53 protein-coding genes and 5 tRNA genes (1 of these 58 running past the window's edge) are annotated in these 56,357 nt (G+C 55.7%); 33 read left to right on the forward strand and 25 right to left on the reverse strand.

Going from position 1 to position 56,357, the window contains the following annotated elements:
- Window positions 1-35: 35 nt before the first annotated feature.
- Window positions 36-111: transfer RNA gene (locus tag GYRE_RS14385), tRNA-Val, on the reverse strand.
- A gap of 46 nt (window positions 112-157) precedes the next feature.
- Window positions 158-233, reverse strand: a tRNA-Val gene (locus GYRE_RS14390).
- A gap of 256 nt (window positions 234-489) precedes the next feature.
- Between GYRE_RS14390 and gltX the strand changes: the two genes are divergently transcribed.
- On the forward strand, window positions 490-1,905 hold the full coding sequence (gene gltX / locus GYRE_RS14395; protein WP_038256190.1) for a glutamate--tRNA ligase: 1,416 nt from the start codon (window positions 490-492) through the stop codon (window positions 1,903-1,905).
- A gap of 48 nt (window positions 1,906-1,953) precedes the next feature.
- On the opposite strand, the gene GYRE_RS14400 is transcribed toward gltX, so the two are convergent.
- Window positions 1,954-2,355, reverse strand: coding sequence for a YfeC-like transcriptional regulator (locus GYRE_RS14400; protein ID WP_006821047.1), 402 nt, complete (start codon window positions 2,353-2,355; stop codon window positions 1,954-1,956).
- A 7-nt stretch (window positions 2,356-2,362) separates the two neighbouring features.
- Complete coding sequence (locus GYRE_RS14405) at window positions 2,363-2,713, reverse strand: YfeC-like transcriptional regulator (protein WP_006821046.1); 351 nt, start codon at window positions 2,711-2,713, stop codon at window positions 2,363-2,365.
- A 218-nt stretch (window positions 2,714-2,931) separates the two neighbouring features.
- Between GYRE_RS14405 and GYRE_RS14410 the strand changes: the two genes are divergently transcribed.
- The 3 genes from GYRE_RS14410 (at window position 2,932) to GYRE_RS14420 (ending at window position 5,506) form a co-directional block, all read left to right on the forward strand.
- Window positions 2,932-3,007: transfer RNA gene (locus GYRE_RS14410), tRNA-Ala, on the forward strand.
- 39 nt (window positions 3,008-3,046) lie between these two features.
- Window positions 3,047-3,122: transfer RNA gene (locus GYRE_RS14415), tRNA-Ala, on the forward strand.
- Window positions 3,123-3,325: 203 nt separating this feature from the next.
- A complete protein-coding gene (locus GYRE_RS14420) occupies window positions 3,326-5,506 on the forward strand; it encodes an EAL domain-containing protein (protein WP_006821045.1) in 2,181 nt (726 codons plus the stop codon).
- A gap of 42 nt (window positions 5,507-5,548) precedes the next feature.
- Here the strand turns inward: GYRE_RS14420 and nupC are convergent, their stop codons facing one another.
- Window positions 5,549-6,751 (reverse strand): nucleoside permease NupC, encoded by a 1,203-nt coding sequence (gene nupC, locus GYRE_RS14425; protein ID WP_006821044.1) that lies wholly within the window; start codon window positions 6,749-6,751, stop codon window positions 5,549-5,551.
- Between the two features lie 353 nt (window positions 6,752-7,104).
- On the opposite strand from nupC, the gene GYRE_RS14430 reads away from it, so the two are divergent.
- Entirely contained in the window at window positions 7,105-8,343 is a 1,239-nt protein-coding gene (locus tag GYRE_RS14430) for an Nramp family divalent metal transporter (RefSeq protein ID WP_038256193.1), read from the forward strand.
- 127 nt (window positions 8,344-8,470) lie between these two features.
- Window positions 8,471-9,025 (forward strand): helix-turn-helix domain-containing protein, encoded by a 555-nt coding sequence (locus GYRE_RS25195; RefSeq protein WP_157248457.1) that lies wholly within the window; start codon window positions 8,471-8,473, stop codon window positions 9,023-9,025.
- Window positions 9,026-9,078: 53 nt separating this feature from the next.
- On the opposite strand, the gene ypeC is transcribed toward GYRE_RS25195, so the two are convergent.
- On the reverse strand, window positions 9,079-9,408 hold the full coding sequence (ypeC, locus tag GYRE_RS14440) for a DUF2502 domain-containing protein YpeC (protein WP_006821041.1): 330 nt from the start codon (window positions 9,406-9,408) through the stop codon (window positions 9,079-9,081).
- A 260-nt stretch (window positions 9,409-9,668) separates the two neighbouring features.
- Here ypeC and GYRE_RS14445 point away from each other — a divergent pair, with 260 nt between their 5' ends.
- Window positions 9,669-11,330: an alpha-keto acid decarboxylase family protein gene (locus tag GYRE_RS14445; RefSeq protein WP_038256195.1), complete on the forward strand. Its 1,662-nt coding sequence runs from the start codon at window positions 9,669-9,671 to the stop codon at window positions 11,328-11,330.
- Here the strand turns inward: GYRE_RS14445 and GYRE_RS14450 are convergent, their stop codons facing one another.
- Window positions 11,331-12,563, reverse strand: a complete 1,233-nt coding sequence (locus GYRE_RS14450; protein ID WP_038256197.1) for an ion channel protein — start codon at window positions 12,561-12,563, stop codon at window positions 11,331-11,333.
- Between the two features lie 205 nt (window positions 12,564-12,768).
- On the opposite strand from GYRE_RS14450, the gene glk reads away from it, so the two are divergent.
- Window positions 12,769-13,734 carry a glucokinase gene (gene glk / locus GYRE_RS14455; protein WP_006821036.1) on the forward strand — a complete coding sequence of 322 codons (966 nt, stop codon included), beginning with the start codon at window positions 12,769-12,771 and terminating at the stop codon, window positions 13,732-13,734.
- Window positions 13,735-13,750: 16 nt separating this feature from the next.
- On the opposite strand, the gene GYRE_RS14460 is transcribed toward glk, so the two are convergent.
- Window positions 13,751-14,479, reverse strand: coding sequence for a LytR/AlgR family response regulator transcription factor (locus tag GYRE_RS14460; RefSeq protein WP_038256199.1), 729 nt, complete (start codon window positions 14,477-14,479; stop codon window positions 13,751-13,753).
- A gap of 12 nt (window positions 14,480-14,491) precedes the next feature.
- On the reverse strand, window positions 14,492-16,189 hold the full coding sequence (locus GYRE_RS14465) for a sensor histidine kinase (protein ID WP_006821034.1): 1,698 nt from the start codon (window positions 16,187-16,189) through the stop codon (window positions 14,492-14,494).
- A 390-nt stretch (window positions 16,190-16,579) separates the two neighbouring features.
- On the opposite strand from GYRE_RS14465, the gene alaC reads away from it, so the two are divergent.
- Complete coding sequence (alaC, locus tag GYRE_RS14470; RefSeq protein ID WP_006821033.1) at window positions 16,580-17,818, forward strand: alanine transaminase; 1,239 nt, start codon at window positions 16,580-16,582, stop codon at window positions 17,816-17,818.
- A 54-nt stretch (window positions 17,819-17,872) separates the two neighbouring features.
- Here alaC and ypdK read toward each other — a convergent pair whose 3' ends face one another.
- The 4 genes from ypdK to cynT all read right to left on the reverse strand — a co-directional run bounded on the left by ypdK (window position 17,873) and on the right by cynT (window position 20,623).
- Window positions 17,873-17,944: a membrane protein YpdK gene (gene ypdK, locus GYRE_RS24555; protein ID WP_010723117.1), complete on the reverse strand. Its 72-nt coding sequence runs from the start codon at window positions 17,942-17,944 to the stop codon at window positions 17,873-17,875.
- A 330-nt stretch (window positions 17,945-18,274) separates the two neighbouring features.
- Window positions 18,275-19,456: a cyanate transporter gene (locus GYRE_RS14475; RefSeq protein ID WP_038256383.1), complete on the reverse strand. Its 1,182-nt coding sequence runs from the start codon at window positions 19,454-19,456 to the stop codon at window positions 18,275-18,277.
- A 5-nt stretch (window positions 19,457-19,461) separates the two neighbouring features.
- Window positions 19,462-19,932, reverse strand: a complete 471-nt coding sequence (gene cynS, locus GYRE_RS14480) for a cyanase (RefSeq protein WP_038256201.1) — start codon at window positions 19,930-19,932, stop codon at window positions 19,462-19,464.
- 31 nt (window positions 19,933-19,963) lie between these two features.
- Complete coding sequence (gene cynT / locus GYRE_RS14485; protein ID WP_038256202.1) at window positions 19,964-20,623, reverse strand: carbonic anhydrase CynT; 660 nt, start codon at window positions 20,621-20,623, stop codon at window positions 19,964-19,966.
- A gap of 110 nt (window positions 20,624-20,733) precedes the next feature.
- On the opposite strand from cynT, the gene cynR reads away from it, so the two are divergent.
- Window positions 20,734-21,603: a transcriptional regulator CynR gene (cynR, locus tag GYRE_RS14490; RefSeq protein ID WP_038256204.1), complete on the forward strand. Its 870-nt coding sequence runs from the start codon at window positions 20,734-20,736 to the stop codon at window positions 21,601-21,603.
- Between the two features lie 5 nt (window positions 21,604-21,608).
- On the opposite strand, the gene GYRE_RS14495 is transcribed toward cynR, so the two are convergent.
- The 3 genes from GYRE_RS14495 to GYRE_RS14505 form a co-directional block, all read right to left on the reverse strand.
- On the reverse strand, window positions 21,609-22,079 hold the full coding sequence (locus GYRE_RS14495) for a WbuC family cupin fold metalloprotein (RefSeq protein WP_038256206.1): 471 nt from the start codon (window positions 22,077-22,079) through the stop codon (window positions 21,609-21,611).
- A gap of 42 nt (window positions 22,080-22,121) precedes the next feature.
- Window positions 22,122-22,661: a DUF2058 domain-containing protein gene (locus GYRE_RS14500; protein WP_006821025.1), complete on the reverse strand. Its 540-nt coding sequence runs from the start codon at window positions 22,659-22,661 to the stop codon at window positions 22,122-22,124.
- A gap of 90 nt (window positions 22,662-22,751) precedes the next feature.
- Window positions 22,752-22,826: transfer RNA gene (locus tag GYRE_RS14505), tRNA-Arg, on the reverse strand.
- Window positions 22,827-23,075: 249 nt separating this feature from the next.
- Between GYRE_RS14505 and mlaA the strand changes: the two genes are divergently transcribed.
- Window positions 23,076-23,831 carry a phospholipid-binding lipoprotein MlaA gene (gene mlaA, locus GYRE_RS14510; protein ID WP_006821024.1) on the forward strand — a complete coding sequence of 252 codons (756 nt, stop codon included), beginning with the start codon at window positions 23,076-23,078 and terminating at the stop codon, window positions 23,829-23,831.
- 68 nt (window positions 23,832-23,899) lie between these two features.
- Here mlaA and fadL read toward each other — a convergent pair whose 3' ends face one another.
- Window positions 23,900-25,186, reverse strand: a complete 1,287-nt coding sequence (fadL, locus tag GYRE_RS14515; RefSeq protein WP_038256209.1) for a long-chain fatty acid transporter FadL — start codon at window positions 25,184-25,186, stop codon at window positions 23,900-23,902.
- Window positions 25,187-25,557: 371 nt separating this feature from the next.
- Between fadL and GYRE_RS14520 the strand changes: the two genes are divergently transcribed.
- The 4 genes from GYRE_RS14520 (at window position 25,558) to sixA (ending at window position 30,158) form a co-directional block, all read left to right on the forward strand.
- Window positions 25,558-25,842 carry a YfcZ/YiiS family protein gene (locus tag GYRE_RS14520; protein WP_038256210.1) on the forward strand — a complete coding sequence of 95 codons (285 nt, stop codon included), beginning with the start codon at window positions 25,558-25,560 and terminating at the stop codon, window positions 25,840-25,842.
- Window positions 25,843-26,001: 159 nt separating this feature from the next.
- Window positions 26,002-27,312: an acetyl-CoA C-acyltransferase FadI gene (fadI, locus tag GYRE_RS14525; RefSeq protein ID WP_038256212.1), complete on the forward strand. Its 1,311-nt coding sequence runs from the start codon at window positions 26,002-26,004 to the stop codon at window positions 27,310-27,312.
- Window positions 27,312-29,462, forward strand: coding sequence for a fatty acid oxidation complex subunit alpha FadJ (gene fadJ / locus GYRE_RS14530; RefSeq protein WP_038256214.1), 2,151 nt, complete (start codon window positions 27,312-27,314; stop codon window positions 29,460-29,462). The genes fadI and fadJ overlap by 1 nt, the downstream gene beginning before the upstream one ends.
- A gap of 210 nt (window positions 29,463-29,672) precedes the next feature.
- Window positions 29,673-30,158, forward strand: coding sequence for a phosphohistidine phosphatase SixA (gene sixA / locus GYRE_RS14535; protein ID WP_006821017.1), 486 nt, complete (start codon window positions 29,673-29,675; stop codon window positions 30,156-30,158).
- Between the two features lie 162 nt (window positions 30,159-30,320).
- On the opposite strand, the gene smrB is transcribed toward sixA, so the two are convergent.
- Window positions 30,321-30,872 (reverse strand): endonuclease SmrB, encoded by a 552-nt coding sequence (gene smrB / locus GYRE_RS14540; RefSeq protein ID WP_006821016.1) that lies wholly within the window; start codon window positions 30,870-30,872, stop codon window positions 30,321-30,323.
- Between the two features lie 166 nt (window positions 30,873-31,038).
- On the opposite strand from smrB, the gene prmB reads away from it, so the two are divergent.
- Genes prmB through GYRE_RS14570 form a run of 6 tightly spaced genes read left to right on the forward strand, consistent with a single transcriptional unit; the run spans window position 31,039 to window position 35,548 of the window.
- Window positions 31,039-31,971, forward strand: a complete 933-nt coding sequence (gene prmB / locus GYRE_RS14545; protein WP_038256385.1) for a 50S ribosomal protein L3 N(5)-glutamine methyltransferase — start codon at window positions 31,039-31,041, stop codon at window positions 31,969-31,971.
- 19 nt (window positions 31,972-31,990) lie between these two features.
- Window positions 31,991-33,076, forward strand: a complete 1,086-nt coding sequence (aroC, locus tag GYRE_RS14550; RefSeq protein WP_006821014.1) for a chorismate synthase — start codon at window positions 31,991-31,993, stop codon at window positions 33,074-33,076.
- 2 nt (window positions 33,077-33,078) lie between these two features.
- Complete coding sequence (mepA, locus tag GYRE_RS14555; RefSeq protein ID WP_038256216.1) at window positions 33,079-33,903, forward strand: penicillin-insensitive murein endopeptidase; 825 nt, start codon at window positions 33,079-33,081, stop codon at window positions 33,901-33,903.
- Window positions 33,903-34,712 carry a sulfite exporter TauE/SafE family protein gene (locus tag GYRE_RS14560; RefSeq protein WP_006821012.1) on the forward strand — a complete coding sequence of 270 codons (810 nt, stop codon included), beginning with the start codon at window positions 33,903-33,905 and terminating at the stop codon, window positions 34,710-34,712. Before mepA ends, GYRE_RS14560 begins: the two co-directional genes overlap by 1 nt.
- Window positions 34,712-35,260 carry an elongation factor P hydroxylase gene (locus tag GYRE_RS14565; RefSeq protein ID WP_038256218.1) on the forward strand — a complete coding sequence of 183 codons (549 nt, stop codon included), beginning with the start codon at window positions 34,712-34,714 and terminating at the stop codon, window positions 35,258-35,260. Before GYRE_RS14560 ends, GYRE_RS14565 begins: the two co-directional genes overlap by 1 nt.
- Window positions 35,261-35,269: 9 nt before the next feature.
- Window positions 35,270-35,548 carry a YfcL family protein gene (locus GYRE_RS14570; protein WP_006821010.1) on the forward strand — a complete coding sequence of 93 codons (279 nt, stop codon included), beginning with the start codon at window positions 35,270-35,272 and terminating at the stop codon, window positions 35,546-35,548.
- Window positions 35,549-35,560: 12 nt separating this feature from the next.
- Here the strand turns inward: GYRE_RS14570 and GYRE_RS14575 are convergent, their stop codons facing one another.
- From GYRE_RS14575 to GYRE_RS14590, 4 genes are read right to left on the reverse strand one after another with little or no spacing between them, the layout of a single operon-like run.
- On the reverse strand, window positions 35,561-36,118 hold the full coding sequence (locus tag GYRE_RS14575) for a DJ-1/PfpI family protein (protein ID WP_038256220.1): 558 nt from the start codon (window positions 36,116-36,118) through the stop codon (window positions 35,561-35,563).
- A 10-nt stretch (window positions 36,119-36,128) separates the two neighbouring features.
- Window positions 36,129-37,319 carry a glycoside hydrolase family 88 protein gene (locus tag GYRE_RS14580; RefSeq protein WP_038256223.1) on the reverse strand — a complete coding sequence of 397 codons (1,191 nt, stop codon included), beginning with the start codon at window positions 37,317-37,319 and terminating at the stop codon, window positions 36,129-36,131.
- A gap of 13 nt (window positions 37,320-37,332) precedes the next feature.
- Window positions 37,333-38,610: an oligosaccharide MFS transporter gene (locus GYRE_RS14585; RefSeq protein ID WP_038256225.1), complete on the reverse strand. Its 1,278-nt coding sequence runs from the start codon at window positions 38,608-38,610 to the stop codon at window positions 37,333-37,335.
- A 13-nt stretch (window positions 38,611-38,623) separates the two neighbouring features.
- The gene (locus GYRE_RS14590) at window positions 38,624-40,459 is read right to left on the reverse strand and encodes a DUF2264 domain-containing protein (RefSeq protein ID WP_038256226.1); all 1,836 of its coding nucleotides are present in this window, start codon (window positions 40,457-40,459) and stop codon (window positions 38,624-38,626) included.
- Window positions 40,460-40,688: 229 nt separating this feature from the next.
- Between GYRE_RS14590 and GYRE_RS14595 the strand changes: the two genes are divergently transcribed.
- Window positions 40,689-41,537: an AraC family transcriptional regulator gene (locus GYRE_RS14595; protein WP_006821005.1), complete on the forward strand. Its 849-nt coding sequence runs from the start codon at window positions 40,689-40,691 to the stop codon at window positions 41,535-41,537.
- Between the two features lie 2 nt (window positions 41,538-41,539).
- On the opposite strand, the gene mnmC is transcribed toward GYRE_RS14595, so the two are convergent.
- The gene (mnmC, locus tag GYRE_RS14600) at window positions 41,540-43,546 is read right to left on the reverse strand and encodes a bifunctional tRNA (5-methylaminomethyl-2-thiouridine)(34)-methyltransferase MnmC2/FAD-dependent 5-carboxymethylaminomethyl-2-thiouridine(34) oxidoreductase MnmC1 (protein ID WP_038256228.1); all 2,007 of its coding nucleotides are present in this window, start codon (window positions 43,544-43,546) and stop codon (window positions 41,540-41,542) included.
- Window positions 43,547-43,704: 158 nt separating this feature from the next.
- Here mnmC and fabB point away from each other — a divergent pair, with 158 nt between their 5' ends.
- Together fabB and GYRE_RS14610 are read left to right on the forward strand one after the other, a co-directional pair.
- The gene (gene fabB, locus GYRE_RS14605; protein ID WP_006821002.1) at window positions 43,705-44,916 is read left to right on the forward strand and encodes a beta-ketoacyl-ACP synthase I; all 1,212 of its coding nucleotides are present in this window, start codon (window positions 43,705-43,707) and stop codon (window positions 44,914-44,916) included.
- Window positions 44,917-44,986: 70 nt separating this feature from the next.
- Entirely contained in the window at window positions 44,987-46,165 is a 1,179-nt protein-coding gene (locus GYRE_RS14610; protein ID WP_038256387.1) for an MFS transporter, read from the forward strand.
- Here GYRE_RS14610 and flk read toward each other — a convergent pair.
- On the reverse strand, window positions 46,162-47,166 hold the full coding sequence (gene flk / locus GYRE_RS14615; RefSeq protein WP_038256231.1) for a flagella biosynthesis regulator Flk: 1,005 nt from the start codon (window positions 47,164-47,166) through the stop codon (window positions 46,162-46,164). The two genes, GYRE_RS14610 and flk, sit on opposite strands and share 4 nt — an antisense overlap.
- A gap of 108 nt (window positions 47,167-47,274) precedes the next feature.
- On the opposite strand from flk, the gene pdxB reads away from it, so the two are divergent.
- The 9 genes from pdxB to purF all read left to right on the forward strand — a co-directional run bounded on the left by pdxB (window position 47,275) and on the right by purF (window position 56,299).
- Entirely contained in the window at window positions 47,275-48,411 is a 1,137-nt protein-coding gene (pdxB, locus tag GYRE_RS14620; protein ID WP_006820999.1) for a 4-phosphoerythronate dehydrogenase PdxB, read from the forward strand.
- A gap of 67 nt (window positions 48,412-48,478) precedes the next feature.
- Complete coding sequence (locus GYRE_RS14625; RefSeq protein WP_006820998.1) at window positions 48,479-49,492, forward strand: aspartate-semialdehyde dehydrogenase; 1,014 nt, start codon at window positions 48,479-48,481, stop codon at window positions 49,490-49,492.
- The gene (gene truA, locus GYRE_RS14630) at window positions 49,492-50,304 is read left to right on the forward strand and encodes a tRNA pseudouridine(38-40) synthase TruA (protein ID WP_038256233.1); all 813 of its coding nucleotides are present in this window, start codon (window positions 49,492-49,494) and stop codon (window positions 50,302-50,304) included. The genes GYRE_RS14625 and truA overlap by 1 nt, the downstream gene beginning before the upstream one ends.
- Before the next feature lie 25 nt (window positions 50,305-50,329).
- Complete coding sequence (locus GYRE_RS14635) at window positions 50,330-50,998, forward strand: DedA family protein (RefSeq protein WP_006820996.1); 669 nt, start codon at window positions 50,330-50,332, stop codon at window positions 50,996-50,998.
- 135 nt (window positions 50,999-51,133) lie between these two features.
- Complete coding sequence (accD, locus tag GYRE_RS14640) at window positions 51,134-52,048, forward strand: acetyl-CoA carboxylase, carboxyltransferase subunit beta (RefSeq protein WP_006820995.1); 915 nt, start codon at window positions 51,134-51,136, stop codon at window positions 52,046-52,048.
- A gap of 84 nt (window positions 52,049-52,132) precedes the next feature.
- Window positions 52,133-53,401, forward strand: a complete 1,269-nt coding sequence (folC, locus tag GYRE_RS14645; RefSeq protein ID WP_038256389.1) for a bifunctional tetrahydrofolate synthase/dihydrofolate synthase — start codon at window positions 52,133-52,135, stop codon at window positions 53,399-53,401.
- Window positions 53,391-54,101, forward strand: coding sequence for a cell division protein DedD (dedD, locus tag GYRE_RS14650; RefSeq protein WP_006820993.1), 711 nt, complete (start codon window positions 53,391-53,393; stop codon window positions 54,099-54,101). The genes folC and dedD overlap by 11 nt, the downstream gene beginning before the upstream one ends.
- A 153-nt stretch (window positions 54,102-54,254) precedes the next feature.
- Window positions 54,255-54,743 (forward strand): colicin V production protein, encoded by a 489-nt coding sequence (gene cvpA, locus GYRE_RS14655; RefSeq protein WP_006820992.1) that lies wholly within the window; start codon window positions 54,255-54,257, stop codon window positions 54,741-54,743.
- A gap of 38 nt (window positions 54,744-54,781) precedes the next feature.
- Window positions 54,782-56,299 carry an amidophosphoribosyltransferase gene (purF, locus tag GYRE_RS14660; RefSeq protein WP_038256235.1) on the forward strand — a complete coding sequence of 506 codons (1,518 nt, stop codon included), beginning with the start codon at window positions 54,782-54,784 and terminating at the stop codon, window positions 56,297-56,299.
- A gap of 41 nt (window positions 56,300-56,340) precedes the next feature.
- Here purF and GYRE_RS14665 read toward each other — a convergent pair whose 3' ends face one another.
- Window positions 56,341-56,357: the 3' end of a sigma-54 interaction domain-containing protein gene (locus tag GYRE_RS14665; RefSeq protein WP_006820990.1), read on the reverse strand. Its footprint extends 1,405 nt past the window's final position; only the last 17 of its 1,422 coding nucleotides appear in the window; its start codon lies beyond the right edge, outside the window; its stop codon occupies window positions 56,341-56,343.

A 56,357-nucleotide genomic window follows, 5' to 3' on the forward strand; every position in this document is an offset into this window, starting at 1 on the left:
ACATACTACAACAAGAAATCCAGCTGGCGAGAAAGTGGTGGGTGATGACGGGATCGAACCGCCGACCCCCTCCTTGTAAGGGAGGTGCTCTCCCAGCTGAGCTAATCACCCACTTCTCAATTTCTTGCTTTACACGGCGGAGACTACATAAAGTAGTTGGTGGGTGATGACGGGTTCGAACCGCCGACCCCCTCCTTGTAAGGGAGGTGCTCTCCCAGCTGAGCTAATCACCCCCGCTGTGTGGAGTCGCATTATAGGGAGAGTTGAAAATGAGTCAACGCATTTTCTAAAGAAATTGTTCGTTCGTCGTAATTTTAGGCAAAACGATCGCAAAACCACCCATGCGGTCTGATTTATAAACAAAAATGGCATTCCATCGCGTTTGCAGGGGAACAACGTTGAGGAATCAAGCCACAGTGATAGAATATCCGCCGTCTCCTTTTTCGGATGTGCCGGTTGTCGGCATCTATACCAACGTAAGGCCTTTTCATGAAAATCAAAACTCGCTTCGCGCCAAGCCCGACCGGCTACCTGCACGTCGGCGGTGCACGAACTGCTCTCTATTCCTGGCTTTTTGCTCGCAACCACGACGGTGAGTTTGTGCTGCGTATTGAAGATACCGATCTCGAACGCTCCACCCCGGAAGCTATCGAAGCCATTATGGATGGAATGAACTGGCTGAACCTGGAGTGGGACGAAGGCCCGTACTTCCAGACCAAACGTTTTGATCGCTACAACGCCGTCATTGATGAAATGCTGGTCGCTGGCACTGCCTATAAGTGCTATTGCTCTAAAGAGCGTCTGGAAGCCCTGCGCGAAGAGCAGATGGCGAACGGTGAAAAGCCGCGTTATGACGGCCGCTGCCGCCACGGTCATGAGCATCATGCTGCCGATGAGCCTTGCGTTGTGCGTTTTGCCAACCCGCAGGATGGCTCCGTAATTTTCGATGACCAGATCCGTGGCCCTATCGAGTTCAGCAACCAGGAACTCGACGATCTGATTATCCGCCGCACCGACGGTTCCCCGACCTACAACTTCTGCGTGGTGGTCGATGACTGGGATATGGAAATCACTCACGTTATCCGTGGTGAAGATCATATCAACAATACCCCGCGCCAGATCAACATCCTGAAAGCGCTGAACGCGCCGGTACCGGTGTACGCGCACGTTTCCATGATCAACGGCGACGACGGTAAAAAGCTTTCCAAACGTCACGGCGCGGTGAGCGTGATGCAGTATCGCGACGACGGCTATCTGCCGGAAGCGCTGCTCAACTATCTGGTGCGTCTGGGCTGGTCCAGCGGTGACCAGGAAATCTTCACCCGCGAAGAGATGATCAAGCTGTTCTCTCTGGGAGCGGTCAGTAAATCTGCAAGTGCGTTCAACACGGATAAACTCCTGTGGCTGAACCACCACTACATTAATACGCTGGCACCGGAGTACGTGGCGACTCACCTGCAGTGGCATATCGAGCAGGAAAACATCGACACCCGTACCGGCCCGCAGCTCTCTGAGCTGGTAAAACTGCTGGGCGAACGCTGCAAAACGCTGAAAGAAATGGCCCAGAGCTGCCGTTACTTCTACGAAGATTTTGCTGAGTTCGACGCGGATGCGGCGAAAAAACACCTGCGTCCGGTTGCGCGTCAGCCGCTGGAAGTGGTGCGTGATAAGCTCGCAGCCATCACGGAATGGACGGCAGAAAACGTGCATCACGCGATTCAGGCAACCGCCGATGAGCTGGAAGTGGGTATGGGTAAAGTCGGCATGCCGCTGCGCGTCGCCGTCACCGGTGCTGGCCAGTCTCCGGCACTCGATGTTACCGTTCATGCTATCGGTAAATCCCGCAGCATTGAACGCATCAATAAAGCGCTGGGCTACATTGCAGAGCGCGAAGCGCAGCAATAAGCGGCCTCAAATGAAAAACGGCAGGATGACCCTGCCGTTTTTTTTGTCTTAATTGACCAGAGCCGCGTCGGCAATGCCTAAACGCGAAAGAAAACCGCTGATCCCTTCTCGCGCCAGCAGTACCGCCAACCGCTGTTTCTCAGCGTCAGTCATCATATGTAGCGTATCGGAGATTTGCCGCAGAGCGGGAGAGTCTTCCCGGGCGGCGTAGCTTTGCACCGGTTCAGCCAGCTGGTACTGCGTAGACCAGTGGCGAAGGGCTGGCGTATTGGCGAGGTATTCGCGCACGCGATTATCGATATGGATCAACCGTGCCCGACCGCCTTTCACGCCCGGGATCACTTCGGTTTGCCATTCTTGTTCGCGGATCCACCGATTTACAGTTTGTTTCGCCATGCCGAGGCATTGGGCCAGTTCTTCGGTAGTCATTTTGCTGTGCAGTATTTTCATGTCGTAATCAGTTTCGAATGCCCAGACGCTGCAACAACCCGGTGATCCCTTCGCGTATTAACAGGGTAGTGAGTTGCTCGCGTTCAGCGTTGGTCATTTCCTTGGCAAGAGTAAGAAGAAGAGAGTCAAAACGAGGGTTGCCGGTATTAACGGCTCCTGCATCGCTGGCGGCACGCTGTGCGCTGCGAATAAATTCCCTGACGCGTTCGTTTACATGAACAAGGCGGGCCTTGCCACCCTGAACGCCGGGGCGAGGGGAGGTCTCCCAACCTTCTTTACGCACCCATTTGTTGATGGTTTGTCGGCTGTAGCCGGTAAGGTGGGCAATTTCCTCCGGTGTCATTCGTTCCTTGAGCATAGTATTTCCTGACGGGAAGTGTGGGAATTAGTGCTTCATGTTATAGCATCCTTTTAAATGAAAACGTGACGGCTTTAACTACTGCTTGCGAGCAAGCTCGCAATGTCTTTCATTTGCTTGCTTTTTCAGCGGTTGATTAGAAAGTGAAGATTTTGCCGTTGACACCTGGCAATGGAATTCATATTATGCCGCCCGTCAACACGACAGCTTTACATGATGGGGCTATAGCTCAGCTGGGAGAGCGCTTGCATGGCATGCAAGAGGTCAGCGGTTCGATCCCGCTTAGCTCCACCAAATCCTGCACCCAGCGGATTTGGAATGTAAAGACACTGTGGGGCTATAGCTCAGCTGGGAGAGCGCTTGCATGGCATGCAAGAGGTCAGCGGTTCGATCCCGCTTAGCTCCACCAAAATTCGAAACCCTCGCCTCGGCGGGGGTTTTTTGCTTTGTGCATCAGGATTTATTTTCTTAGTCTCCCACCGCTAATCCACTGATATCTCTACCCTTAAGAAAACTAAGATTTTTTCACCTTAGGTAAACTTGATTTGCAGTGCGAATCACCTGACTATTTGTGCCGTTAATAAATGAGCTCAGGAAAGCAACCAGACGATAATGCGTTTTATACTCAATGCTCCAATGAAAAAAGGTCTGCTTGCGCTTGCCCTGTGTCTGATTTTTATTCCCTTCTCGCGCTTCATTTCGCCGAAAGCGGTTATCGACGGTAACGATATTTATCTTGCCTGGTTACCGCTCAGTGTGACCTTGGCTGTGCTGATGCTGTTTGGCCGCCACGCGGTGCTGCCGTTAATTATCACCTTTGGCTTAAACAACGACTGGCGGCTGGATCTGCCGCAGCCACAGTCTTCTATTTTACTGTTTTGCCAGCTGTTCGGTGTTTTCGTCAGCGCCATCGTGGTGCGTGCGTTACTGGGCCGACGCTGGCGCGTTGGCTTTGCGAAAGGCAGCATGGGAGTCCGTATTTTTTGGTTCTGCTTTGTGACGCCCGCGATATTCAAGGGCTCGATGTATTTGGCCGGCGAGTGTTTTTCATTTCCGGTCGAAATTTCGAGCTTTTTTGGATCGTCATCGGTTATCTACATGATTGTTGACGTGCAGGGACTGATTAGCGCCTCGCTGGTCTTTATGCTGCTGTTCTATTACCCGATGCGCATGCTGTTGAATCCACGCTACGCCCGTACCTTCTGGCGACGCAATGTGCAGCCGAGCTATTGCCGTCAGCGACGCTATTTCACGCTGTACTGGTTTGCGACGCTCACAGCGATTCTGCTGCTGCTCTGCGCGCCTTTTAAATCGGATTACATTGCCGGTTATCTGGTACCGCTCATCTTTATCCTCTTTTTCCTCGGGGTGGGGAAGCTGACCTGGACGCTGATGAGTCTCGCCTGGGCGCTGTCGGCTTATCTGCTGGTGTGGAACAACGGTAATTTCCTGCAGGGGGTGCAAACCGAATACTCTCTGGCGTTTATCATGTCAGCGCTCATTTCATTCACGATATGCATGCTCTATATGGCTCAGACCTGGGCGCGTAGCGACCTGCTCAAGCGGAAGTGGCAGAACCAGGCAATGCAGGATCCGCTCACCGGGCTTCCTAACCTGCGGGCGCTGGAGTACGCGCTCTCTACGCGAAAACAGGTGAGCCTCTGCTGCCTGCGTATTGATAACCTTGAGTTTCTGAGCCGTCATTACGGCATGATGATGCGGGTACACTGCAAGCGAACCATCGCCCGCGAACTGCAACCGCTGCTGGGTGCGAAAGAGAGCTGGTTTCAGCTTCCAGGCAGCGAACTGCTGCTGGTGCTGAACGGCAGCGAGGTGGCGGAGCGGCTGACCCATATTGTTGATGTGCTTAATCATCGCAATATCGTCTGGAATAACACGGTACTGCCGCTGCAGTTTGGCGCATCCTGGAGCGTGGTGGACGCACAGGATGAGGATTTGCACCATACGCTTGGCCAACTGAGCTGGCTGTCGGAGCGGGCCTGCGCGTCACGCCGGGTGCTGGCGCTGAACAGCCGGAAAGCGGCGGTATCTGGCAACACTACCGAGCGCGTGCTGCTGCTCAATCAGATAAAGCAGGCGCTGGAAAACGACGATTTACGGCTCTTCGCGCAGCCGATTGTTAATGGTGAAGGTGAGGGGTATTACGAAATCCTGTCGCGCTTACGCAGCGAAGACGGCGTCATGACGCCTGATAAATTCATCCCGATAATTACCCAATTTAACCTGAGTAAGCGTTTTGATATGCAGGTGCTGGAGACGCTGTTCAGAGCGCTCAGCAACCATCCTGGGCAGCGGTTTTCGGTGAACCTGATGCCCTCTACGCTCATGCAAAAAGAGAGCGCCAGCGAGATTATTGCCCTCTTTGAACGCTATCAGGTGGCTCCCGGCACGGTCGTCATCGAAATCACGGAAGAACAAGCATTCTCGAACTCGGAAACCAGCGTCAACAACATTCAGCAACTGCGCGAATACGGCTGCCAGATTGCTATCGACGACTTTGGTACCGGTTATGCCAACTTTGAGCGCCTGAAGCGCGTCGAGGCCGATATCGTTAAGATTGATGGCTGCTTCGTGCGGGACATCATGACTGAATCAATGGATGCAATGATTGTGAAATCGATTTGCTCGCTGGCGAAAGTAAAGCATCTGACGGTGGTTGCCGAATATGTTGAGACTGAAGAGCAAAGAGCGCTGCTGTTGCAACTGGGCGTGGATTATCTGCAGGGCTATTTGCTTGGCAAACCACGGCCACTCGAGGAATTACAGGCATAAAAAAACCGGGACGCAAGGTCCCGGTTTTTCGTTAAAGCAGTCTTACAGTACCAGTGCTGCGATAGATGCAGACAGGACGCTCACCAGGGTTGAACCGTAAACCAGTTTCAGACCGAAGCGGGATACCACGTTACCTTGCTCTTCATTCAGGCCTTTGATCGCACCAGCGATGATACCGATAGAAGAGAAGTTAGCGAAGGATACCAGGAAGACGGACAGAATACCTACCGCACGCGGGGAGAGTTCAGCGGCAACTTTCTGCAGATCCATCATCGCAACGAATTCGTTAGAAACCAGTTTGGTCGCCATGATGCTGCCCACGCGCAGCGCTTCGCCAGACGGCACGCCCATTACCCATGCAACCGGATAGAAGATGTAGCCCAGAATCCCCTGGAAGGAGATGCTGTAGCCGAACCAGCCGGTTACGGTCGCGAACAGGGCGTTCAGCGCAGCGATAAGCGCGATGAAACCAATCAGCATTGCGGCAACGATAATCGCCACTTTGAAGCCTGCCAGAATGTACTCACCCAGCATTTCGAAGAAGCTCTGGCCTTCGTGCAGGTTAGACATCTGAATGTTCTCTTCGCTGGCTTCAACGCGGTACGGGTTGATAAGCGACAGAACGATAAAGGTGCTGAACATGTTCAGGACCAGCGCGGCGACCACATACTTCGGTTCCAGCATGGTCATGTAGGCGCCAACGATAGACATGGACACGGTAGACATCGCGGTAGCCGCCATGGTGTACATGCGGTTACGGGACATCTTGCCGAGGATATCTTTATAGGCGATGAAATTTTCAGACTGACCCAGGATCAGGGAGCTGACGGCGTTGAAAGATTCCAGTTTACCCATGCCGTTGACTTTCGACAGCACGGTACCAATCGCACGAATAATGATAGGCAGAATGCGGATGTGCTGCAGGATACCGATCAGTGCAGAGATAAAGACGATAGGGCACAGCACTTTCAGGAAGAAGAACGCCAGACCTTTGTCATTCATATTGCCGAAGACGAAGTTGGTGCCATCATTCGCAAAGCCGAGAAGTTTTTCGAACATCTCGGAGAAGCCTTTCACAAATCCCAGGCCAACATCTGAGTTAAGGAAGAACCAGGCGAGTAAAACTTCAATCACAAGTAATTGAATAACATAACGAATGCGAATTTGCTTGCGATTGCTGCTTACCAGCAAAGCCAGGATCGCCACGACGACAAGCGCCAGGACAAAGTGAAGGACGCGGTCCATATTTGCTCCAAATATGATGCAGGTTAAATTTCAGTGCACATTCTATGCAACAAGCTAAAAGAAAACGAGATCTGACGCGCACTATAGTTACAAGCTGTGAGCAAACTCAAAAATAGTGATAGACCATACATTTTTGTTATGTTGAGTAAATGTGTTAAAAGTTGTGTTGTTGTACTAACCTTGATGACAAGGTAGCACGTGTTGCACATGTTTGCCTGTCACCTCCACCGACCCCAGCAACGCTATCGTTCATATCTATCAGAGCAATCATTATCACCTTTCTAAATGAACTTGATAATCATTCGCACTTTAGTAATATGAAACATAGCAAAGGCTATATTTAGAGGCAGATGATGGATAACAGTCGCGTTGAGAGTAGCAGCGGTCGGGCGACGCGCAAGATGAGGTTCGCGTTAATGGGACCGGCGTTCATTGCTGCCATCGGTTATATTGATCCAGGTAACTTTGCGACCAACATCCAGGCCGGGGCCAGCTTCGGCTATCAACTGCTGTGGGTAGTGGTATGGGCCAACCTGATGGCGATGCTGATTCAGGTCCTCTCCGCCAAGCTTGGCATTGCCACCGGCAAAAACCTCGCCGAACAAATCCGCGATCACTATCCGCGTCCGCTGGTCTGGTTCTACTGGGTGCAGGCGGAAATCATCGCCATGGCAACCGACCTGGCGGAGTTTATCGGTGCCGCAATTGGCTTCAAGCTGATTTTCGGCGTATCGCTGTTGCAGGGCGCGGTGCTGACCGGTATCGCCACCTTCCTTATATTAATGCTGCAACGCCGTGGGCAGAAACCGCTGGAGAAAGTGATAGGCGGTCTGTTGCTGTTCGTCGCTGCGGCCTATATCGTTGAGCTGGTATTCTCGCAGCCGAAGCTCGCCGCGCTGGCAAAAGGTATGGTTCTGCCGTCGCTACCGACCAGCGAAGCGGTGTTCCTCGCCGCCGGGGTACTCGGCGCCACGATCATGCCACACGTGATTTATCTCCACTCTTCCTTAACGCAGCACCTGCACGGCGGTACCCGCCAGGAACGCTATAACGCGACCCGCTGGGACGTGGGTATCGCAATGACGATCGCCGGTTTTGTGAATCTGGCGATGATGGCGACTGCCGCCGCCGCTTTCCACTTCAACGGTCACACCGGGATCGCGGATCTCGATCAGGCTTATCTGACGCTTGAGCCGTTGCTTAGCCACGCGGCGGCGACCATCTTTGGGTTGAGTCTGATAGCAGCGGGCCTGTCGTCTACCGTGGTGGGAACCCTGGCAGGGCAGGTGGTGATGCAGGGCTTTATCCGATTCCACATTCCACTGTGGTTCCGCCGTACTGTCACCATGCTGCCATCGTTTATTGTGATCCTGCTCGGGCTTGAGCCGACCCGTATTCTGGTGATGAGCCAGGTGCTGTTGAGCTTCGGGATTGCGCTGGCGCTGGTGCCGCTACTGGTGTTCACCAGTGATAAAAAACTGATGGGCGATCTGGTTAATACCACGCTTATCCGCCGGACTGGCTGGATCATTGTGGTACTGGTTGTTGCGCTCAACGGCTGGCTGCTGATTGGAACCGCGTTCGGGCTGTAACAGCTTGATTAAAACCTCATTATTGATTTCTTATATTCTTAGATAAGGCTAAATCACTGCGGCGAAGGGGTGCGGTGATGGCATGCTGCAGCTGAACCGATTTCAGATTTGCAGGCCGTTTTGCCGTATGAAAAGCACATTTATCATTAGTGATGATATTTACTTGCGCGCCGGTGTTTCTGCTCTGGTGCAGGACGCCGGTTTTACCGCTCAGTATGTTTCAGTCGATACGCCGGGATTTATGGATGCCGTCAGTGAAGATGATGTTGTCATCTTTTATCTCAATCACACCACCGCCGCCTGTTTTGAGGCTGCTGCTGCGTTACATAAACGCTGCCGTTTAATGCTTCTCCTCGACACGCTTAAACTTAAATACCTGTGCGAAGCCAGCCTGATGGTGAGTGCCAGAGCGCCGTACCCGGAAATGCTTAGCGCTCTCATGCGCTTAACCTCTCGCCAGCCGATAAAACACCCGCAGCGCATAGCATTGTCGGCGAAAGAGACGTTTATTCTGCGTGAAACGATGAATGGCAGGAAAGTGAATGCGATTGCCAGTGCGCTGAACCTGTCGCCGAAGACCGTCTATACGCACCGGGCTAATCTGTTCAATAAGCTGGGAGGGAGTTCAGTCAACGCACTCTTTTCGCTGAAGAATATGATCCCGCAGGAAGCGTTAATCTGAAGTATCAGGAAATTTTAGAGCCCTTATCAGAAAAGGGCTCTGACGCTAACCGGTTAGTGGCGATGTCCGTGTCCACGACCGCCCCACCCACGGTGATCGTCGCGGTCGCCCCAGCCTTCACGGTAGCCGCGCTCATAGGCTTTACGGTTGTCCCAGCCGCGATGACGACCATTATCATGGCGCCACCAGCGCTTATCACGCCATTCATAATTTCGATGCCAGTAATCGCGATCGCGCCAGCCACCGCCATCCCAGTAATTTCCGTAATTATCGCGATCGCCAATTTGTAATTTGATGGATGGCAGCAGGGTGACCTCGCCAGCATTGGCAATCATTGGCGCTGATGCCAGCAAAATTGCTGCAATAATCAGTGACCTGAACATACTATTCTCCTCGACGAACGGAGCCGTAAGCGGCTTGTTAGCGCAATATTACGTGGAGGTAAACCCCCGAATCATCGGCAACACTCTGAAACATGTTCTGGCAGCACTTTTTGCTAAAACAGTTCTTTTTTTGTTCACGTGAAGTTACACCCGGCCATTCTGTACAATTTGCTTTCCACTGCCATTTTACGGCGCGTTCTGGAAAGTCATCAGCCTTCTTCAATACTCACAATTAACTGTACAGGGGAAGGAACAAGGCCATGCAACAGACATACACCATCGGTGATTACCTGCTGGACCGCCTCGCTTCTCTCGGCATCGAGAGTCTCTTTGGCGTTCCTGGTGATTACAACCTGCAGTTTCTCGATCATGTTATCGCCCACGATTCAGTCCGCTGGGTTGGCTGTGCCAATGAACTGAACGCCGCCTATGCGGCAGATGGTTATGGACGCGTGAAAGGGGCAGGAGCCTTGTTAACCACTTACGGCGTAGGAGAACTCAGCGCGATTAACGGAACGGCGGGCAGCTTTGCGGAATACGTCCCGGTGTTACATATCGTTGGTGCGCCGCGCACCAGCGCACAGCAGCGCGGTGAACTGCTGCACCACACCTTAGGCGACGGTAATTTTAACCACTTCTATCTGATGAGCGAACAGGTCACCTGCGCCCAGGCGCACCTGACGGTGGGTAACGCCTGTCATGAGATCGACCGCGTGCTGTCCGAGATGATGGCGCACCGGCGCCCGGCGTACCTGATGCTGCCGGCCGATGTGGCAAAAGCGCCTGCGACGCCGCCGTCAGAAAAGCTGGTGGTGGATGCCGCAACGGTGGATGAAAATGCGCTGGCGGCGTTTCGTGAACAGGCAGCGTTGATGCTGCGCAACAGCCATCATGTGGCACTACTGGCGGACTTTCTCGCCCACCGCTATGGACTACAACAGATGCTGCGTGATTGGGTAGAAACCCAGCCGCTGGCACATGCTTCGATGCTGATGGGCAAAGGGTTGTTTAATGAGCAGCACTCGGGGTTTGTGGGCACCTACAGCGGCATCGCCAGCGACGAACATACCCGAGAGGCGATTGAAGGCGCTGATACCACTATCTGCGTGGGTACCCGTTTCACCGATACCATTACCGCCGGATTTACCCAGCATCTTGAAATTGAAAAAACCATCGAGCTACAGCCGTTTGCCGCCCGCGTAGGGAAGGTCTGGTTTAGCCGGATCCCGATTCGTCATGCACTAATGGCGCTGATTGAGGTCGCAACACCGCTTGCACCGGAGTGGTCGCCGCCCCGCTCGTGCTGTTGTCCGGTTCACGATGAAGATCTGGGTGCGCTCACGCAAAGTAATTTCTGGAGCACGCTACAGGACAGCCTGCGGCCGGGGGATATCGTGCTGGCGGATCAGGGAACGGCGGCCTTTGGCGTTGCGGCGGTCAAATTCCCGGCGGACGTCATGCTGATTGCGCAACCGCTGTGGGGCTCGATTGGTTTCACCCTTCCGGCGGCGTTTGGTGCACAAACTGCCGCACCGGACAGACGGGTAGTGCTGATTGTCGGTGACGGCGCGGCGCAGCTCACCATTCAGGAGATGAGCTCCATGCTGCGTGATAATCAGCGCCCGCTAATTTTGCTGCTCAATAACGAGGGCTACACGGTGGAACGTGCGATCCACGGCCCGGAAGAGCGCTACAACGATATCGCACTGTGGGACTGGACGATGCTGCCGCAGGTATTCCGCCCGGACAGCAAGGCGCAGTGCTGGCGGGTAACGCAGGCAGCACAGCTGAAGGAGGTGCTTAACCGTTGCACCGAAAGCGACAGCCTGACGCTGGTGGAAGTGGTGCTTCCGCGTCAGGACATCCCACACTTTTTACGGGTGGTCACCCAGTCGCTCGAGGCTCGTAACAGCAACGGGTGATTAATCGCGGTGCCGCGCCATCATCATCGGTTTGCCTGCCAGCAGCAGCCAGGCTGGCAGCATCACGATGCACAGGAGCGGCACCAGCGTGCTGTCAGGTACCACGACGGCCGCCATAAACAGGCTCAGCCAGCCGTCGCGAGTGACGACCAGCACCAGCCCGAGAATGGCACAGGAAACGGTAATAGCTGCCGGAACAGCCTCCACGTGGGCATGCAGCATCAGCCCCAGCGCGACGGCGACGAACACCGCTGGAAAAATACGCCCACCCCGAAAACCACTGGCGGAAGCAATCACCAACGCCGCCAGTTTCACCAGCGCAATCAGCATAAAGTCCCCGGCACCCAGCGTCTGGCTGGTGGCCAGTTGCTGCATCTCATCAAGGCCTTTAAACAGCGAAATATGCCCGCCCGTCACCCCAAGTAGCCCAAGCAGGAAACCGCCCGCTGCGAGAGTGAGTACCGGGCTTTTCAGGCGATGCAGCAGGGCATGCAGGCGCGGCAGACACCAGACGCCAACCATCCCGACGGCAATCGCAATCGCCGCAACGACGGCGCCGCTAAAGATATCCGTCAGCCGCATCTCGCCATAATGGGCAATCGGCAGCGAAAAATGCGGGTGAAAGAACAGGCTGGTGGTGAGCGCCCCGGCGGCAGCGGCCAGCAGGGGGGCAAACAGACGATCCCAGAGCGGCACATCGCTACTGCTGCTGAGGGTCTGGGAGAAAATCAGCGCGGCGGCGACAGGGGTGCCGAACAGCGCGCCGATAGTGCCCGCGGCGGCGAGAATGGTCCAGTCGAGGGAGCCGACCCGGGGGAACAGGCGCGCCCCGAGTGCGACCGCAAGCGCGATATTCACCGCCATGATCGGGTGCTCCGGGCCAAGGCTAACGCCGCCGGCAAGGCCCAGAATCAGTGCGATAATTAGCCCCGGTAAGGCGCTGGTGGCGACCGGGGCACCAATTAACGGCTCGGTGGCCGGATCGGGGCCAGCATGGCCAGGACTGAAGCGGATAACGAGCCCCACCGCGACGCCGGTCAGGGTCAGTATCAGCATGACCCACGCGTTAGAGCCCAGGTTAACGCCGAGACTCGCCGGAAGCGTACTCCAGAGCAGATTTTGCAGAACAGCAGCTATCTTCATCACCGCCACCAGAATCAGGCTGGAGGCGATGCCAATAATCAGGGCTGGCACAGAGAGAAGCAACATCGCGCGGGCTCGCGGGTGCAGCATGGTGATTTCCTTGTATCAACGGGCGCACGCTACTTTGCACCCCTTCATTTTTCGCGTCAGTGCAAATGGTGCTGAAACGATAAACTTAATCTGTGACGCAGATCGATAATCCTGGGCCATCAGCGCCGCGGGCGTTGTTGTTACCGCCTCATGAATTTACAGTGTGCCAAATAAGTAATTCTGACTTTAGCGGAGCCGTAACAGAATGACAAAGTTTGCGTTAGTAGGGGACGTCGGCGGTACCAACGCACGACTGGCGCTGTGTAATCTTGCCAGTGGCGAAATCTCACAGGAGAAGACCTGGTCCGGGCTGGACTACCCGAGCCTTGAGGCGGTGGTTCAGGTTTACCTGAAAGAGGTTGGGGTTGCGGTTGATGCCGGGTGTATCGCCATTGCATGCCCAATTACCGGTGACTGGGTGGCAATGACCAACCATACCTGGGCCTTCTCCATTGCGGAAATGAAGCAAAACCTCGGCTTTACGCATCTCGAAATCATCAATGATTTCACTGCGGTTTCCATGGCTATCCCGATGCTGAAAAAAGAGCATTTGATCCAGTTCGGCGGCGCTGAGCCGGTTGAGGGTAAGCCGGTGGCGGTCTACGGCGCCGGAACCGGTCTTGGCGTGGCGCATCTGGTGCATGTTGATAAACGCTGGGTGAGCCTGCCGGGTGAGGGCGGCCACGTCGACTTTGCGCCGAACAGCGAAGAAGAGGCGATCATTCTCGATGCGCTACGCAGCGAGCTGGGCCATGTCTCTGCCGAGCGTGTACTTTCGGGTCCGGGGCTGATTAACCTGTACCGTGCGGTGGTGAAATCTGACGGGCGTTTGCCGGAAAACCTGCAGCCTAAAGACATTACCGAACGCGCGCTGGCTGATACCTGCATTGACTGTCGCCGTGCGCTGTCGCTGTTTTGCGTCATCATGGGCCGCTTTGGCGGTAACCTGGCGCTGACGCTGGGGACTTTCGGCGGTGTGTATATCGCCGGAGGTATCGTGCCGCGCTTCCTTGAGTTCTTTAAAGCTTCAGGATTCCGCGGCGGCTTTGAAGACAAAGGGCGCTTCAAAGCCTATGTGCAGGATATTCCGGTGTATCTCATCGTTCATGACAACCCAGGACTGCTGGGCTCTGGCGCGCACCTGCGTCAGACGCTGGGGCAGATCCTTTAATCTTTCGGCTGCGCGCCTACAGGTGCATTAGCTGGCGGAACTCTTTCACCTTACTGCGGCTGACCGGTACCTGAAAATCCAGATCGCGCAGCCGCAGAATATAGGTGTTGTTGAACCAGGGTTCTATTTCGCGGATCTTATTCAGATTCACGCAGTATGAGCGATGGCAGCGGAAGAAGTGTGAGGGCGGCAGGCGGCTGCAAAACTCGGTGATGTTCATCGACATCACGTAGGATTCGCGCCGGGTGTAGACGAAGGTCATCTTCTCATGCGCTTCCGCATAATAGATATCGTTGATGCTGGTGACGATAATCCGCTCATCTTTGACCAGGTTAATGGTGTCGTTCTCACGCGTTACGCTACCGCCGCTGGCACCCGCTTGCTGCTGCCAGGCGCTCTCCAGCTTTTGCAGCATGGTAATGATGCGCGATTCCTGGTATGGCTTGAGAATATAGTCAAACGCCTCCAGCTCGAACGCTTCTACCGCATGCTCTTTCCATGCGGTAATAAACACAATGAACGGCTTATGGGCAAACTGGCTGATGTTCTGCGCCAGCAATACGCCATCCAGCGACGGGATATTGATGTCGAGAAAAATAGCGTCGACTTTGTTGTGCTGCAGGAACTTCAGCACGTCGAGGCCATCGTCAAAAGTACCGACAATGTCCATCTGACTGTGCGCTTTAATAAGCCAGGTCAGCTCCTGCTGGGCCAGGAATTCATCTTCAACAATAATAACTTTCATCTGAACTCCAGATCAGGGTAACAGCGATGCCGGTGCGGTAACCGGGGTACGCTGGTCAGGCACATAAAAGGCGATTTCGGTGCCGGGCTCAAGGCGGCGGATGTGCAGCCCTTCTCCATACAGCAGTTTCACCCGGTGGTGAACGTTGAGCAGGCCAATTTTGTTACCGGGCATTTCGTTAGCGTTTACCCGCTCAATCACTTTCGGGTCAATGCCATGACCGGTGTCACGCACGCTGATGCGCACCCGATGACCACACTCAGCGACGCTTATCGTCACGACCCCTTTGCCCTTGCACGGCTGTATGCCGTGTACGATGGCGTTTTCTACCAGCGGCTGGATTAGCAGGCTTGGGATCACGCAGCTTATCTCATCATCAATGTCGTAAATCACCGTCAGTTTATCGCCAAATCGCGCCTGTTCGATGGCGATATAATCCTTAATCTGGTACAGCTCTTTCTTGATATCAATCTGCTCATCGTCATTAAGCTCGATGTTATAGCGCAGATAGCGCGACAGATTGAAAATCAGCTGCCGGGCGGTGTCCGGATTCAGGCGAATCGAAGAAGAGATAGCGTTCAGGGCGTTAAACAGGAAATGAGGATTTATCTTGCTCTGTAGTGCGCGAAGCTCTGCCTTATTTGCCATTTCACGCAGCTGCTCGGCGCGGGATACTTCAAGCTGGGTAGAGATAATTTGCGACAGCCCGACCGCCATCTCCTGCAGGGAAGAGGTTATCTGATGGGCGTGACAGTAGTAGATTTTAAGCGTCCCGGTCACGACGCCTTTCTCCCACAGCGGGATCACCAGCATCGAGTGGATCTCCGGCGTGCGGTGGGCTTCATCATTGTTTTTAATGATGATTTTTCCGTAGTTTATCGACTGTCGGGTGGTCGGGCTGACAAAGTCGTCGCGGTTACGGTAGTTGTCTTCCCCGACGCCGACGTAGGCCAGTACGTGTTCGGTATTGGTGATGGCGACGGCGTCGGCGTGTATATCCCGGCGGATAATATCGCAAACCTTGCGCAGTGATTCGCTGTCGACATGGCGAAACAGCGGCAGGGTTTTGTTAGCAATATCCAGCGCCAGCTTGGCCTGACGGGCAGCACTCGCCTCTTTCTCGCCCTCGACGCTTCGCACCAGCAGCACGATAAAACCGATACAGACGCTGCCGAAGATCATCGGAATACCGATTTTAGAGACAATATCGAGGCCCAGCGCATAGGTGGGCGCCCAGAGCACCACCAGAATCATGGTCAGCGTTTCGCACAACATCCCGGCGAGAATGCCCACCCGCCAGTGCTGTGCTTTCGGAATGCGAAGGTGGATCCAGCCGGAAAGAATACCGGCGATAATGCTGGTGATAAGACAGGGCACGGCGGTTACGCCACCGATATCTATCAGATAGCGGTGCACCCCGGCAATCAGGCCGGTAATTATCCCCACCCACGGGCCGAAGAGGATCCCACCTGACATAACGGCAATCACGCGCACGTTAACCAGTGAGCCTTCTACCGGCACGCCGGACCAGGTGCTGAACAGCGCGAACATGGAGAAAATGGCGGTCACCGCCAGCAGCTCTTTGGGGGTGTGCGCCGATTTGTGCAGCAGTTCGCGGAACAGGCGGATGCGGATCAGGAAAAACAGACAGATCAGCATCAGTGCCGCACGATCGAAAACTGCCAGCAGCATGGTAAAAATTTCGTGCATGAGAAAGCCGTAGAAGTCGTATGAAAGTATTATGATAAGGAACCCGCCGCCGGATGACCAGCAATCACCTCTTTGGTATAAACCGGAAAAACCACGCTTTTAAAAGGGGATTATGCAAAGCCTTACTGTTATAACGCCAATCCCATCTCTCAGATGAATCCTGCTGGTAATGCAATTGATGCTTATGTGTTAAATAGAGTTTTTAATTAGGGTAATACGGGGAATCGTTTTTCCGCATTCACTTCCTGCTGTTCCTCTTTTCATGCCGTATAACTTTTTTTTGTTTTCCCTCTCGACAGCGTGAGGTGTTTTGCGCTAATTCTGGAGTATGCCGCATGCGCGGCAGCGTCGCTCGGACGGTCCGGGCGCTAACGTTACTCTGAGGAATCTATGGCTGACTTCAGTCCTGAACGCCGTTTTACGCGTATCGATCGTCTTCCCCCTTATGTTTTCAATATTACGGCTGAGCTGAAAATGGCTGCGCGTCGGCGCGGCGAAGATATTATCGATTTCAGCATGGGCAACCCGGACGGCGCCACGCCGCCGCACATCGTGGAGAAGCTCTGCACTGTCGCCCAGCGCCCGGATACTCACGGCTATTCCACCTCACGCGGTATTCCGCGTCTGCGTCGGGCAATTTCGCGCTGGTATCAGGATCGCTACGACGTCGAGATAGACCCGGAGACGGAAGCCATCGTCACCATCGGTTCGAAAGAGGGGCTGGCGCACTTAATGCTCGCGACCCTCGATCACGGTGATACGGTGCTGGTGCCAAACCCGAGTTATCCGATCCACATCTACGGTGCGGTGATAGCCGGGGCGCAGGTGCGCTCGGTGCCGCTGGTGGAGGGGGTCGATTTCTTTAATGAACTGGAACGCGCCATTCGCGAGAGCTATCCGAAGCCAAAAATGATGATCCTCGGCTTCCCGTCAAACCCGACGGCGCAGTGCGTCGAACTCGAGTTCTTTGAAAAAGTGGTCGCGCTGGCGAAACGCTACGACGTGCTGGTGGTGCATGACCTGGCGTATGCCGATATCGTCTACGACGGCTGGAAAGCCCCTTCCATTATGCAGGTGCCCGGCGCCCGTGACGTTGCGGTCGAATTCTTTACCCTGTCTAAAAGCTACAACATGGCCGGCTGGCGCATCGGCTTTATGGTGGGTAACCCGGTGCTGGTTAACGCCCTGGCGCGTATTAAAAGCTACCACGACTACGGCACGTTCACGCCACTGCAGGTGGCGGCTATTGCCGCACTGGAAGGTGACCAGCAGTGCGTTCGCGATATTGCCGAGCAGTACAAACGCCGCCGCGACGTGCTGGTAAAAGGGCTGCATGAAGCCGGATGGATGGTAGAAATGCCGAAAGCGTCGATGTACGTGTGGGCAAAAATTCCGGAGCCCTACGCGGCAATGGGGTCGCTTGAGTTTGCGAAAAAGCTGCTACAGGATGCCAAAGTCTGCGTTTCACCGGGGATTGGTTTCGGTGATTATGGCGACACCCATGTGCGTTTTGCGCTGATTGAGAACCGCGATCGTATTCGCCAGGCCGTCAGGGGGATTAAAGCAATGTTCCGTGCCGATGGCCTGCTACCCGCCCCGGCGAAAACGCCAGCCGAAAGCGGTGAGTAAAAACACAAACAGGAGCCAAATGGCTCCTGTTTTTTTTCTGGCTTGTTACCCGCTCTAGATCATCAGGGCAAAAGTACCGGCCCACACGATGACCATAAAAGAGATGCCCATAAAGAAGTATTTCACGACTCATCACTCCGCGTAGGGATGGCTACGCCTAAGGTACTGATTGTAGAGAGCTGACCCCCGCCTGAAACCGAATAAAAAATCAGCCGGATTTCGCGTTGGCATCACCTCAGAATTCTGTGCGTTATCGCTCCAGACGGGCGTAATGTACGCCTAAAAATGTGGGGCTGCAAGCGGGATTTTCTTATTTACTTTTAGTAACTTACGAGTGTCGGGATTAGGCGACAGTTTAATTTCATCTGGTAATATATTTCAATCGAGCGACGTTTCGCAGCGCGAAAAAACCGGGTCTTTACCTTATTGATTTTGTGGGTAATTCAGAGGCCTGGATCAGGCCTCTTCTGTCCATTGCTTCGGAAAACGTGCGGGTGCAAAACGCAGGGTTAATAGCATCAGTCCAATGACGCATAACGCGTGAAACGTCCAGTCCACAACATAGTTTCCGCTAACGCCGCGCAAAACACCGGAGAGCCAGGGTGAGAGCCCGGCGAGAATAAAACCTATCCCCTGCATAAACGCGACCAGCCTGCCAGCAATAGCGGGTTGTGGAGAGTGGTCGAGCGCCAGCACCAGACACAGCGGAAAAGCGCCGCCCAGGCCAAATCCACACACCATTGCCCACAGCACCGGAGCCTGTAACGGGAGCCAGATAAAACCGCAAAAACCTGCCAGCTGTAATGCCAGCGCCAGCATCAGTAGTTTGCGTCTGTCCTGATGGCGGGCCATGGCTGGCATCAGCAAGGCACCGGCGGTTTGTCCAAGCGTCATCAGGGCGAGCAGAGAACCGCTGTACTGCGCGCTGGATCCACTCTCCATATAGTAGGCGGGCAGCCAGGCAATGAGGCTGGCATATCCGCCGTTAATCAGGCCGAAGTAAAGGCCAAGCGTCCAGGCGCGGGGGGTCAGTGGGATACGAAGCGAGGTGGTGGTGGTGTTGTGTCCCGAGGGGGGCAGACGGCGGCTCTGTAACCACCAGCCGAAGAGGGCGATAATCGCAGGCAGTGCCCACCAGGCAAGTGAACGGTGCCAGACCTCGCTGTGCCGGGCAAGCCAGGGCGTCAATGCGGCACCGAGGCCGCCGCCGCCCATCAGCGCTGCCGACCACAGTCCCATCACCACCGGTGTACGGTGGTGAAACAGCCGCTTAATGACCGAAGGCATGACGGCCTGAATAATGCCGATCCCGATCCCGCCGAGCAGTGCGCTGCCAAGCAGCAGCGCGCTTTGGGGGAAGAGCTCACGCATCAATGCACCAGCGGCAATCAGCAACAGGCTAAAGGCCACGCTGCGCCGCTCGCTGACGTGCCGATGGATCCAGCTTCCGGCGAGCGCCAGCCCGCCCATGGCGACCACCGGCAGGGCGGTCAGCAGGGCAGCCACGGTAAAGCTCATCCCACTCGCCTGACGAAGCTGCGGTAGCAGGGGCCCGACGGAGGTCAGCAGCGGTCGCATGTTGAGGCCAATCAGCACCAGGACCAGCAGCATCAGGCCCGTTTTTTGACGGTAGCTCATCGCCATCAGAACGGTTTAGTTGGCAGGTATTTGCCGTCGAGAGTGATGACGGCGCGCTCGCCACCTTCCGGATCGGCGACTTTCTTCACATCGAGCCTGAAGTTGATGGCGCTGATGATGCCGTCGCCGAACTTCTCATGAACCAGCGCTTTCAGAGTCGTGCCATACACCTGCAGCATTTCGTAGAAACGGTACATCGTTGGATCCGTCGGGACACGGTCTTCAATGCAGCCGCGCAGTGGAATGCTCTGCAGCAGCAGAATGGCCTCTTCATCGAGATCCAGCTTCGCGCCAACCAGGCGGGCGGCTTCAGCAGGCAGCGCCTGCTGGCCAAGCAGGGCAGCGGTAACGAAGGCTTCTGCAAGGCCGGTGCCGTCGGCAATCTGGGCAAATGAGAGATCTTTTTTCGCTTTGCTGAGCAGAATGGCATCGGCAAGGTTCAGACGAATATTGCGGTTAATTTGGGACTGAATCATGGTGAATCTCCTGATGGATGAAAATGTAAGGTTAAGCCGCGGTTTGCTGGCGCAGGGGCACCGCACACACGCCGGGATGGGAAGCAAGCGGCACAAACTGACGTGTCGCGCCGTCAAAGGCAGCAATGCTGCCGCTTTCTATGTCGTAAACCCAGCCGTGCAGCGCGATACGTCCTTCTTCCAGCGCCAGCCGCACCGACGGATGAGTTTGCAGATTGGCCAGCTGGGCAACCACGTTTTCGCGCACCATTGCTGCGGTTTTGGAAGGTAAATCGGTATGTGGACGCGCCTCATTCACTACGCGGGCAGAATCAGCATAGCGTAGCCAGTGGGAAACGGCGGGCATATGGTCCAGGCACTGGCAGCTGGCAATCGCGGTCATTGCACCACAGTTAGAATGGCCACATATCACAATGTCTGACACACGAAGCGCTGCGACGGCGTATTCCACTGAGGCAGAAACCCCGCCGGGCTCTGGCCCATAAGAGGGGACGATATTACCGGCGTTGCGGATCACAAACAGATCTCCGGGTTCGCGCTGCGTGACCAGCTCTGGCACCAGCCGGCTGTCGGAGCAGGAGATAAACAGGGTGCGCGGGCTCTGCTGCGTCGCCAGCTGTTTAAACAACGCTTCGCGCTCAGGAAATGCTTCGCGCTGGAATTTAAGGAAACCGTCAATAATCTCTTTCACCGCTAATCCTCTGGTTGGCTTTGCAATGAGGAGCAGACTACTCGTCCGTTGCTATAAGGTAAAAGACTCATTTATGATGAGTTCTATTGCATTTACTTATAGGTTCGCCAATGCTGTTTCGACATATCAACTACTTTCTTGCCGTGGCAGAACATGGCAGCTTTACGCGTGCGGCGAGCGCACTACACGTCTCCCAACCCGCGCTTTCGCAGCAGATCCGCCAGCTGGAGGAGAGCCTGGGGGTGCCGCTGTTTGACCGCAGTGGAAGGACAATTCGCCTGACGGATGCCGGTGAAGTCTGGCGTCAGTACGCTACTCGGGCGTTGCAGGAGCTGGGAGCCGGGAAACGTGCTATTCACGATGTTGCCGATCTAACGCGCGGCTCGCTGCGTGTCGCAGTAACGCCAACCTTTACCAGCTACTTTATCGGGCCATTAATGGCAGACTTTTATGCGTCTTATCCCGGCATTACGCTTCAGCTGCAGGAGATGTCGCAGGAGAGAATGGAGGAGCTGCTTTGCCGTGATGAGCTGGACGTCGGCATTGCCTTTGAGAGCCAGCATGCGCCAGAGCTGGAAGCCATTCCGTTGCTAACGGAAAGCCTGGCGCTGGTGGTCGCACAGCATCATCCGCTGGCCGGCCAAGAACAGGTGGAGCGGAGCCGGCTGAATGAAGAAAAACTGGTTCTCCTCAGCGCCGAATTTGCGACCAGGGAACAGATTGATCACTATTGCGAGCAGGCCGGGCTGCATCCTCAGGTGGTAATGGAGGCAAACTCTATCAGCGCTGTGCTGGAGCTGATTCGGCGTACATCACTTTCCACGCTGCTGCCTGCCGCGATTGCCACACAACAACAGGAGCTCAGCGCCATTCGCCTCTCTCCGCCGCTGCTGGAGAGAACGGCCGTATTGTTGCGTCGCAAGAATAGCTGGCAGACCACGGCCGGGAAAGAATTTGTCAGGATGGCTTTGGGAGGCTGACAGAATCAGGACCAGCGGTCGCCAGGCTGCGCGTCTTTATACCATGCCATCAGCTCATGGGTGCCCGCCTGACCTTCGGCCGGTGCCCACGGGGCGGAGTCCTGCTCCGGCACCGGCTGATACCCGCCGTGCTTCACTTCAAAAATTACCCCGCCGTTATCCAGCGACAGCACCGCGTGCCAGGTGCCCGCGTCCATCTCCAGCGCCGCGCAGTCTTCACCTAACACGGTGCGCTGCGTGACGACGCCTTGCTCATCGAAGTTCAGCACCACGAAGCGGCCGCTCAACGGCAGCAGCAGCTCGAAGGTGTGCGGATGACGATGTGGACGAATATAGGTGCCGGGCTCCATGGCAATTGCCAGACGCTGCACCGGGTCGCTCAGCTCCGGGTGAAGGTTACGATGGGCGCGCAGGCGCGGGGCGTTCGCCGCCGCTTCGCTCTGCTGCTTGAGGTCACTGAATGTGATTTGTTTCATAGGGGTTAACCGCCTGACCTTTCATAGGAAATATTGAACGTTCTACCACATCAAATCATCTGGCACTACGAAATCGGCATACGGATCGTCTTCATCCGGAGTGTCTTTGTCTGGCTCGTTGCCAAAGACGATGTAGCTGGCATCGCGCTGGGCAATTTTACTGGCCACGACCGCCGGGATGATGGCGTATTCACTCTCCGCACCGCTTGTGGTCGACAGGCGCGCAATCGCGAGGCGGCCTTTGGTGAGCTGCGTTTGCGTGGTTTTGTCAACGTACAGCTTTTTGATGACGCTACCGTCGGTAAAATTGAAACCGATGTCAGGTTTGGTAAGAGTAATGCGGTTCATCTCAATCAGCTGCTTAATCTGCGCCTGATACTCTTTCGACAGCGTAGCCTGCTTTTGCTGCTCGCTGAGCTGTTTATCACGTTCAAGCTGCGCTTTTTTGTTGGCTTCTACGGCCTCTCTCGCCTCACGGGCCATCACTCGTGATTTTTTCGACGAACGTTGCACTTTGTCCAGCTTCTTACTGCTGACCAGGCCCGCTTTAAGCATTTGCTCTTGGAGTGTGAGTTTTGTCATTTTCGTTTCAAACGCCTGTTAAATCGTATACGAGATTATACCGCAATTAGTGCTGAGAGGGGCTTTACCGAAGGCTGGCACGGGTGCCAATGGTGTCCCCTGCAGGAATCGAACCTGCAACTAGCCCTTAGGAGGGGCTCGTTATATCCATTTAACTAAGGGGACGAAGCCGAAAGATTATAACGTTTTTAAGGACTCAGGTTAAGTCAGAAGCGGTTGAGTGCTCAAAGTCTGGTCAGTTAGCACATTTTTTGCACCTGAAGCCAAAATCTTAATTTGCCGCGATGGCAAGAATAGCCATACGAATATGTCAAAATATGTATAGAATCATTGAAGAAACTATGATGACAGTGACAGATTAGCGTTCCGTCAGGGACGGCATTTGCACTAATCTGTCGAATCAGGGAGACCGTTATGAATTTTCGCCTGTCGGCGCTTGCGCTGAGTGCGGCTTTACTGGTGGGTTGCGCCAGTTCGGGAGATCAACAGCAGGGGCGTTCAGACCCGCTTGAGGGTTTTAACCGCACCATGTACAACTTCAACTTTAACGTTGTGGATCCGTATGTTCTGCGTCCCGTCGCGGTTGTGTGGCGTGATTATATGCCGCAGCCAGCGCGTAATGGCCTGAGCAACTTCACCAGTAACCTGGAAGAGCCTGCCATCATGGTCAACATGTTCCTGCAGGGGGATCCGTATCAGGGGATGGTGCACTTTACCCGTTTCTTCCTGAACACCATTCTCGGGATGGGTGGTTTGATTGATGTTGCTGGCATGTCTAACCAGAAACTGCAGCGCGTTGAACCGCACCGCTTCGGTAGTACGTTAGGGCATTATGGCGTAGGTTATGGCCCGTACGTGCAGTTGCCGTTCTACGGTAGCTTCACGCTGCGTGATGAAGGCGGTGACTTTGTCGATGACCTCTACCCGGCGCTGTCGTGGTTGACCTGGCCTATGTCTATCGGTAAATGGGCGATTGAAGGGATTGAAACCCGTGCTCAGCTGCTCGATTCCGACGGTCTGCTGCGCCAGTCTTCCGATCCGTACATCATGGTGCGTGAAGCCTACTTCCAGCGTCACGACTTTATCGCCAGCGGCGGTAAGCTGAAACCGGCGGAAAACCCGAACGCGCAGGCGATTCAGGATGAACTGAAAGACATCGATTCGCAGTAAAACGGTGTAGAAAGCAGAAAAGAAAAAGGTGAGCGCGAAGCTCACCTTTTTTTATACCGATCTTCTGATTAGAAGCGGTAGTTGAAGTTGGTACCGAACAGCCAGGCTTTACCTTCAGAACGGAAGGTGTACGGGCCTTCGTTAATGGTCACGTTCTGGCCGTGCATGTAGGAAGCACCAACGTCAACAGAAGCATCTTTGTTGAACGCGTAGGTTGCGCCTGCGCTCAGCCAGAAACGGTCCTGATCCGGAATGGAGATAGAACGGTTTTCAGCCGGAACCGGGCTGTCATCGAACGCGATACCGGTACGGAAGGTCCAGGTATCATCGTAGTAGTAGGTGGTCCCCAGCGCGATACGGTAGGAATCTCTGAAGCCTTCATCTTTATAGAACAGCGTCTGGCCGTTAGAGCCAGTGGCTTTCAGCTCCTGGAACTGGCTCCAGCTGGTATACGCGATGCTGTAGTGAACCGCCCACTGCGGTGCCACACGGTTATAACCAGACACTTCCCACATTTCCGGCAGATTCAGGGTCAGAGAACCTGGGATGGTGGAGCCAGAGGTTCCCCATGGGAACGCAGTGCCCGCACCCGGTGCGCGGTTGAAGGCGCTGTTGATGTTGCTCTTATAATCGCCGTCGAAGTCGATTTTAACTTCTGAACGATAGGTCAACGCGTAGCGGTTGTTCTTATCCAGTTCATACAGGATACCGGCGTTCCAGCCGTAACCCCATTCGTCGCCTTTAAGCTTAGCAATCTGGGTGCCTGGTGCTGCCAGGTGTGCACCTGCAGTTTGCTCACCGGCATAACGTTCGATCTTCGCGTCGGCATACACGGCGTTGAAGCCCAGACCGAAGCTCCAGTTCTCGTTCAGACGGTACGCACCGCTCAGGTTGAGGTTAACGGTTTGCAGGTCGGTTTTACCGCCGTACTCACCAGCAATGTAGTTATTGCTGAACTCGGTCGCCAGACCGTAGTTAGAGGTGACGGAAGCACCAATACCGAACTGTTCGTTAATCGGCATGACGAAGTGAACGTTAGGAACCCATGCCGTCGGCGCAATGTTGTCTGCGTCGGTGCTACGGCCGGTGTAAGGAGATTTACCGGAGATGTTAACGTCCGGGTCGATGTATACCGCACCTGCCGAGAAGGTAGGGCGATCGTACATCATGATAAGCGCCGGGTTGCGGCTGGCGTTACCTGCATCATCTGCGATAGCGCCTTCACCTGAATAGGCACGGCCGAGACCAGATGTTGAGAACTCGTTTAGCTGGAAACCTGCAGACCAGGCTTGTGTTGAGACAAGTGCCACTGCGACTGCGAGTGCAGATTGGGTAAACCGGGTTTTCTGGCTCATGACCATAACCTCATTGAGTTATTTTTATACAAAATTTGTTACATGCCGTAACAGAAGCGCGAAGTGTAGGGTCTGTATCACTTCAGAGAAATCAGACCAGTGCGCTGAGTATAGGTCTGACCAGCTGAAATGTTGCAAGTATGTTTATAGATTTTTTCAAATGTGATCTCAGAAACGCGATCTGGTTGGCAAAAATGGGACCAGGTCGACTCACAAGAAAGGGTGATTTTTGTTTTAGATCATTTTTAATTGTGATTTCTGTCACTTGAGGCTTTTCGCAACATTAACTGCTGGAGAGCACCAAATCTGGGGGGTAAAATAAGTACATTGTTTATCTGGCACCCCTGGTGCAATCACAGAGGAAATCTACGATGAGTAAATGCAGTGCTGATGAGACTCCTGTTTGCTGCTGTATGGATGTTGGTACCATTATGGACAACACCGATTGCACCGCGTCTTACAGCCGTGTCTTCGCGAACCGTGCAGAAGCAGAAGAAACGCTGGCCCAACTGACCGCAAATGCGCGCGGCGTTGAGTCTGAGCCGTGTGTTATCACCCCAACTTTCACCGAAGTTGACGGTGGCGTTAAGCTGGATATCGACTTTGTGTTCAGCTGCGAAGCCGAAACCTTAATCTTCCAGCTCGGTTTGCGTTAATATCCCCAAAACGCCCCTTTCAAAGGGGCGTTTTCTTTTTCTCTTCAATGTGTTTTAGCTCCCACTTTTCTTGCTCCCTGATTGGCTAAATGTAAAAAATTAGTTAAGACTGTTGTCAGGTCAGACCACTTGCTGGTTTTCGGTTAACAGGGGAGTTTTATGAGTCAGGCATTACCACTTCTAACCCGTCAGGGCGATCGCATTGCCATCGTCAGCGGATTACGTACGCCGTTTGCCCGTCAGGCGACGGTATTCCACGGTGTTCCGGCGGTGGATCTCGGCAAAATGGTGGTGGGTGAAATGATGGCTCGCAGCGAGATCCCCCCGGAGGTGATTGAACAACTGGTCTTCGGCCAGGTGGTTCAGATGCCGGAAGCCCCCAACATCGCCCGCGAAATTGTACTGGGTACCGGAATGAATGTGCATACCGATGCCTACAGCGTCAGCCGCGCCTGCGCCACCAGTTTCCAGGCGGTGGCGAACGTCGCTGAAAGCCTGATGGCCGGCACTATCCGCGCCGGAATCGCCGGTGGGGCAGACTCCTCATCGGTGCTACCGATTGGCGTGAGTAAAAAGCTGGCGCGCACGCTGGTTGATGCCAACAAAGCCCGTACCCTCGGGCAGAAGCTGAAACTTTTCTCGCGCCTTCGTCCGCGCGATCTGCTGCCGGTTCCGCCCGCGGTTGCGGAGTACTCCACCGGACTGCGTATGGGTGACACCGCAGAGCAGATGGCGAAAACCTACGGCATAACCCGTGAACAACAGGATGCGCTGGCGCATCGCTCACATCATCTGGCGGCACAGGCCTGGGATGAGGGCAAACTGGCGGATGAAGTGATGACCGCCTACGCGCCGCCGTTCCGGGAACCGGTCGTTAAAGACAACAACGTTCGCGGCGCCTCCACGCTTGCCGATTACGCGAAATTGCGCCCGGCGTTTGACCGTAAACACGGTACCGTCACCGCCGCTAACAGCACCCCGTTAACCGACGGTGCGGCAGCGGTTATCCTGATGACGGAGTCGAGGGCAAAAGAGCTGGGCCTGAAGCCGCTCGGCTATCTGCGCAGCTATGCTTTTACCGCCATCGATGTCTGGCAGGATATGCTGCTGGGGCCCGCGTGGTCGACGCCCCTGGCGCTGGATCGCGCCGGGCTCACCCTTAACGATCTGACCCTTATCGATATGCATGAGGCTTTCGCCGCCCAGACACTGGCAAACGTGCGGCTGATTGGTAGCGAACGCTTTGCCCGTGAAGTGCTGGGGCGTTCGCACGCGACCGGCGAGATCGACGACAGCAAATTTAACGTCCTCGGTGGCTCAATTGCCTACGGGCACCCGTTTGCCGCCACCGGCGCGCGAATGATTACCCAGACGCTGCACGAGCTGCGTCGACGCGGCGGAGGGTTTGGCCTGGTAACGGCATGCGCAGCCGGCGGGCTGGGCGCGGCAATGGTTCTGGAGGCTGAATAATGGAAACGATGTCTGCATTCTCTTTGAACGTCCGTCCGGACAACGTCGCTGTCATCACCCTCGATGTACCCGGCGAGAAAATGAATACCCTGAAAGCAGAGTTCGGTACCGAGGTGCGCGCGCTGCTGCGTCAGATCCGCGAGAACCATGATATTCGTGGGGTCGTGCTTATCTCGGCAAAAGAAGACAACTTCGTTGCCGGTGCAGATATCAACATGATTGGCCGTTGCAAAACGGCGCTGGAGGCCGAAGCGCTGGCGAAGCAGGGCCAGCAGGTGATGGCGGAAATCCATGCGATGCCGGTTCCGGTGGTGGCGGCAATTCATGGCGCCTGTCTGGGCGGTGGTCTGGAGCTGGCGCTGGCCTGTCACGCCCGCCTCTGCACCGATGACGCAAAAACCGTACTTGGTTTGCCGGAAGTGCAGCTGGGTTTGTTGCCGGGCTCAGGCGGCACTCAGCGTTTGCCACGGTTGATTGGCGTCAGCACTGCGCTTGAGATGATCCTGACCGGTAAACAGCTTCGGGCGCGTCAGGCGCTGAAAGTAGGGCTGGTGGATGAGGTGGTTCCGGCTTCTATTCTGCTGGAAGCGGCGGTTGAACGGGTTAAAAACGGTGTACCGGAGCATCGCCGCCTGCCGGTGCGTGAACGGGTACTGGCCGGTCCGCTCGGTCGCACCGTGCTGTTTAATCTGGTTGGCAAGAAAACCGAACAGAAAACGCTGGGTAACTACCCGGCGACCACGCGGATTTTGCAGGTGATTGAAACCGGGCTCGCGCACGGTATCAGCAGCGGCTATGAGGCGGAAGCCCGGGCGTTTGGTGAACTTGCCATGACGCCACAATCGCAGTCGTTGCGCCACATCTTCTTTGCCAGCACTGACCTGAAAAAAGATCCGGGTGCCAGCGCAGAGTCCGGGCCGCTGCGTGCCGTAGGTATACTGGGCGGTGGTTTGATGGGCGGCGGCATCGCTTTCGTCACCGCCTGTAAAGGAAAATTGCCTGTTCGCATTAAGGATATTAATGCTGATGGAATCAACCACGCGCTGAAGTACAGTTGGGATCTGCTTGATAAGAAGGTGCGTCGCCGCCATATCAGAGCCAGTGAGCGTGACAGTCAGCTGGCGCTGATTTCCGGAACGACCGACTACAGCGGCTTTTCGCATCGTGATGTCGTTATCGAAGCGGTGTTTGAAGATCTGGCACTCAAGCAAAAAATGGTAACAGAAGTTGAGCAGCACTGTGCACCCCATACGGTGTTTGCCTCGAACACATCTTCACTGCCTATTGGCGATATCGCAGCCCTTGCCGCGCGGCCAGAGCAGGTTATCGGCCTGCACTTTTTCAGCCCGGTTGAGAAAATGCCGCTGGTGGAGGTGATCCCTCATGCGGGAACGTCTGAACGCACTATCGCCACGACGGTTAAGCTTGCGAAAAAGCAGGGCAAGACGCCCATCGTGGTCGCCGACAAAGCCGGCTTTTACGTTAACCGAATTCTGGCACCCTATATTAACGAGGCAATCCGACTGCTGACGGAAGGCCAACGAATTGAAAATATTGATAAAGCGCTGGTGAAGTTTGGTTTCCCGGTCGGGCCAATCCAACTTTTGGATGAGGTCGGAATCGATACAGGCACTAAAATTATCCCTGTGCTTGAGGAGGCTTACGGAGAGCGTTTTCGCCCGCCTGCAAATGTCATTGACGCAATTCTGAATGACGATCGCAAAGGCAGAAAAAATAATCGTGGTTTCTATCTTTACGGTGAAAAAGGGCGTAAAAGCAAAAAACAGCCCGATCCTGCTATCTATGCTTTAGTGGGTTCGACAGGCCAGAAAAATGAGTTCAACGAACAGCTTATGGCAGAACGCTGCGTGATGTTGATGCTCAATGAAGCGGCCCGTTGCTATGACGAGCAGGTGGTACGCAGCGCGCGTGATGGAGACATCGGTGCGGTGTTTGGCATTGGTTTTCCGCCGTTCCTCGGAGGGCCGTTCCATTACATGGATACCCTCGGCGCACGGGAAGTGGTCGCCATTCTGCAGCGTCTTGCGGTGCAGCATGGCCCACGGTTTACACCCTGTGAGAGTTTATTACAGCGTGCAGAACAGGGGCTGACCTTTTGGCCAGCAAAGGAAACTGATGCGATAAGTTAGGGTCTAAAAAGAAGTCATCTGCCGAGAGTGATTCAGGTGGTCGGTTAAATTGTAAACAGAGATTGACTATACTTACGCCATTGATGTAAAACACAGCGTTTCATTCAATGGATGGATAAGGCACAATGCCCGGCCACCGGGTAACTGGCGCACTAGTTTGATCGCGCCAGGTTTAACGTCGGTGCTTCTGGTTAACAAAAGCGGTGCAATATGCAAGTTTTCATTATGCGTCACGGCGACGCTGCCCTCGAAGCAGCCAGTGACTCGGTTCGTCCCCTGACCGTCTGCGGATGCGATGAGTCCCGTCAGATGGCCACCTGGCTACAAGGCCAAAAAGTGGACATTGAGCGTGTTCTGGTAAGCCCGTTCCTGCGAGCTGAACAGACCCTGGACGTGGTGGGAGAGTGCATGAATCTCCCGAAAGAGGTAGATGTTTTGCCTGAATTGACGCCTTGCGGCGACGTGGGCCTGGTCAGTGCCTATCTGCAGGCGCTGGCAAACGAAGGTGTGGCAACCGCGCTGGTGATCTCTCACCTGCCGCTGGTGGGCTATCTGGTGTCTGAACTGTGTCCGGGTGAAACGCCGCCAATGTTCACGACCTCTGCCATCGCCAATGTCACGCTTGAGAGCGACGGGCGTGGCGTATTTAACTGGCAGATGAGCCCTTGTAATCTGAGAATGGCGAAAGCCATCTGAATACCCGTCATACTTCAAGTTGCATGTGCGTTGGCTTTCCTCGCTCACCCCGGTCACTTACTACTGTAAGCTCCCGGGGATTCACTGCGTTGCCGCCTTCCTGCAACTCGAATTATTTAGGTTATTAAAGCGGCCAGGCAGCAATGCCAGCCGCTTTTTCGTTTATGGCAACTCTGGCGGCTGCCACTCCTCGACTTCAATCAGCACCAGCAATGCGGCGTCGCCGCCGTACTCTTTCGGGGCCTGGTGAAATGCCATCACGTGTGGATGCTGCGCCAGCCACAGCGGAGTTTGCTGTTTAAGGATGTGTTTACCGTGGCCGTGCATCACGCAGGCGCAAAATACGTGCTCGCGTCGGCAGGCGGCGATAAGCGCGCCCAGCTCCTGCTTGGCCTGCATCTGGGTTAAACCGTGCAGATCGAGAAACAGCTCCGGGGAGTAATCACCACGGCGCAGTTTTTTAAGCTCAAAATGGCTGACGTCGGCGCGGACATATTTCATCGCACCTTCGCTGTTTAGCAGCGGCTGAAACTCATCGGAAAAGTAGTGACTGGCATCGGCCTGCTCCTGGATAAGACGTTTCACCGGGACTTCGCTGATTTTCTTGCGCTGCGGGCGATGCACAATCGTATCTTGCTTAATCTGGCGAGTGCCGGTCATCAACTGCCGGAACAGCGTCTGGTCCTCTTCGCTTAGCGATGCTTTCTTTTTCATTACGGGTTCTCGTATTTTATTTCCGACAGTTTACCCGACTCATTCGGGTTGCGGGCAGGGAAAACGCATTTTTCCCCCCTTTACGACGGTAAGAATGCTGATTTATCGCCGCCTTCATGGCACACTAGCCGCCGAATTTACCGCTAAGCGTGCCCTGGGGGAAAGCGTGGATAAAATATTTGTTGATGAGGCAGTCAATGAGCTGCAAACCATTCAGGACATGCTGCGCTGGTCGGTCAGCCGCTTCAGTGCTGCGAATATCTGGTACGGTCACGGAACGGACAACCCGTGGGATGAGGCGGTTCAACTGGTGTTGCCGTCTCTCTATCTGCCGCTGGATATTCCGGAGGACATGCACACCGCACGTCTGACTTCGAGCGAAAAGCACCGTATCGTAGAGCGCGTTATCCGTCGTATTAACGACCGTATTCCGGTGGCTTACCTGACCAACAAAGCCTGGTTCTGCGGGCATGAGTTTTATGTCGATGAGCGCGTGCTGGTGCCACGCTCACCGATTGGCGAGCTGATTAACAACCACTTCAGCGGGCTGATTAACGGCCAGCCGCAGCATATTCTCGACATGTGTACCGGCAGCGGCTGTATCGCTATTGCCTGTGCCTACGCCTTCCCGGAGGCGGAAGTCGATGCCGTGGATATTTCCACCGACGCGCTGACCGTCGCCGAGCACAACATCGAAGAGCACGGCATGATCCATAACGTTACGCCGATCCGCTCCGATCTGTTCCGCGAGCTGCCGAAAACGCAGTACGATCTGATCGTCACCAATCCGCCCTACGTGGATGAAGAGGATATGTCCGATCTGCCGAGTGAGTATCGCCACGAACCGGAGCTGGGTCTGGCCTCCGGCACTGACGGCCTGAAGCTGACTCGCCGCATTCTGAGCAACGCCCCGGATTATCTCACAGACGACGGAATTCTCATTTGTGAAGTCGGGAACAGCATGGTACATCTGATAGAGCAGTACCCGGACGTCCCGTTCACCTGGCTTGAGTTCGATAACGGTGGTGACGGCGTCTTCATGCTGACCAAAGCTCAGCTGGTGGCTGCGCGCGAACACTTCAGTATCTATAAAGACTAATAAAAATAGCGGAGCCGTAATGGCAGGAAACACAATTGGACAACTCTTCCGCGTCACGACCTTTGGCGAATCGCACGGTCTGGCGTTGGGCTGTATCGTTGATGGCGTGCCTCCGGGCATTCCGTTAACCGAAGCCGACCTGCAACACGATCTTGACCGTCGCCGTCCGGGAACCTCCCGGTATACCACGCAGCGCCGCGAGCCGGATCAGGTGAAAATCCTCTCCGGCGTCTTTGAAGGCGTAACAACCGGCACCAGTATCGGCCTGCTGATTGAGAATACCGACCAGCGCTCCCAGGACTACGGTGCCATTAAAGACGTGTTCCGTCCGGGACACGCGGATTACACCTACGAGCAAAAATTTGGCCTGCGCGACTATCGCGGCGGCGGGCGCTCTTCTGCCCGTGAAACCGCCATGCGCGTGGCGGCCGGTGCCATTGCCAAGAAATTCCTTGCCGAGAAATTTGGCATTGTCATTCGTGGCTGCCTGACGCAAATGGGCGACATTCCGCTGGAAATTAAAGACTGGAGCCAGGTTGAGCAGAACCCGTTCTTCTGCCCGGATCCGGATAAAATTGACGCCCTCGACGAGCTGATGCGTGGCCTGAAAAAAGAGGGTGACTCCATTGGCGCGAAGGTCACGGTGGTTGCCGACGGCGTACCGCCGGGTCTTGGCGAGCCGGTGTTCGACCGTCTTGATGCCGATATTGCCCATGCGCTGATGAGCATCAACGCGGTGAAAGGCGTAGAGATTGGCGACGGCTTCGGCGTGGTGAACCTGCGCGGTAGCGAAAACCGCGACGAAATCACCAAAGCGGGTTTCCAGAGCAACCACGCGGGTGGCGTGCTGGGCGGGATCAGCAGCGGGCAGCAGATTATTGCCCATATGGCACTGAAGCCGACCTCCAGCATTACCGTACCGGGCCGTACCATTAACCGGGCGGGTGAAGAAGTTGAGATGATAACCAAAGGACGTCACGATCCGTGCGTGGGGATCCGCGCGGTGCCGATCGCGGAAGCGATGCTGGCGATCGTATTAATGGATCACTTTATGCGCCAGCGTGCGCAGAATGCGGATGTGACGACCACAATTCCTCGCTGGTAACCATGAAAAAAACCGTTGTAGCGCTGCTGGCGCTGATGGCAAGCAGCTCCGTCCTGGCGGCAACGCCGTGGCAGACTATCACCAGGCCTATCGCCGGGAGCGCCCAGTCGATTGGCGCTTTCGCCAATGGCTGTATTGTTGGGGCTGAGGCATTGCCGTTACAGTCTGACGATTATCAGGTGATGCGCACCGATCAGCTGCGCTACTTCGGACATCCCGATCTGGTGAAATTCATTCAGCGGCTCAGTACCCAGGTGCACAATCGGGGAATGGGGACGCTGCTGATTGGCGATATGGGGATGCCAGCAGGAGGCCGCTTTAACAGCGGTCACGCCAGCCACCAATCCGGGCTGGATGTCGATATTTTCCTGCAGTTGCCAAAAGCGCGCTGGACGTCAGCGCAGCTGATGCGTCCGCAGGCGCTGGATCTGGTGGCCGCCGATGGCAAACGTGTTGTGCCATCGCTGTGGAGTTCGGACGTCAGCAACCTCATCAAGCTCGCGGCGAAAGACAACGACGTGACGCGAATTTTTGTGAACCCGGCCATCAAGCAGCAGCTTTGCCTGGACGCCGGTACCGATCGCGACTGGCTGCATAAGGTACGCCCGTGGTTCCAGCATCGTGCACATATGCACGTGCGGCTGCGCTGCCCGGCAAACAGCCTCGAGTGTGAAGAACAGGCTCCGCCACCGCCTGGAGATGGCTGTGGTGCGGAACTGCAAAGCTGGTTTGAACCACCAAAACCGGGAACTATAAAGCCTGCGAAGAAGACGCCACCGCCGTTGCCGCCTTCCTGTCAGGCGCTACTGGATGAGCATGCACTCTAATGGAAAATTTCGTCGATATCTTTATGGTGTCACCATTAATGCTGGTGTCGCTTTTTTTTATCGCCGTGCTGGCGGGTTTCATTGACTCGCTGGCCGGAGGCGGGGGACTTCTGACCGTTCCGGCGCTGATGGCTGCGGGCATGTCCCCGGCTCAGGCGTTGGCCACTAACAAACTACAGGCCTGTGGCGGCTCGTTGTCAGCTTCTCTCTACTTTATTCGCCGCAAGGTGGTGAACCTCGCCGATCAGAAGCTCAATATTCTGATGACCTTTATTGGTTCCACCGCCGGGGCGCTGTTAGTTCAGCACGTACAGTCAGAGATCCTGCGCCAGATCCTGCCGATTCTGATTATTGGTATTGGCCTCTATTTTCTGCTGATGCCAAAGCTTGGTGAGAACGACCGCCAGCGCCGTCTGCACGGTCTGCCGTTTGCCCTGATTGCCGGCGGCTGCGTGGGTTTCTACGACGGCTTCTTTGGCCCAGGCGCAGGGTCGTTTTATGCGCTGGCGTTTGTCACGCTCGCCGGGTTTAACCTTGCCAAATCAACCGCTCACGCAAAAGTGCTTAACGCCACTTCGAACGTTGGCGGCCTGCTGCTGTTTATTATCGGCGGCAAAGTGCTGTGGGCGACCGGCTTCGTGATGATGGCCGGGCAGTTTATCGGGGCACGAATGGGGTCCCGACTGGTGCTGAGTAAGGGCCAGTCGCTGATCCGTCCGATGATCGTTATTGTTTCTGCGGTGATGAGCGCCAAACTTTTATATGACAGTCATGGAGCAGAGATCCTCCAGTGGCTGGGGATCCATTAATGCAACAGCAACACCATTTTCAGCAGCTGATCGACATCTTTGACGGCTGTTTTGCCGATGATTTTAATACCCGTCTGATTAAAGGCGACGACGAACCGATTTATCTTCCTGCTGATGACGATGCGCCGTACAACCGTATCGTTTTCGCGCATGGCTTTTACGCCAGCGCGCTGCATGAGATTTCGCACTGGTGTATTGCCGGAGAGGCCAGACGTAAACTGGTGGACTTTGGCTACTGGTACTGCCCGGACGGTCGCGATGCTGCCACCCAGGGGCAGTTTGAAGACGTCGAGGTCAAACCGCAGTCGTTTGACTGGTTGTTCTGCGTTGCCGCAGGCTTTCCGTTTAACGTCAGCTGCGACAACCTGGAAGGGGATAGCGAGCCAGATCGTATTGCATTCCAGCGGCGGGTCCATGCACAGGTGATGACGTACCTGAAAGAGGGGATCCCGGCGCGTCCGGCGCGTTTCATCAGGGCGTTACAGAATTATTATCAAACGCCGGAAATCACGGCGGAACACTTCCCGTGGCCGGAAGATTTAAATTGAGGAAAGAAGATGATCGCAGAATTTGAAAACCGCATCCTGGCGCTGATTGATGACATGGTTGATCACGCGAGCGATGACGAACTGTTCGCCAGTGGCTATCTGCGTGGCCACCTGACGCTGGCGGTGGCAGAGCTTGAAGCGGGTGACGACCATTCACCGGAAGCGGTGTACGCCCAGGTCACCCATAGCCTGACTAAAGCGATTGATGCCGGTGAGCTTTCTCCGCGCGATCAGGCGCTGGTCACCGGCATGTGGGATACGTTGTATCAGAAGGCGAAAGCTCACTAACCCTCGCGCGACCTACCACACGTAATCAATATGCCCGGCGTGTTTGCGCGCGGGCATTTCATCTCCCGCCAGCCGTGCCGCCAGCGTCAGGGCAAAATCAAAGACTTTACCTAACCCTCTGCCGCTGAGCAGATTGCCATCTTCCACTACGTCGGCATCAACGTACACGCCGTCCGTCACCTGCTGCCATAAATCACCGGAGCAAACGTAACGACGTCCTTTCAGAAGCTGGTTGGCCGCCAGCACGCGGGCGGCGGCAGAGCAGATGGGGCAGATCCATTTTCCGGCATCGTCGTGACGACGAACGAAAGCCACTACGTTGTCGCTGCTGCCTAAAAACAGGCTACCCTGCGGGCCGCCAGGCAGCACAACCGCGTCGTAAGTGGTGTCAAAGCGGGCCTGCAACGTATTGTCAGCTTTCACGGGAATGTTGTGATAGCTAACAACTTCAGGGCTTTCGGTACATGAGAGCGTTTCGACCACGATATTCAGACGACGCAGAATGTCGATGGTGACAATCGCTTCACCCTCTTCAAAACCCGGAGCCAACAGGATGGCGACCTTTTTCATTTTTTACTCCTTACCAGTACAAATTCCACACCTGACGCAGACGCACCAGTGCTTCAAGATAGAAATAATCGCCCCAGCTACAGCACTGATCGACGCCTTTACCGCTCGCCATGTGATAGACCGAGTGTTTAAGCAGGCCTTCGTCCGGCTCGTCGTCGCGGGTCAGGTAGTTGTCGGTGAGTGAGGCGATAATGCGCAGCGCCATCTCTTCATAGTGCGCGCGGTGTTTATCCAGCACCGGCAGCGCTTTCACCAGCTCGAGCAGGCCGCAGGCGGCGATGGCGGCGGCGGAGCTGTCGCGCACGGCGTCAGTGCCGAGTAACGCCAGATCCCAGTGGCAGACGTCATCTTCCGGCAGGCGGTTGATGAAGTAGTGGGCGAGGCTGCGCGAGAGTTCCACCATCTGCTTATCGCCGGTGTGCAGGAAGCTCAGCAGGAAGCCGTAAATGCCCCACGCCTGACCGCGTGACCAGCAGGAGGTATCGCTGTAGCCCTGATGGGTATTGCCGAAGCGGGGTTCGCCGCTAACCACATCCATATAGTAAGTGTGCCAGGTTGAAGCATCCGGGCGAACGATGTACTTCGCCGCCTGATCGACGTGGGCGGTGGCAGCCCTGGCGTAGCGTGGATCGCCGGTTTGCTCGCTGGCCCAGTACAGCAGCGGCAGGTTCATATTGCAGTCGATGATCATGCGGCCCTGCTGCTCAGGGTCATTGAGATCGCCCCAGGCCTGGATAATGTTTGCTACCGGGTTAAAACGCTCCATCAGCGCATCGGCGGCCTGCAGCGCCGAGCGTCGTGCGGCCTCGTTGCCGGTCAGACGCCAGGCGTTCACACAGGAGAGGGAATAGAGAAAGCCGAGATCGTGAGTGGCGGTATCAATGCGCTTCTCGATGCGTTCTGCAAACGACGGCAGATAGCGCTCGGCGGCTTCGCGATACTTCTCCTCGCCGGTCATCTCCCAGGCGAGCCACAGCTGCCCGGTCCAGAAGCTGGTGGTCCATTCGACGTTCTCCGTGCGCGGCCAGACGCCGTTTTCACAGGCTTCTCCCGGGAACTTTGCGCCAAATGCCGCGATGTTTTTATCCAGCTGGCGCGTCACGCGGTTCAGGGCCGTATCCAGCCGCTGCTTCAGGGCGTGGCGGTCAACGCTGTGCAGCTCAATGGGGCGCAGCGGTTCGGTGGTAACAGAACGGGTCATAACATCTCCTCGATTAATGTTTGCCTGGTTCTGCTGGCATCGCGTCCAGCCCAGGGGAAAAGTCTTCTGCGTCAGCGCGTGCCGAGCGGCAGCGTGACAAAGTGAATGCGGAGATAAGCGTGAACAGCAGGGCGCAACTGCCCATCAGCAAATAAGTATGTTCAAACCCAATCCGGTCATACAGATAACCTGCCGGCGGAGCGACGACGATAGAGCCGACGTAGATCATGGCCTGATAGCCAAGCAGATACATCGTGGCGTTTACCTTCTTCGGGAAATGCTCGGCGATGTATTTAAAGACGGAGATAAGCAGCAGGGCTATCTCCACGCCGTATAGCGGTTTGATGATGGAGATAATCACCGGATCGGTGGTCAGCCCTGACGCAATAAGACGTGCGCCCACCACCATGCCGCAGAACAGCAGGCCCTTTTTGGCGCCATAGCGATTCACCAGCAATGGGATAAACATCATCATGATGAACTCGGTGCCCGACTGCACGGTGCTGAGATAGCCGTACCAGGCGTTTCCCTGTTCGGTGGTGTTGAAAAACGAGACGAAATAGCGTGGGAACTGCTGCTCGGCGATGAACATCATCCACGCCACGCCTGCCACATAAAGACTGAACATCCAGAATTTGCGATTCTTCAGCAGCATAATGACGTCGCTGAAGACAATCTTGTTTTCAGAGATAACGTCGTTATCTTTCAGCTGTTCAGCGCCAATTTTCAGGCTCACCAGCATCAACAGCATGATGATGGAGGTGGTGCTGCTGAGCAGGAAGTTGGCTACCGGCGTGAAGTTAAATAAGATCCCGGACACCGATGCCGCCACGGCCCAGCCCAGCGATCCCCACATGCGGATCTGACCAAATTCCAGGTGATACAACCGGCTGAACCGATCGGCGTAAGACTCTGATGCCGCTACCCCGGCGTACCAGCCCAGGCTCAGGTACAGCGCGCCGATCACAATCCCCATCATGGTATGGCTCAGCAGTAACGGCTGATACACGAAGACGAAGAACGGTGCCATCAGGGCGGAAATCGCACAGACAAAATAGAGCAGCCATTTGCTCATTCCAATTTTGTCCATGATGTAGCCGTACACCGGTTTCAGGATCACCGCGAAGACGCCGTTGATGGCGAATACGCTGCCGATGGTGATGCTGTCGAGCCCCACCTTCTGGCTGAGCCATAGCGCGTAAAGCCCAAAGCTTGAGGACCAGGTGAAAAAGTAGAGAAAAATGAAACTGCTCATTCTGATTTGCGCACTGCGCGTGGTCTGGTTTTTCATGGTTCTCTCCTGGTTAGCGCGGCAGCGGGGCGAGCTGAATGCACGCGTCGTGGTGGGCGGTGACAATACGAATTTGCGTTTCGTCACGGCTCACCTGCGGCAGGGTGCTTGCGTCAAAACTGGCGGTGTCTCCCGCCCAGACGGCGCTGATCAGCAGATGTTCTCCGACCGGAAGCGCGCGACGCAGCAGCGGCACGGCGGCAGGTACGGCGAACAACAGATTGCTGTTAGGTGGCGTGAATACCACCTCGCCGCTGCGCGGCTGCGGGCTCAGGCAGTAAATCGTTGATAGCTCACCGTTGTTGCTGAGCTGGCTTTCCCTGACGTCGCAGTGCTGCTCCGGTAGCGGGCGGCCCGGCAGGCTGAAACCGCCTTCGGCGCTCTCCAGTTCACGCGCCGTTTGCAGGCGATGTACACGGATTTGCCAGTCGCCGACGGCCAGCAACCAGCTGTCGACGGTGACGTCCTGCCAGGGATTCCAGCGGCTGTAGATTTGGTTTTCACCGACCACCACCTGCGGACATTCGCGGCGGCCGCGCCAGTAGTTGTCGTGTTCGCAGAGCAGCAGCATGGAGTCCGGTGAGGCATGCGGCAGGCCGTAGCGCCCACGTTCAACGGTAAAACCAAAGCGCGTGGAGTAGGCAAATTTGCAGTATTTCGCCTCAGTATTGACGAAGTTATTCCGCTCAAGCTGTCCGGAAGTCAGCATCCACAGATGATTGCGCTGATGCACCAGGACCTGTGCGGCGTGGGGAATAGTATGTGGTGTATTCTGCGCCGGCAGAGGCAGTTCTTCCGCCTGCCAGAAGGCATCGTCTTCGCCAAGGGCCAGCACCAGCGCCGTTTTCAGGCCCCAGTAGGGAGAACCAGGCGCGTTGTAGTCTTCCGCCATCACTAAATTCGGGTAGCTGTAACCAACGCTCAGCACGCCATCGCGGTCGAACGGCTGCTGGCGCATCCACCAGCGCAGGTGGCGCAGCACAATACCTTTCACCACGCCCGGAGAAAAGACCTCCAGCCCGGCCCAGGCTGCGGCGCTCCAGAACGCGGCCTGAGCGAAACGATAGGTGAGGCTGCGGCCAAACGGGATAGCGGCACCGTCGTCGGCAAAGAAGTGGATAAAGTCAGCGGCAAATACGGTAGCCCGCTGGCGCAGAGTTGCACAACGCACCGGGTCCGTTTTCGCCATCAGCCTGGCGTAGATCAGGCCGTAGAAATGGAAGCCCATCGAAATGTAGTAGTCGCGCGGTCGGTCGGGGCCATCGCTGTACCAGCCGTCACCCAGCCAGTAGCGCTCCATGGCGGCAAAGTGCTGTTCAATGGTGTCATGGTTCACCGGCATTCCACATTGCTGGAAACCCACCTGAACCAGAATCGGGAAGAAGTGCCAGTTGTTATCCGGGATAGCGGCGGTCTCGCTTTGCTTTAACCACTGCCAGAGCTGTGCTTTCTCCTGCTCGTTGAAGTGAGGTAGCAGGCTATCGTGAGCCAGCGCCAGCAGTAACCCGTAGACCGCCATCTCCACGACCCGCTGATCGCTGTTGCCAATGTCGCCCCAGTAATCGGCGTGCTCCGGGTTAACCCCGTTTTTAATCGCCTGAACATAAAACGCAAACTGCGCGGGTTTCTCACCGCCAGCCAGCAGCGGCGTGACGCCCCACAGCAGGCGCGAAAACGCCTCCATGCTGGCAATTCGCGGACCGTAGTGGGTGGTAAAATTCCCCAGGTCGACGCGGCTGGTGTCATTTTTAAAGAATGGCGTTACGGCATTCAGTATTTCATTCACCCACTCCGCGACATCGCTGCGCTGTTGCAGAGGGTTTGTAAAATCAATGTTTTCAGGTTGCACGAGGGTTCTCCCGTCAGACACGAGATCGGATTAAGGTATTGTTATTCAATATTTATTCTCACCCTGTGTGGGTGGCGTGACACAGCGTAGCCGCTTTTGTCATCAACGCTGAGTGAGCCTGTTCACAAAAATGAACCGTTATTTCATTTCGACTGGATTTTTTGTTCGTGCAGAGGGATAAATTACAAACCGTAGGCTAAAAGTTTAATTCTGTTGTCATGGTGAAACGATGGTAGAAGCGCAACAGCTGGAGAGGATCACTCTTGAACGTCAGACGATGTCTTTCAATCGCCTGCAGGGCTCCAGCGCTCGCTATTATCACTGGCATCAGTGTGTAGAGTTTCTTTATATCTCAACGGGATACGGTATTGTGGTGGTGGATAATCAGCACTACACCGCGCGCCCGGGAAGGCTGTTCATCTTCCCGCCGTTTCGTCTGCACAAGGTGCACGTCGATAACAGCGAGCACAACTACTACTGCCGCACCACGATGCATATTGAACAATCGGTGGTGGAAAGTACGCTGCAACACTTTCCCCGTTTTCAGACGCAGTTTTCACATCTGGCGGCAAGTCAGGCTCCCGCCCAGGCTTTTGATCTCAGCGAGCATGCGGCGTTTATGGAGACGGTGCTGGCGCGCTTTAATGCGCTCGACACCACGCGGCAATATCCGGCGGAAGAGGTGGCGTTTTTGATGATGCAGATGATGGCGCTGCTTCCGGCTCAGCCCGTGATGATGAAACCCCAGCAGCAGAGCGCTTCGGCGCGCATTATGCAGTGGGTGGAGAATCATTATGCGCAGAAATTTACGCTTGAGGAGCTGGCTCACGATGTGGGTTTTTCGCGTAGCTATACGTCGCGGATTTTTCGCCAGCAGACCGGCGGCAGTATTCATGAATATCTGCTCACCCGTCGGGTTAAGCGCAGCTGTGACCTGCTGCGCTCGACCTGCCTCAGCGTGGAGGAAATTGCCGAACAGGTCGGTTTTAGTGAAGTGACCTACTTCATAACCTGTTTCAGACGCCTGATGCAGCAAACCCCGCTGCAGTACCGAAAACGTTCGGCTGCAGCGCCTTAATTTCAGCCCGCTTTTACCGCTTTGCCTTTCAGTAGTTTTCGTACCCACAGACGATTTGGGTTGAGTGCTGCCAGCGTTTCAGCGTCGAGTGGGATCGGCTCGTCGCTCATCTGTGCCGCCAGAATCTCTGCCGTTAGCGGTGCTGAGCACAGGCCACGCGAGCCAAGTCCGCCAAGGATGAACAAATGGGTATAAACCGGCGCAAGCGGGGCATTGGCCTGGTCGTCACGTAAACTGGCATATTCAGCCAGGGTGGCATCGTAATCCGCGACGTTACCGACCAACGGCAGATGATCTCGGGTCGCGCAACGCACGCCGCAGCGGGCTTCGTTTGCGCTGACGTCCACTTCCAGAGGCCAGCTTTCATCCGGGAAGCAGTCGATGAGCCGCTGGCGGTTATTGCGCTGATCTTCCGCGCTAAAACGCATTGCCGTATTGCCACGGTGATAGCTCGCCCCGATGCAGTGCTGTTGGTTATCTGGATTTTGTGGCGTCAGGTAGCCGTCGTAGCACAGGACCTGGCGCAGTTTTGCGAGCGCTGGCGTCGTGGGAATATGGCTTACCTGTCCGCCAACGGCGGAAACTGGCAGCATACTGGTCTGGCTGAACTGATTGATTCGGTAGCCGTTCGCCAGCACCACGGCGGCGTGAGGGCGGTTGGTGCCGTCGCGCATTGTCAGCTGCCAGCCGTCCTGCTGCTGAACCAGGGCATCAACCTTGGCATTCCACACCGTTTTCAGACCCAGCGTTTCGCCATGGGCAATGACGTTGCGGGTGAGCTGCGCCGGGCACAGCCAGCCGCCAAGCGGATACTGAATGCCGCCGCAGTGGCTGGTGACGCCCGTGGCTGTCTGAACGTGCTCCTGAGGTAGCGCCTGTGCTATCTCCGGCGGTAGCCCCAGAGCCAGCATCTGGTCGATTTTGTGCTGGCTTTTTTCATCCCAGCCAAGCTGCGTGACCCCGCACCAGTCGTGCTCAAAGGTGACCGGCAACGTGTCGTACAGGCGGCGCGCAAAGGTGAATGCCAGCGGGAAGAAGCGGGTCAGCGCCGGATCGTGAGCGTTTAGCAGCGGGTAAAGCGCACCCTGGCGATTGCCGGAAGCCCCTTCAGCCGGTTTGTCGTCGGCACAGTACAGGGTGACCTGCCAGCCCCGGCGCAGCAGTGAGAGCGAGAGCAGGGCGCTCGCGATCCCGCCGCCGACGAGAGCCACTTCACGTTTGTCTGAACCCAGACGGGCAAACCACGGCGTACGCGGCGGGTAGCTCAGCGTTTGCGCCATCTCGCCGGTCAGCATTTCGCGCTTGCGGCCAAAACCTTTGCACTTTTGCATAGTGAACCCAGCTTCCTGCAGGCCACGGCGGACAAAGCCGGCGGAGGTAAAGGTGGCAAGCGTTCCCCCGGGTCTTGCCAGGCGCGCCATGGCAGCAAACAGATTCGGCGTCCACATATCCGGGTTTTTTGCCGGTGCAAAACCATCGAGGAACCACGCATCCACGCTCTGGTTGAGTGAATCGTCGAGGGTATCCGTCAGTTCATTGATATCACCGAACCATAAATCCAGCGTGACCCGTCCTTCATCGAGCAGCAGGCGGTGACAGCCCGCCACCGGCAGTGGCCACTGGGTTTGCAACTCAGCCGCCATTTCTGCAAGTTCCGGCCAGTGCTGATGCGCGAGGCGCAAATCCTCTGCCCTGAGCGGGAATTTCTCAAAACTGATGAAATGTAATCTTTGTAGCGTAGCCTGAGGATGCGTCGCGCGGAATGCCGTAAACGCCTGCCATAACGTCAGGAAATTCAACCCAGTACCAAAACCACTTTCTGCAACCACAAACAGGCTGCGGGGATGTTCGGGAAAGCGTTCAGCAATTTTATTACCACCGAGGAAAACATAGCGCGTCTCTTCAAGTCCGTTATCATTAGAGAAGTAGACGTCATCAAAATCTCGGGAAACAGGTGTACCCTCAGTGTTGAACTCGAGGTTGGCAGGTTGTATGGCGTTATGTTTCACGTAAGTTACTCGTATGACGGGGAGTATGACGATCTTAACGATATGGGCGAGCCGGAGCAAATTTCGACAGAAAATGGCTGATCGGACTTGTTCGGCGTACAACTGTACGCTATCTTGCGACTCGAAACTTAAAATAGTGCGACTTACAGAGGTATTGAATGAAACGTGCAGTGATTACTGGCCTGGGCATTGTTTCCAGCATCGGTAATAACCAGCAGGAAGTCCTGGCATCTCTGCGTGAAGGACGCTCCGGGATCACTTTCTCTGAAGAGTTCAAAGATTCAGGTATGCGTAGCCACGTATGGGGTAACGTCAAACTGGACACCACCGGTCTCATCGACCGCAAAGTGGTCCGTTTCATGAACGATGCCTCTATCTATGCGTATCTCTCCATGCAGCAGGCAGTTGAAGACGCTGGCCTGAAAGCAGAAGATTATCAGAACAACCCGCGCGTAGGCCTGATTGCTGGCTCCGGTGGTTCTTCTAAAGCTCAGGTATTCGGTGCTGACGCTATGCGCAGTCCGCGTGGCCTGAAAGCGGTGGGTCCTTACGTTGTGACCAAGGCGATGGGTTCTGCGGTTTCCGCGTGCCTCGCCACTCCGTTCAAAATCCACGGCGTAAACTACTCCATCAGTTCTGCCTGTGCCACTTCCGCGCACTGTATCGGTAACGCGGTAGAGCAGATTCAGCTGGGCAAACAGGACATCGTGTTTGCTGGTGGCGGTGAAGAGCTGGGCTGGGAAATGGCCTGTGAGTTCGACGCGATGGGCGCGCTCTCTACCAAATACAACGAGACTCCGTCTCAGGCTTCCCGTACCTATGATGCGCACCGCGACGGTTTCGTTATCGCTGGCGGCGGCGGTATGGTCGTAGTTGAAGAGCTGGAGCATGCGCTGGCACGTGGTGCGCACATCTACGCTGAAATCGTGGGCTACGGTGCCACTTCCGACGGTGCTGACATGGTCGCTCCGTCAGGTGAAGGCGCAGTGCGCTGCATGCGAATGGCGATGCACGGCGTTGACACCCCGATCGACTACCTGAACTCCCACGGTACTTCTACTCCGGTAGGCGACGTGAAAGAGCTGGGTGCTATCTGTGAAGTATTCGGTGACAACAGCCCGGCAATTTCCGCGACCAAAGCGATGACCGGTCACTCTCTGGGTGCCGCAGGCGTTCAGGAAGCTATCTACTCTCTGCTGATGCTGGAGCACGGCTTTATTGCGCCGAGCATCAACATCGAAGAGATGGACGAGCAGGCTGCGGGTCTGAACATCGTGACCAAACCGACCGAACAAACGCTGAAGACCGTTATGTCGAACAGCTTTGGCTTTGGCGGCACCAACGCCACGCTGGTGATGCGTAAGCTTTAAGCCTAAGATAACAGATAGTCCAGGGAGCCGAATGGCTCCCTTTTTTTGCTTCTGGTTATATTTTTCTCCTATGAATCAAGACGCTACAACGGTTTCACGTACTCGCTCTAATGCTGATTTGTTCCGCATCGCGTTCGCGGTATTTCTGACCTACATGACGGTCGGTTTACCCTTGCCGGTTATTCCATTGTTTGTGCACCAGGAGCTGGGCTACGGCAACACCATGGTTGGTATCGCCGTGGGCGTACAGTTTCTGGCGACCGTGTTAACTCGTGGCTACGCCGGGCGGCTCGCCGACCAGTTTGGTGCTAAACGCTCGGCGCTGCAGGGCATGCTGGCCTGCGGGCTGGCGGGAGCGGCATGGCTGCTGGCTGCGGTGCTTCCTGTCTCGCCGATGGCGAAGTTCGCGCTGCTGATTGTGGGCCGTTTAATCCTCGGCTTTGGCGAAAGTCAGCTGCTTACCGGAACGCTCACCTGGGGGATGGGGCTGGTTGGCCCTGCGCGTTCCGGCAAGGTGATGTCGTGGAATGGGATGGCTATCTACGGCGCGCTGGCGGTGGGCGCACCGCTGGGTCTGCTGATTAACAGCCATTTCGGTTTTGCCGCACTGGCGATAACCAGCATGGCGCTGCCGCTGCTTGCCTGGGCGTTCAACGGTACGGTACGTAAGGTCCCGGCGCATGCCGGTGAGCGCCCGTCGCTGTGGAGCGTGGTGGGGCTTATCTGGAAACCGGGAATTGGGCTTGCGCTGCAGGGCGTTGGCTTTGCGGTGATCGGCACCTTTGTTTCCCTTTACTTCGCCAGCAACGGCTGGGCAATGGCGGGCTTTACCCTCAGCGCGTTCGGTGGAGCCTTTGTGCTGATGCGCATTCTGTTTGGCTGGATGCCGGACCGCTTCGGCGGTGTGAAGGTAGCGACGGTCTCGCTGCTGGTGGAAACTGCTGGTCTGCTGCTACTGTGGCAGGCGCCGACCGCCTGGGTAGCGCTCGCCGGTGCGGCGCTGACCGGGGCCGGATGTTCACTGATTTTCCCGGCGCTCGGCGTTGAGGTGGTGAAGCGGGTGCCGCCGCAGGTACGTGGCACGGCGCTCGGGGGATACGCGGCGTTTCAGGATATCTCATACGGTGTGACGGGGCCGCTTGCCGGGCTGCTCGCGACCTCGTTTGGTTATCCGTCGGTATTCCTCGCAGGGGCTGTCTCGGCGCTGTTTGGTATCGTCGTGACGTTACTGGCGCTGCGCCGCGCTTAAAGCACAATCCACAATAGCGCCATGACTACGATAATGGCGATAAACATCAGTCCCGGGCGCGCTGACAGTGATTTAATGGTCTCGACCACGGGCGCGAACGGGCTAAAGATCGGCTGGATATTGCGGATCTCCAGCGTCTCCTGAGAACGCTCAACGCGTTTAAGGAAGATCTGGTTAAGCAGATCCTGCACCTGAGCGACGGATAACGTCATTTGCGGCGTAACGTTCCAGTTTTGCTGGGCGTAATCCTGAACCGCGTGCCACTCCTTCGGCTCCAGAGGCTGTTTTAAGGCAGCCTGCAGGGTATGCAGCGTGGGGGCCGGCTGCGTGGTTAAGGTCTGGCGTGCCTGAAGCCAGGTCACCAGATGCGAGAAATGCTTCGCCGGGATCAGTTCACCGGTCTTCACCCCTGACAGTTCCAGCATCGATTGCCAGATACTTTTGCTGGTTTCGCCAGTCGCGGCGGCGAGCTTTGTTACCAACTGATTCAGGGTATTGTGCTCGGCGGGCAGCAGCGGGCGGTCGGTGGCCGGGCGCTGTTGGGGTTGCGGAATAGAGAGTTCGCCGCGTTGTAACAGCTGCAGCACGCTTTTAAGCTGCTCGGGCGAAAGCTGGCTCAGGGCCGTCTGTCCAAACTGATGACGAATATAGTCGCTGACCGCCTGGCGGTTGTTGCCCAGGTTTAAGAGCGATGTCAGCTGCAGCATCGTTTGCCGGTTGCTGTGGTTCTGTTCGGCCGTACTCAGACGCTGGTTCAGGTTCTGCTCGGCGGCGGGAAAATGTCGCGACAGCAGCGGCGTATCGCGCGCCAGACCCAGATCATGCTTCATCCCCGCCCAGACTTCCGCGTTCTGCTGCGAGGTCAGCGCTATCAGGCGAGTAATAATTCGCTCAAGCACCGTACGTTGCTGCGTGGAAAGGGGTTGTTCTCCAGCCGTTGTGGAAGTTGAAAGACCTTCCCCCGGAGGACGAGCGGACATACCTGAAATAGGTTGCGTCATGATAAATCCTTAACATCAGTACGGTGACCACCAGCTGCGTGTATGCCTGGCGGCGAGATTATGGCACACTTCCGGGGTTAACTCTCGTTCTCAGACAGGTACTGTACGGTGAAAATCCTTGTTGATGAAAATATGCCTTATGCCCGCGAACTTTTCAGTCGCCTGGGTGAGGTAAAGGCCGTAGCGGGTCGTCCGCTGCCGATGGAAGCGCTGGATGATGCAGACGCGCTGATGGTGCGTTCGGTCACGAAGGTCAATGCTTCACTGCTCGAAGGCAAAGGCGTGAAGTTTGTCGGCACCGCAACGGCGGGCACGGACCACGTGGATGAAGCCTGGCTGCAGCAGGCCGGAATTGGCTTCTCAGCAGCACCTGGCTGCAATGCTATCGCCGTGGTGGAATATGTTTTCTCTTCGCTGCTGATGCTGGCAGAGCGCGATGGCTTTGCCCTTGCGGATCGCACCGTGGGTATCGTTGGCGTGGGCAACGTGGGCGGGCGTTTACAAAAACGTCTGGAAGCGCTGGGTATTAAAACCCTGCTCTGCGATCCACCTCGTGCCGACAACGGGGAGGAGGGGAATTTTCTGCCGCTCGACACGCTGGTTGAACAGGCTGATATTCTGACTTTCCATACCCCGCTGTTTAAAGATGGCCCGTACAAAACTCTGCATCTGGCAGATGACGCACTGCTTCGTCGTCTGAAGCCTGGCACTATTCTGATTAATGCCTGCCGTGGCCCGGTTGTGGATAACGCCGCGCTGCTGGCGCGTCTGCAGGCTGGACAGGCGCTGAGCGTGGTGCTTGATGTCTGGGAGCCGGAACCGAACCTCAGCGTCGAGCTGCTGGCTCGCGTAGATATTGGCACTTCCCACATTGCCGGGTATACGCTCGAAGGGAAAGCGCGCGGCACCACTCAGGTGTTTGAAGCCTATAGTGAATTTATTGGCAACCCACAGCAGGTTGCTCTCGATTCGCTGCTGCCGGCGGCGGAGTTTGGCAAGATTACGCTGCATGGCCCCCTCTGTCAGGCAACGCTAAAAAGACTCATTCATTTGGTGTATGATGTGCGCCGCGACGACGCGCCGCTGCGAAAAGTCGCGGGGATCCCGGGAGAATTCGACAAACTGCGCAAAAACTACCAGGAACGTCGTGAATGGTCGTCGTTAAACGTCGTCTGTGACGATAAAGCAGCAGCGGAGCTGTTGCTGAAACTGGGGTTTAACGCCGTACATCAACCCGCCCGTTAATGTCTTCTTAATACTGTCCCGTCAATATTCTGGCGGGGCGGTCAGTTAATTTCTGGAGTAAACCACCATGTCTGAAGGCTGGAATATTGCCATTTTGGGTGCCACTGGCGCCGTCGGTGAAGCCCTGCTTGAAACTCTTGCTGAGCGTCAGTTCCCGGTGGGTGAGATCTTTGCCCTTGCGCGCGCTGAAAGCGCCGGAGAGCACCTGCGCTTTGCGGGTAAATCGGTGAGAGTGCAGGATGCCGCCGAGTTTGACTGGACGCAGGCCCAGATGGCGTTCTTCGTGGCTGGCGCTCAGGCGAGCGCCGATTACGTTGAAGAAGCCACCAACTCAGGCTGCCTGGTGATTGATACCAGCGGGCTGTTTGCGCTTGAACCGGATGTACCTCTGGTTGTTCCGGAAGTGAATCCCTTCGTGCTGGCGGACTACCGCAACCGCAACCTGATTGCCGTACCGGACAGCTTGACCAGCCAGCTGCTTACTGCGCTGAAGCCGCTGATTGATGACGGTGGTCTGTCACGCATTGCGGTCACCAGCCTGCTGTCGGCTTCTGCGCACGGTAAGAAAGCGGTTGATGCTCTGGCAGGGCAGAGTGCCAAACTGCTGAACGGTATTCCGATTGATGAAGACGATTTCTTCGGCCGCCAACTGGCGTTCAATATGCTACCGCTTCTGCCTGATGCAGAAGGCAACGTGCGTGAAGAGCGTCGTATCGTCGATCAGGTACGCAAGATTCTCCAGGACGATGGCCTGATGATCTCCGCCAACTGTGTGCAGTCTCCGGTATTCTACGGCCACGCGCAGATGGTCAGTTTTGAAGCCATGCGTCCGCTGGCGGCAGAAGAAGCGCGTGATGCATTTGCTCGCGGTGAAGACATTGCACTCAGTGAAGCCAGTGACTTCCCGACCCAGGTTGGCGACGCGTCCGGTACTGCGCAGCTCTCTATCGGCTGTGTGCGTAACGATTACGGCATGCCGGAACAGATTCAGTTCTGGTCAGTTGCCGATAACGTACGCTTTGGCGGTGCGCTGATGGCGGTCAAAATCGCCGAGAAGCTGGTTCAGGAGTATATGTACTGATGTTGGAAGTGGCAGAGCAACCGACGTATCGCATTGCCCTTGGCATTGAATACGACGGCAGCAAATACTACGGCTGGCAGCGACAGAACGAAGTCCGCAGCGTGCAGGAAAAGCTCGAGAAAGCGCTGTCTCAGGTAGCGAATGAGCCTGTCACGGTGTTTTGCGCGGGGCGGACTGATTCCGGTGTGCACGGCACTGGTCAGGTCGTGCATTTCGATACCCATGCCTTACGTAAAGACGCGGCCTGGACGCTTGGGGTGAATGCGAATTTGCCCGGCGATATTGCTGTCCGTTGGGTTAAAACGGTGGGCGAAGATTTTCACGCTCGTTTTAGCGCTACGGCTCGCCGTTATCGCTATGTCATCTACAATCATCGTCTGCGCCCGGCGGTATTAAGCCAGGGCGTTACGCATTACCACCAGTCGCTGGATGCGGGACGTATGCAACGTGCCGCCCAGTGTCTGATTGGCGAGAACGATTTTACCTCGTTTCGTGCGGTCCAGTGCCAGTCGCGCACTCCGTGGCGCAACGTGATGCACATTAACGTCGAACGTTTCGGTGCATATGTGGTGGTGGATATCAAAGCCAACGCTTTTGTTCATCATATGGTCAGGAATATCGTAGGCAGCCTGATGGAAGTGGGCGCCGGAAACCAGCCAGAGAGCTGGATTGCAGAGCTGTTAGCAGCGAAGGATAGAACGCTTGCAGCAGCAACGGCAAAAGCGGAAGGGCTGTATCTGGTCGCGGTGGATTACCCCGATCGTTTCGACCTGCCGAAGACGCCGATGGGCCCGCTATTCCTGGCGGACTAATCGAGGATAAAAAGGCTAAGCAACTATGGATCTGATTCGCTTTCTGATTGATTTTATTCTGCATATTGACGTACATCTGGCTGAACTGGTCGCGGACTATGGCGTATGGGTTTATGCCATCCTGTTCTTGATCCTGTTCTGTGAAACAGGCCTGGTGGTAACGCCATTCCTGCCAGGCGATTCACTGCTGTTTGTCGCCGGTGCGCTGTCGGCGTTACCGACTAACGATCTGAATGTTCATCTGATGGTGGTGCTGATGATCATCGCCGCGATTGTCGGGGATGCGGTGAACTACACCATTGGTCGCGTGTTCGGGGAACGGTTATTCAGTAACCCGGATTCCAAAATTTTCCGTCGCAGCTATCTGGATAAAACGCACGCCTTCTACGAAAGACATGGTGGTAAAACCATCATTCTGGCGCGTTTTGTGCCGATCGTCAGAACCTTTGCGCCGTTTGTGGCAGGGATGGGGCACATGTCCTATCGTCATTTTGCTGCCTACAACGTGATCGGCGCGCTGCTGTGGGTGCTGCTCTTTACCTACGCGGGCTACCTGTTCGGCGATCTGCCGATCGTGCAGGAAAACCTGAAGCTGCTCATCGTGGCAATCATCGTGCTTTCCGTCCTGCCGGGGGTAGTAGAAATCATCCGCCATAAACGTGCAGCGGCAAAGCTTGGAAAAAAGGTGGAATGACCACTTTTTTATCCCATGTCGGTTGCTGTTATGATTTAATGTGCAACATTTCATGGTCTGTAAGGGGCAAAACTGGCATTATTCGCCCCTTACGGCAAAACTGGCATCGACCAGGTTCAGGCAGAAAGGTTATCAATGAGCTGGATTGAACGAATTAAAAGCAACATAACCCCGACCCGCAAGGCGAGCATTCCTGAAGGGGTATGGACCAAGTGTGACAGCTGCGGTCAGGTACTGTATCGCGCCGAACTGGAGCGTAACCTTGAGGTTTGCCCGAAGTGCGATCACCACATGCGAATGACAGCGCGTAATCGCCTGCATAGCCTGCTGGATGAAGGTTCCCTGGTGGAATTAGGCAGCGAGCTTGAGCCAAAAGATCTGCTGAAGTTTCGTGATTCCAAGAAATATAAGGACCGCCTTGCTTCCGCGCAGAAAGAAACCGGTGAGAAAGACGCACTGGTGGTAATGAAAGGGACTCTGCACGGTATGCCGGTTGTTGGCGCGGCGTTTGAGTTTTCCTTTATGGGCGGTTCTATGGGCTCTGTGGTCGGTGCGCGTTTTGTCCGTGCCGTTGAGCAGGCGCTGGAAGATAACTGCCCGCTGATCTGCTTCTCCGCCTCTGGCGGTGCGCGTATGCAGGAAGCGTTAATGTCACTGATGCAGATGGCGAAAACCTCTGCTGCGCTGGCAAAAATGCAGGAACGCGGTCTGCCGTACATCTCCGTACTGACTGACCCGACCATGGGCGGTGTTTCAGCAAGCTTCGCTATGCTTGGCGATCTGAACATCGCTGAACCGAAAGCGCTGATCGGCTTTGCTGGCCCACGCGTAATCGAACAGACGGTTCGCGAAAAACTGCCGCCGGGCTTCCAGCGCAGTGAGTTCCTGATCGAAAAAGGGGCTATCGATATGATCGTCCGTCGCCCGGAGATGCGCCTGAAGCTTGCAAGCATCCTGGCGAAGATGATGAATCTCCCGTCTCCGAGTCCGGATGCACCGCGCGAAGGCGAGGTGGTTCCGCCGGAACCGGATCAGGAACCTGGGGCCTGATAATGCAAAGGGCAGGGCCAGACGGCGCTGCCCTTTTTGCTTTTGTACGCCTTTGCGTATTCACCGTTAACTATCGCGGGCATCATGGAAAAACAATCTATTCCTCAGGCCACGTCGCCGCTGGCCACGTGGCTTTCTTATCTGGAAAATCTGCACAGTAAAACCATCGATCTCGGGCTCGAGCGCGTAAGCGAAGTCGGCGCGCGTCTGGATGTGCTGAAGCCAGCGCCGTTCGTCTTCACCGTGGCGGGGACCAACGGAAAAGGGACGACTTGCCGGACGCTGGAGTCGGTGCTGATGGCGGCAGGCTATAAAGTGGGTGTCTATAGCTCACCGCACCTGGTGCGCTACACCGAACGTGTACGCGTGCAAAACCAGGAGCTGGCGGAGTCTGCCCATACGGCTTCTTTTGCCGAGATTGAAGCGGCACGCGGTGATATTTCGCTCTCCTATTTTGAGTTTGGCACGCTGTCGGCGCTGTGGCTGTTTAAACAAGCGCAGCTCGATGTGGTTATCCTTGAAGTGGGTCTGGGTGGTCGTCTTGATGCCACCAATATGGTCGACGCGGACGTCGCGGTAGTAACCAGCATTGCGCTTGACCACACCGACTGGCTGGGGCCGGATCGCGAAAGCATTGGCCGTGAGAAAGCCGGCGTTTTTCGTGGCGGCAAACCGGCGGTGGTTGGCGAGCCAGAGATGCCCGTATCCATTGCGGCCGTGGCAAAAGAGAAGGGCGCGAAGCTGCTGCAGCGCGATGTGGACTGGCGCTATCGCGTCGGGGAGCAGAGCTGGAGCTTCACCGATGCAGACGGCGAATTGCTGGATTTGCCATTGCCGCAGGTACCGCAGCCGAACGCCGCGACGGCACTGGCCGCACTGCGCGCCAGTGGTCTTGCCGTGAGCGAGCAGGCGATTCGTGAGGGTATCGCCGGAGCTATCCTTCCCGGTCGTTTTCAGATTGTCAGCGAATCGCCGCGTCTTATCCTCGACGTGGCGCATAACCCGCATGCGGCGGCTTATCTCGCCGGGCGTTTGAATTTGTTACCAAAAACCGGGCGCGTACTGGCGGTCATTGGTATGCTTCATGATAAAGATATTGCCGGTACGTTAGCGCACCTGACGCCGGTGGTAGATAGCTGGTACTGTGCACCGCTGGAAGGGCCACGCGGGGCGACAGCGGAACAACTACTGGAACATTTGCCTCAGGGCGCAGTCTATGCCAGTGTGGCGATGGCCTGGCGTGCAGCAATGGCTGACGCCAGACCGGAAGATACGGTGCTGGTGTGTGGCTCATTCCACACGGTAGCGCATGTAATGGAAGAGATGGACGTGGGGAGATCCGGTGGCGAGTAAGTTTCAGAACCGTCTGGTGGGGACAATTGTGCTGGTTGCGCTCGGGGTTATCGTGCTGCCAGGGCTGTTGGACGGCCAGAAAAAACACTATCAGGATGAGTTTGCGGCGATCCCGCTGGTACCGAAACCTGGCGATCGCGATGAACCGGATATGCTGCCTGCAACGCAGGCTTTGCCCGCACAGCCGCCAGAAGGGGCTGCGGAAGAAGTGAGAGCGGGCGATGCCGCGGCACCGTCGCTCGATCCCGGCCGTCTGGCGACGAACGGCAATAGCGATATCGATGAAATACCGGAGCCGGTAGCACCACCGAAGGCAAAACCTGTCGATAAGCCGGTCGAAAAACCGCAGCCGAAACCGCAGCGTGACAAAGTCAGCGAACAGCTGGCGGCCGCAACGGAAACCGCACCGCCGGTGGCTCCAGTGAAGCCGACGGTCGAAGACAAATCTGCACCAACGGGCAAAGCCTATGTGGTGCAGTTAGGCGCACTGAAAAATGCCGATAAGGTCAATGAGATAGTGGGCAAACTTCGTGGTGCGGGCTTTAAGGCATACACGTCGCCTTCGACGCCGGTTCAGGGTAAAATTACCCGAATTCTGGTCGGGCCGGATGCCTCGAAAGATAAGCTGAAAGGGTCGCTTGGCGAGCTGAAACAGCTGTCGGGGCTGAGCGGAGTGGTGATGGGATATACGCCAAATTAACCCTCCGTAACGGTGACGAACTGAATGGCGTTGAACATTTTTTCAGCGCCATTTTTATTTGAGCGCGGGAAGGAAATCCCTACGCAAACGTTTTCTTTTTCTGTTATTATGCGCCCCGAACTGGATGACAGGGCGTAAAATCGTGGGACACATATGGTCTGGATTGATTACGCCATCATCGCGGTAATTGGTTTTTCCTGTCTGGTAAGCCTTATCCGCGGCTTTGTACGTGAAGCGTTGTCGCTGGTAACATGGGGATGTGCTTTCTTTGTTGCCAGTCATTACTACACTTACCTGTCTGTCTGGTTTACGGGCTTTGAAGACGAACTGGTACGAAACGGGATTGCTATCGCGGTGCTGTTCATCGCGACGCTCATCGTTGGCGCTATCGTGAATTTCGTGATAGGTCAGCTGGTGGAGAAAACGGGACTGTCGGGGACCGACAGGGTGCTGGGAGTCTGTTTTGGTGCGCTGCGTGGGGTTTTGATTGTCGCCGCCATACTGTTCTTCCTGGATACTTTTACCGGGTTCTCAAAAAGCGATGACTGGCAGAAGTCACAGCTCATCCCGCAGTTCAGCGTCGTTATCAGAATGTTTTTTGACTATCTGCAAAGCTCGTCAAGTTTCTTGCCCAGAACGTAACGACGTTCTGAGATGTGGCTTAACGAGGAAAATGACGTATGTGCGGTATTGTCGGTATCGCCGGTGTTATGCCGGTCAACCAGTCGATTTATGACGCGTTAACGGTGCTTCAGCATCGTGGTCAGGATGCCGCAGGCATCATTACTATCGACGCAAACAACTGCTTCCGTTTGCGTAAAGCCAATGGTCTGGTGAGCGATGTTTTTGAGGCTCGCCACATGCAGCGCCTGCAGGGCAACATGGGGATCGGTCACGTTCGCTACCCTACTGCAGGCAGCTCCAGCGCTTCGGAAGCTCAGCCCTTCTACGTCAACTCGCCTTTTGGCATCACCCTTGCTCATAACGGCAACCTGACCAACGCGCACGAACTGCGTCAAAAGCTGTTCGAAGAAAAGCGCCGCCACATCAATACGACTTCTGATTCTGAAATCCTGCTCAATATCTTCGCCAGCGAGCTGGATAACTTCCGCCATTATCCGCTGGAAGCAGACAACATTTTTGCCGCTATTGCCGCCACCAACCGCCAGATCCGCGGGGCATACGCCTGCGTCGCGATGATTATCGGCCACGGTATGGTCGCCTTCCGCGATCCGAACGGCATTCGTCCGCTGGTGCTCGGTAAGCGTGACATTGGCGATGGCCGTACCGAATACATGGTGGCCTCCGAAAGCGTGGCGCTGGATACGCTGGGCTTTGAGTTTCTGCGTGATGTGGCACCGGGTGAGGCGATTTACATTACCGAGAAAGGCCAGCTGTTTACCCGCCAGTGTGCGGAAAACCCGGTCAGCAACCCGTGCCTGTTCGAGTATGTTTATTTCTCACGTCCAGACTCTTTTATCGATAAAATTTCGGTGTACAGCGCTCGCGTGAATATGGGCACTAAGCTCGGTGAAAAAATTGCCCGCGAATGGGAAGATCTGGATATCGACGTGGTGATCCCGATCCCGGAAACGTCCTGCGATATTGCGCTGGAGATTGCCCGTATTCTCGATAAACCGTACCGCCAGGGTTTCGTGAAAAACCGCTACGTTGGCCGTACCTTCATCATGCCGGGGCAGCAGCTGCGCCGTAAGTCAGTGCGCCGTAAGCTGAACGCCAATCGCGCAGAGTTCCGCGATAAAAACGTCCTGCTGGTGGATGATTCCATCGTGCGCGGCACCACCTCTGAGCAAATCATCGAGATGGCTCGCGAAGCCGGGGCGAAGAAGGTTTACCTGGCGTCGGCAGCGCCGGAAATTCGCTTCCCTAACGTCTACGGTATCGATATGCCGACCGCCACTGAGCTTATCGCGCATGGTCGTGAAGTGGATGAGATTCGCCAGATAATCGGTGCTGATGGCCTGATTTTCCAGGATCTTAGCGATCTTATCGACGCGGTACGCGCTGAGAACCCGGACATTCAGCAGTTTGAGTGCTCGGTGTTTAACGGTATCTACGTCACCAAAGACGTCGATCAGCAATACCTCGACTATCTTGATTCTCTGCGCAATGACGATGCGAAAGCGATGCTGCTGCAGAACGAAGTCGAAAGCCTGGAAATGCACAACGAAGGGTAATTTTTGCTAAGCCCGCCTCTCCGGCGGGCTTAATCTTTCACTTAGTCTTTCACTACCC

The sequence above is a fragment of the Yokenella regensburgei ATCC 49455 genome, assembly GCF_000735455.1.
Classification (GTDB): Bacteria; Pseudomonadota; Gammaproteobacteria; order Enterobacterales; family Enterobacteriaceae; genus Yokenella; species Yokenella regensburgei.

Excerpts from the sequence above, each read along its gene's own strand:
- gltX (WP_038256190.1), top strand. The coding sequence starts at position 490 with ATGAAAATCAAAACTCGCTTCGCGCCAAGCCCGACCGGCTACCTGCAC.
- GYRE_RS14400 (WP_006821047.1), bottom strand. The coding sequence starts at position 2,355 with ATGAAAATACTGCACAGCAAAATGACTACCGAAGAACTGGCCCAATGC.
- GYRE_RS14405 (WP_006821046.1), bottom strand. The coding sequence starts at position 2,713 with ATGCTCAAGGAACGAATGACACCGGAGGAAATTGCCCACCTTACCGGC.
- GYRE_RS14420 (WP_006821045.1), top strand. The coding sequence starts at position 3,326 with ATGCGTTTTATACTCAATGCTCCAATGAAAAAAGGTCTGCTTGCGCTT.
- nupC (WP_006821044.1), bottom strand. The coding sequence starts at position 6,751 with ATGGACCGCGTCCTTCACTTTGTCCTGGCGCTTGTCGTCGTGGCGATC.
- GYRE_RS14430 (WP_038256193.1), top strand. The coding sequence starts at position 7,105 with ATGGATAACAGTCGCGTTGAGAGTAGCAGCGGTCGGGCGACGCGCAAG.
- GYRE_RS25195 (WP_157248457.1), top strand. The coding sequence starts at position 8,471 with ATGAAAAGCACATTTATCATTAGTGATGATATTTACTTGCGCGCCGGT.
- ypeC (WP_006821041.1), bottom strand. The coding sequence starts at position 9,408 with ATGTTCAGGTCACTGATTATTGCAGCAATTTTGCTGGCATCAGCGCCA.
- GYRE_RS14445 (WP_038256195.1), top strand. The coding sequence starts at position 9,669 with ATGCAACAGACATACACCATCGGTGATTACCTGCTGGACCGCCTCGCT.
- GYRE_RS14450 (WP_038256197.1), bottom strand. The coding sequence starts at position 12,563 with ATGCTGCACCCGCGAGCCCGCGCGATGTTGCTTCTCTCTGTGCCAGCC.
- glk (WP_006821036.1), top strand. The coding sequence starts at position 12,769 with ATGACAAAGTTTGCGTTAGTAGGGGACGTCGGCGGTACCAACGCACGA.
- GYRE_RS14460 (WP_038256199.1), bottom strand. The coding sequence starts at position 14,479 with ATGAAAGTTATTATTGTTGAAGATGAATTCCTGGCCCAGCAGGAGCTG.
- GYRE_RS14465 (WP_006821034.1), bottom strand. The coding sequence starts at position 16,189 with ATGCACGAAATTTTTACCATGCTGCTGGCAGTTTTCGATCGTGCGGCA.
- alaC (WP_006821033.1), top strand. The coding sequence starts at position 16,580 with ATGGCTGACTTCAGTCCTGAACGCCGTTTTACGCGTATCGATCGTCTT.
- GYRE_RS14475 (WP_038256383.1), bottom strand. The coding sequence starts at position 19,456 with ATGAGCTACCGTCAAAAAACGGGCCTGATGCTGCTGGTCCTGGTGCTG.
- cynS (WP_038256201.1), bottom strand. The coding sequence starts at position 19,932 with ATGATTCAGTCCCAAATTAACCGCAATATTCGTCTGAACCTTGCCGAT.
- cynR (WP_038256204.1), top strand. The coding sequence starts at position 20,734 with ATGCTGTTTCGACATATCAACTACTTTCTTGCCGTGGCAGAACATGGC.
- GYRE_RS14495 (WP_038256206.1), bottom strand. The coding sequence starts at position 22,079 with ATGAAACAAATCACATTCAGTGACCTCAAGCAGCAGAGCGAAGCGGCG.
- GYRE_RS14500 (WP_006821025.1), bottom strand. The coding sequence starts at position 22,661 with ATGACAAAACTCACACTCCAAGAGCAAATGCTTAAAGCGGGCCTGGTC.
- mlaA (WP_006821024.1), top strand. The coding sequence starts at position 23,076 with ATGAATTTTCGCCTGTCGGCGCTTGCGCTGAGTGCGGCTTTACTGGTG.
- fadL (WP_038256209.1), bottom strand. The coding sequence starts at position 25,186 with ATGAGCCAGAAAACCCGGTTTACCCAATCTGCACTCGCAGTCGCAGTG.
- GYRE_RS14520 (WP_038256210.1), top strand. The coding sequence starts at position 25,558 with ATGAGTAAATGCAGTGCTGATGAGACTCCTGTTTGCTGCTGTATGGAT.
- fadI (WP_038256212.1), top strand. The coding sequence starts at position 26,002 with ATGAGTCAGGCATTACCACTTCTAACCCGTCAGGGCGATCGCATTGCC.
- fadJ (WP_038256214.1), top strand. The coding sequence starts at position 27,312 with ATGGAAACGATGTCTGCATTCTCTTTGAACGTCCGTCCGGACAACGTC.
- sixA (WP_006821017.1), top strand. The coding sequence starts at position 29,673 with ATGCAAGTTTTCATTATGCGTCACGGCGACGCTGCCCTCGAAGCAGCC.
- smrB (WP_006821016.1), bottom strand. The coding sequence starts at position 30,872 with ATGAAAAAGAAAGCATCGCTAAGCGAAGAGGACCAGACGCTGTTCCGG.
- aroC (WP_006821014.1), top strand. The coding sequence starts at position 31,991 with ATGGCAGGAAACACAATTGGACAACTCTTCCGCGTCACGACCTTTGGC.
- mepA (WP_038256216.1), top strand. The coding sequence starts at position 33,079 with ATGAAAAAAACCGTTGTAGCGCTGCTGGCGCTGATGGCAAGCAGCTCC.
- GYRE_RS14560 (WP_006821012.1), top strand. The coding sequence starts at position 33,903 with ATGGAAAATTTCGTCGATATCTTTATGGTGTCACCATTAATGCTGGTG.
- GYRE_RS14565 (WP_038256218.1), top strand. The coding sequence starts at position 34,712 with ATGCAACAGCAACACCATTTTCAGCAGCTGATCGACATCTTTGACGGC.
- GYRE_RS14570 (WP_006821010.1), top strand. The coding sequence starts at position 35,270 with ATGATCGCAGAATTTGAAAACCGCATCCTGGCGCTGATTGATGACATG.
- GYRE_RS14575 (WP_038256220.1), bottom strand. The coding sequence starts at position 36,118 with ATGAAAAAGGTCGCCATCCTGTTGGCTCCGGGTTTTGAAGAGGGTGAA.
- GYRE_RS14580 (WP_038256223.1), bottom strand. The coding sequence starts at position 37,319 with ATGACCCGTTCTGTTACCACCGAACCGCTGCGCCCCATTGAGCTGCAC.
- GYRE_RS14585 (WP_038256225.1), bottom strand. The coding sequence starts at position 38,610 with ATGAAAAACCAGACCACGCGCAGTGCGCAAATCAGAATGAGCAGTTTC.
- GYRE_RS14595 (WP_006821005.1), top strand. The coding sequence starts at position 40,689 with ATGGTAGAAGCGCAACAGCTGGAGAGGATCACTCTTGAACGTCAGACG.
- fabB (WP_006821002.1), top strand. The coding sequence starts at position 43,705 with ATGAAACGTGCAGTGATTACTGGCCTGGGCATTGTTTCCAGCATCGGT.
- GYRE_RS14610 (WP_038256387.1), top strand. The coding sequence starts at position 44,987 with ATGAATCAAGACGCTACAACGGTTTCACGTACTCGCTCTAATGCTGAT.
- flk (WP_038256231.1), bottom strand. The coding sequence starts at position 47,166 with ATGACGCAACCTATTTCAGGTATGTCCGCTCGTCCTCCGGGGGAAGGT.
- GYRE_RS14625 (WP_006820998.1), top strand. The coding sequence starts at position 48,479 with ATGTCTGAAGGCTGGAATATTGCCATTTTGGGTGCCACTGGCGCCGTC.
- truA (WP_038256233.1), top strand. The coding sequence starts at position 49,492 with ATGTTGGAAGTGGCAGAGCAACCGACGTATCGCATTGCCCTTGGCATT.
- GYRE_RS14635 (WP_006820996.1), top strand. The coding sequence starts at position 50,330 with ATGGATCTGATTCGCTTTCTGATTGATTTTATTCTGCATATTGACGTA.
- accD (WP_006820995.1), top strand. The coding sequence starts at position 51,134 with ATGAGCTGGATTGAACGAATTAAAAGCAACATAACCCCGACCCGCAAG.
- folC (WP_038256389.1), top strand. The coding sequence starts at position 52,133 with ATGGAAAAACAATCTATTCCTCAGGCCACGTCGCCGCTGGCCACGTGG.
- cvpA (WP_006820992.1), top strand. The coding sequence starts at position 54,255 with ATGGTCTGGATTGATTACGCCATCATCGCGGTAATTGGTTTTTCCTGT.
- purF (WP_038256235.1), top strand. The coding sequence starts at position 54,782 with ATGTGCGGTATTGTCGGTATCGCCGGTGTTATGCCGGTCAACCAGTCG.